This is a genomic window from Haloarcula sp. JP-Z28, assembly GCF_011440255.1.
Taxonomy (GTDB): Archaea; Halobacteriota; Halobacteria; order Halobacteriales; family Haloarculaceae; genus Haloarcula; species Haloarcula marismortui.
Window position 1 is genome coordinate 1 of sequence record NZ_JAAOHT010000031.1, and the last position, 42159, is coordinate 42159.

Sequence of the window (42159 nt, forward strand, 5' to 3'; positions counted from 1 at the left end):
AGTTCGACAAAGGCCTGTTCGTCCTGTCTGAACTGGCCCGACCGGGGGTCACGAGCAACGAAACAGACCGTCCCGAACAGTTCACCGTCAACTTCGATCTTCGCACCGAGGTAACAGCCGATACCGTACCGCTGGTATGCGGGGTCGTCATCCAGACCCTGCTGCTCGGCGCTGTAGATAGAGAGCAGACCGTCGGAGTCGACGGTTCGTCGGCAGTAGGTCTCGGAAAGCGACGTGATATCGCCGGGGGTAGTGAGAGACGGGTCGCCGCTAATGGCGATTATTTCATGCGTTCCCGCCTCAGGGTCGATTGCAACGAGATGGGCCTGGTCGACATCAAGATACTCGACACCGAGTTCCAGCACGTCCACTAACCGCTGTTCGAACCGGCGATCCGAATCGTTCGTGATCTCGTAGAGTTTCTCCCGGTAGCGTTCGGCCATTGCCTGCTGTCGCTCCCGTTCGATCTGCCCCGTGATGTCCTTGATCACTTTCGCAAAGCCGCGGGCGTCGCTGTTTTCTTGGAGCGCCGTGACGGTCACATCGGCCCAGAACGTGCTCCCGTCCTTCCGAACCCGGAGCCCGCGGTCGATGGCCTTACCGCACTCCTCGGCTTCTTGCAGCAGTTGCTCGGGGATGCCGTCGGCTACCTGTTTCTCGGTGTGGAACGTCGAGACATGCTCGCCGAGGATATCAGATTCCTCGTACTGGGTGAGCTGTTTTGCACCCACGTTCCACGACTGGATGAGACCGTCGGGGTCAAGCAGGAATATCGCGTAATTCTCGACCGCATCGACGAGCAGCCGGAACCGTTCGCGCTCGTGTCGCAGTTGTTTGTCAAGTTCTTCGCGGTCAGTCCGGTCACGGACCACGCAGACAGCACCGTCATCTTCGATGCTCGCGACGGTGTGTTCGCCGATGAACTGTGTCCCGTCGGCGCGTTCGAGCAGTGTCTCACCCGTCCACGTCCCGGTCTCGTCGACAGCCGGGAGGATTTCACCATTGACCGTTTCGAGGCCCTCTGCCGAGTGGATTTTCTGCCAGTGGTCGCCCAGAAGCTCCTCGCGCTCGTAGCCGAACGTGGCCGCGTAGGCGTCGTTCAGATACGTGAATCGGCCCTCGTGGTCCAGCGTGCTAATGCCATCCCAAGCCGCGTTCATTGCGCGGTGCCCACGCGTGACCTGCAGTTCGTCTCTGCGGGCTTCGACGGCGTTTTGGACCCGGTTCGCTAGCACCGTGTACTGAGACGTTCCCGGTTCTTTCTGAATATAGTCCGTAACACCTGCGGAGATTGCTTCGGCTGCGATCTCTTCACTGCCTTTCCCAGTATAGAGAATGAACGGAAGCTTCGGTGCGTCCTCGCGAATCCGTTCGAGGAACGCCAGCCCATTCATGCCAGGCATATCGTAGTCGCTGATAATACAGTCATACGTGTCCTGCGGACGGTCCGCGATAACCTCGTCGGCCCGCATCGCGGTGTCGACGGTGAATGAATCCATGGTCCGCTCGAGATATGCCGCAGTTAGATCGGCAAAGTCCGGTTCGTCATCGACATGTAAGACACGCACTGAACCAGCCATCTGTTTAAACATTGTGCGAAAACTGCAATAAGAGGGTTGTCATTTCAAAGTACTAGCATCAATGTATCGCCTGTCACTGAGTAAAAATCGGGTGATAGGTAGAATGCTAATCCTGTCTTAGAGGGTTTAAGAGTCCAAAAAACGGCTTTAACAAATACTTGTCGAACACGAATGTCACCTTCCCTTGCGTGTAAAGGTCAGGAAACTAATCACATGATTTACAAACGTCAGACAGCACGGCCCTGCTGTGACAGGGTCGGTCAGAACCCGCTGCTACTGAGGACGTTCGCGGCGGACGAGAGTTCACCACTGAACTTCACGGTGACATACAGACCAGTAAACAGCGTGGCGTTGTATGCACCGTGGATGAGTGACGGGACGACGATGTTGTCCGTGTACTCGTAGGTTGTGCCGAGGATGAGTGACGGAATGAGGAGGGCACTCACCGCGACCAGCTTCCCCGTGACCGACCCGCCGCTGAGGGCGGGGTAGTGAATGCCAGCGAAAATGACGCTTGCAATGGCGACGCCCGAAATCGGGCCGAAGTAGTCCCGGATGCGGCCCTGAACGACGCCGCGGAACAGCAGTTCCTCGCCCGGGCCGATGAGGAGGAAGGAGGCGGGAATCAACAGGAGGAGGACATCGGGGTTCTCCATCCCGGTCTCCGCTGCCTGATTGGTTGCCGGTTCTATCCCGAACATCGAGACGAGCGCCGTGATGACGACAGCCACCACTACGAGCCCGCCCATTGCGCTGGCGTAGCCCAGCACGACGATGCCGACCTCACGGAGGCTCGGCACAGAAATGCCGATACTGAATGCTCCGGTGTCTGGCGCATACGAGAATACCTCACGGAGCTTCGCTCTGATCACCGGCCTGAGTTTGATGTACGTGTATGCGATGACCGGGCAGCCGATTCCCTGGACCGTTATCAACCCAAGAACCAGTGTCTGTACTTCGGTTATCTGGACTCCTGCGCCGAGTGACAGGGAAAAAGCGATGGTAAGGAGCAGGACTGATCCGAACCCGAGTCCTATCACACCCAGCGAAAGCGCCGAGAAAAGCGTAAACCCGTACTGGAAGGCCTGCAGAATCGGACGGTCGCGGGTCGCCGTTGCCATACACTGTCTTGGTCGTGGCGATGTGTAAACAATTCGTTTGGTGTTGGTGTCGTGACTGCCGGCAAAGACGCCTCAGTCTATCCGCTCCCCGGCCGTCACCGCAGTTTCGAGCCAGTTTGACTCCGGCGGGAGCGGACAGGAGAAGGTGTCGCTGTAGGCACAGAATGGCGAGTACGCGAGATTGAAATCCAGCGTAATCTCGTCGCCGTCACTCAGGTCGCGGTCGGGTTCCAGTTCCATGTATCGGCCGCCGTCGTAGCTCTGTTGCCCGGTCGTCTTGTCCCGGAACGGAACAAAGAGCGTCCGTGACTCGTTGGCGGCCTGCCGGAACGCATGGAGGTCGCGGGACTCGCCGTCGAGGTCGAACGAGAGCGTTGCGACGTGGAGATAGCGCACTGTTCGGTCGTCACTCGTCTCCAGATCGACTGATTCTGGTGTCTCGTGGACGGTAACCGTTGCTTCGACCCGATAGTCGGGGTCCGGGTCGAAGTAGCTGAGTCCGTCGAAATCATCGCGTTCCTCCGGCGGAATCGGTGATTGGCGGTGTTCGGAAAAAAAGCGGTCTTTCTCGTCCCGGTTGGCTTGCAACTGTGTCTCCCAGTCCTCGGTGTCTTCGTCCATACAGAGACGGTGGTGGCCACGCAGTTTCAGTCCGGCGACTCGGCGACAGACGAGCGATATCGTAGCGTGAGGGAGTGAATACCTTATTATACGCCTAGTCCAACTGGATAAATACACAGGGGTGTGTATGGAAGCGACGTTCTACGGTATTCTGGGGGTGGACCCAGATGCCACCGAAGAGACGATAGTCCGCGCCTACCGGGAGCAGACAAAAGCGCATCACCCGGACGTGAGTGACGACCCTGCCGCCGGAGAACGGTTCAAGCGACTCACGCAGGCGAAGAACGTGCTCACTGATGAGGCCGAGCGAGCGCGATACGACCGACTCGGTCACGACGCATACGTCAACAGGCACGTCGACAGCGGCGCGGACGGAGGCACAGCTACGGGCGGTGTCAGTGACATCGCACAGCAGTACGTCGACCAGCGGGTCGACGCAGAAACGACGGACGAGGCAGCGGCGAAAGCGACACAGCGGCCCACCCAGACTCGGGGCGGGAGCACGGGCTACGGGACTGCCACGGAGTACTACCGGCCCGGTAAGCGAGTTCGGCCCACACAGCCGTCGGGAGTCGAGACGCTGCTCGATTCACTGCGACGTATCGGTCCGTGGCTATTCGTCCATCTGGCCCTGCTGGTCTGTACGATCATTGCCGCCGTGCTGCTCGCAGTCGGTGGCCTCACCGGGAACCTCTCACCGGTCGTCGCCGGTGTCATGGCTGTCTCGATGGTAACGATTTCGCTGGTCGTCTCCGCGACCCACGTCCTCACACACGTGTCGGGCTGACTGACGAGGGCGGTTTCGAGCGATAGCAGTTTCGAACAGCCAGCGAACACATGACTGCCAGAACGGCTACATCCTCACGCTAGCGGCCGGAACCAGACAGCGGTCACGAGGACGGCCAACAAGAGATACGACCCGCGAATCAGCAACATCGTCGCAGTTTTGGGGTCGCCTCGCTGAGCGATAGCCGCGACCGCCCCGAAGACGAGCGCGGCCGCCGCAGCACTCGGCGGGATACCGGGCAGTGCCACGGACAGCCCCACGATTCCAAGGAGGGCCACTCCGAACAGGCCGAGCGCGAGTTGTCGGGCACGCTGGTGACCCAGTACGACAGCGACGGTCCGTTTCTGTATCGACCGGTCGTAGTCGTAGTCTTGCTCATCGTCGATGATCTTGATGCCGGTCAGCAACAGGAGGAACACGGCCGCGAGACCGACGGCACGCGGCGTCAGCGTCGTCACCTGCGCGTAGTAGCCGCCCAGTAGCGCCAGCGCGATACCCGCCGGATAGCCCATCGTCGCGCCGACGGGGTTCATATCCAGTTGCGGCGCGTGGGTGTAGCCGATAATCCAGGTCGGAAGCGTCAGCAGTGCCGCGCCGGGACCGACCAGCAGCCAGATGGCCGCCGTACAGAGCGCGAAGCCGACACCAGCACCGACCAGCGCCATGCGACAGCCAGCACCAGTGAGGGGATGGTCGTCGTCCTCGCCACGGACGTGGAAATCGACGTAGCCGTCCTTGACGTGGGCCGTGTAGACGGCGAAGAACATCGCGCCCGCATGGAGCACAGCCACCGGTGGCCAGAACCCACCGGAGAGCAACCCACCGAACAGCGACGTCGCGAGTGGTGGCAACATGAACACCGGATGTACCTGCGAGGCCAGGGCACTCACGGTCGCAAACGGACCGGTCTCGTGTCGGGCGACTGCCATAGGGCAACAAGGCACGGCTGTGTAAAAAAGCCACAGCCGTGTTGGTTCGGCACTACCGCCAGTTCGACCGGTCCAGCACGAACCCAGAGATGTGCGAGGCTAATTCTCTGGCAGCCTGTTCGGTACCCGCGTGGAGTTCGCCGGACACCGGGCCGGCCTCGCCGCCGACGCCCTCCGTCTCCGAGATCGGGTCCGTCGTCGTCGGGTACGGTCGGCGGGACCGCACACGGTCCCGAAGCGCCTGAACGGTGGCGTCAGAGAGCTCATAGGACAGGTGCTGGAGGTCGTACCGGACGATGAATCCCCGCGTCGCCTCTCTGACGGCGAGGACCGGGTGTCCACGGTCCCGACAGCGCTCCCAGATCTCGCGCTGGTGTTCCCGCGTCGCGTACACCGGCACGTTCGACGGTGCGAGGTGTTCCATTGCCTCTTTGTACGGGCTGGAAGTGTATTATCCTTCGGCAGTGCCCCGCACAGAAATGCCATGCAGGAAACGTTTAGGGGGAGGGCCGTGTCCACAGGATTGCTATGGCAGATATCGAAGTCGAGAGCACCTGCGAGGAAGGATACACAGTAGAGAGTATTATCAACGGCGAGTGGGAGCTTATCGTCGATGCGCTGAGCGAGAACGGCCCGTCGCCGAACGAGATTCTGGCCGCCGACTACGCCTCCTGTTATATCCCGGCACTGCGCGTCGCCGCCGACAAGTACGGCCACGAGGACATCGGCAGCGTCGATGTCGAGGTCGCTGCGGGTCTCGATGAGGACGACGACCTGGAATACATTGACTTCCACGTCGAGGTCGAGGCGTCACTCGCCGACGAAGAGCAGGATATCGTGGAACTCGCCGAGGACATCTGTCACGTCCACTCGGCGCTGCAGGATGAGCTACACGCCGAAATCACCATCGAGTCCGGCGTCTGAGGGACAGGAACAAGAGTGGCGTTTATTCTTCGCTGGTCGCAGTCCCGTAGTCGTCACTCCGGGAACAGCAGGATGACTGAGGAAGTGTTGTGATAGCCAGTGTAATCCTCGTCGGCCGAGCAGACTTCACCGTAGGTTTCGAAGCCGGCGAAGGGCGCGTCGATAGCGCTGTGAATCGTGTCGACGGCGTCATCGAAATCCTCGCCGAGAATCATCGCACGGCAGGCACAGTCGTAGACGAACCCACCCGCGACGCTTCCGCCGCGGAGTTCATTGACAGCGTTGTTGGCGGCGTTCCGGACCGCATACACCTGGTCGGATTTATTGCTATGTGTCACCACCACTTCCGTTCCTTCGGAGACAGTGACAGCGAAGTCCAGCGGCCCCTCGGTGTCGGTTGTATGGCCCGGCCATCGGATGTTGTATCCCGTCGTCGAGATGAGTTTACTCTCGATGAAGGTCTTGATTCGGGAAGCGAGTCCGTCCGCGTCAGATTCTGGCTCCGACTCGATACCGAGCTCGTAGCGACCGAGCAACATGACAAGGTCTTCCGACCCCGCCTCCAGCTCGTCGACATCGATATCGTATGTCTCCATCGCGTCCTCCCGAATCGCGTCCCGCCAGGCTTCGAAGGCAGGTCTGCCGTCGAGTTCGTACACAGTGCTTCCCTCTGCACGGGTTACCGTCATCGCCTCGGAGATCGGTTCGTGGCCGTGATTGACGGTCACCGGGAGCGCGTCCTCTGCGGCGATGAGCGTGAGGACGACGGCGTCCGTCTCGACGCGGTCGTTCCGGAAGACGTGGGTCTGCTGTAACTGGAGGTCGTCACCCGCAGACCCGCCGACGACCGGCGTCTCCTCGTCGTCGAGGTACTGCTCGGTGAGTCGCGTGACCTTGTTTCCGATTCCGGCCATGCCGTCGTGGAGGTTGATGATCGTCCGATGCGGATACCCATCGACAGCAGGGTCGCCGCTCGCGGGGAGGTCATGAACGGCTTCGAACAGACAGCGTTCGGGATCAGCACTGAGTTCAGTCGAAATGCTGGAGAAGAACCGCATCGAGTCCGACGAAACGACGCCGACTGTAACAGTTCCGTTCCCCGAGCCGGTTTCAGTGAACTCCCCGGAAGACGAACAACCCACGATTTCGGTATCTGAACCGACAACACTTCGCGCACCCCACAGTACCGCATCGTAATCATATGCCGGGGAGGAGAAAATCTGACAGAAGTCCGGTTCGCTGGCCGAGATGTCGGCCATAGCTTCCCGTATGGCGTCCATCGCTGCTGCATCTCCCGAGTCCCCCGTCGCCTGCCCTGTCCCAAACTCAGTAGTCATTGAGATATAAGTATATCGTGAGCTAACTTAACATATTGGAACCGTTTTGGAGACAATAATACGTAGCGGTCGCGGCAGTCAGCGCCGTAACAGTCGGCCCGGATACGATACTTTTTACCGTAGAACACCGCACGGAGCGGGAAACGCTCATACCGCCGGCCCGCAAACACCAGTTTATGAGCGATTCAAACTGGACCGACCGCATCGCCGGCGAACGGATGGCGGTCGACCAGCGGTTCAACGAACAGGTCAAAGCGTCGTCGTTCTCAAGCCAGCAGTGGGGGCTGGTGATGACTGCCGTTGAGTTCGAGATCGAGAACCCGGGTGACCCAGACGCCGCTCGAATCGTCGCCGATACGTCGAAGCTCTCTAGCGTCATGCCCGAGATGGAACGGGTCGCCAATCAAGGGCCGATGGGCGGTCCCGGCGGTGACCAGTCCGGAGGCTCAGGCGGCGGTCTCCTCTCAGGTGTCAAGGACGCGCTTGGACTAGGTGGGTCCGGTGGCGGGAACAAACATCAGGAGGAAGAGGCGGCACGGCTCGCACAGGCGTACGCTGAGCAACTGCAGGAGAAACTGGAGTCGAACGGGCGCTGGAAGTCCGTCTGTGAGCAGGCCCAGGGTTAGTCGCCGCTGTGAAACAGTGTTAGCTCCTCGGCCTCGTAGATGTTGATGAGTTCCGTCACGATTTCGTCGTACGACTCGTCCTCGACACGGAGGTCGTCAAGGCGCGCCACTGTTTCGGCGTCCAGTTCCACTGATGGCATAACCGAACCTTTCACTGGAACACACTTAATTCCCGCCCTCGCTCAAAAACAAACGCGAACAGTAGTAACAAATCAGAACCGAAAACGGTTAATGGTCGTTCTGGGTAGAAACATGACACATGCGACCACTGGGTGACTCACCGCTCGTACGGAACGACAAGACGCTGGTGCTAGCACACGACCACGGGCTGGAACACGGTCCCAAGCAGTTCAGCGGCGTCGAGGAGCGCCTCGACCCGCGTGAGGTGTTCGAGATGGCGACCCACGACGCCGTGACGGCGCTAGCTGTCGGGAAGGGCCTCGCCGAAACGTACTACCCGAGCTACGAGGACGACGTGAACCTGCTGGCGAAGCTCAACGGCGGTTCGGACCTCTGGATGGGCGACCCGTACTCGCCCCAGAACTGGTCGGTCGACTACGCGGCTGAACTCGGTGCTGACGCCATCGGCTACACCGTCTACCCGGGTGTCAACCGCGAGACCGATATGTTCGAAGACTTCCGCCCGGTGCAGGAGAACGCCCGCGACCACGACCTGCCGATTGCGATGTGGTCGTACCCGCGCGGACAGGCCATCAAGGAGCACCGCAGTCCGTCGACCATCGCCTATGCGGCCCGAATCGGCCTCGAACTCGGGGCTGACTTCACGAAGGTCAAGTACCCGCGCGACAAGGAAGCGATGGCCCACGCTGTCCGCTCGGCCGCAGACAACCGCGTCCTGCTCTCCGGCGGGTCGAAGACCTCGGACCGCGACTTCCTCGAACTCGTCGAGGACTGCATGGACGTCGGCGTCGCCGGCCTCGCGGTCGGCCGCAACGTCTGGCAGCGCGACGACCCCTACGACATTCTGGACAAACTCGAAGGCGTCATCTTCGAGGACGCGACAGCCGACGACGTCCTGTAGGCCATGGACGAGGAGACGCGCCGAGCCGTCGCCACAGCGGATGAGGCGTTGCCCACCAGCGACGCGCTCCCCGACGCTATCGATACCGGGCGGGTCGTCTTCGGTTTCGACGGCTACCTCGACCGCGTCCGAGAGGTCGTCGCTGACCGCATCGACCCCGAGAGCCACGAGCGCCTCGCTACACTGGAGAGTTTTGGCGACCGTATCGACCGCTCCGTTGCCGCCGACAGTTCGCTCTCCTTCGAGTGGCTCCAGCAGGGCAGCCGAACCGGCGGCCACACCAGCCACCTCGCGCGGGCCTTCGGCGGCTGGTCGTTCGACCCCGTGATGGTCGGGATGTACGGCGACCCGGTCCACGACGCATTCGAGACGGAGTTCGGCGAGTACGAACTCCATTCGCTGGGTGAACCCGGCGTCACCGACGCTGTCGAGTTCGACGACGGGAAGCTCATGCTCACGGAAATCGGCGACACGATGTCGCTTGACTGGACCGAACTCGACGCGGCCTTCGGCCACGACCGATTGGCCGAGAAACTCGACGGCGCGAGCCTGTTAGGAACTGGCTACTGGTCAGAGACGCCAGACCTGCCGACGGTCTTCGACGGCCTCCGTACCCTGTGGGATGGTATTGACGACCCGCCCGAGACCGTGCTGGTCGACCCCGGTGACGTACGAAAACTCGACGCCGACCGGCTGCGCGCCGGTCGGGAGGCCATCGGCCGGCTGGACGAAGTGACCGACGTGGTGGTCACGTCGAACCGTGCCGAAACGGGTGTCCTCGCGGACGCCTACGCCGGCGACGCCGAGCGGTCGTTCGCCGACGACGCCGAGGCAGTGTTCGAGGCGCTGGAACCGACCTGGTTCGTCGGCCACGGTGTCGAGCAGTCGGTCGTCGTCACCGCCGCGGGCACCGACAGCGTGGCCGTGCCTTCGGTCTCGGACCCGGAGCTGACGACCAGCTCCGGCGACCACTTCAACGCCGGACTGGGGCTGGCCCGCATCGCCGACCTCTCGCCTGCGGCCGCCGTCGTCGTCGGCAACGCCGTCGCCGGCTACTTCGTCCGGACCGCGGACCAGCCGTCGCTGGCCGACGTACGCGCGTTCGTCGACGAGTATCTGGAGAAGTTCTGAGCGGTCCGCATCGTTTCTGATTTTTCGACTGCCGCCAAAACCAGTTTCCGCCTGCTACAGCCGTCGGACCGTCACGCCATCCCGGAGTGAGCCGATATCGCCCAGGTCCGGAACGGCCGTGCCGGCCCGCTGGACGACCTGCGATGAGACGGCCACGCCGGTCCGGAGCGCCGTCTCGTCGTCCGCGCCGGCTTCCCAGGCGCTCAGGACGCCAGAGAGGAGCGCGTCGCCGGCCCCGACGGTGTCGACAACATCGATGTCGAGCGCCTCCGCGTACAGTCGGCCTGTGTCGCCGACAAGGACCGCGCCATCCGCGCCGAGAGAGGCCAGCACGCGGTCGAAGCCCCGCTCCCGGAACTTCTCCGCCGCGTCCGCACACCCCTCGACCGTGGAGACATCGGCCCCGGTTGCATCGCCGAGCTCGTCGCGGTTCGGCTTACAGAGTCCGTACTGGGCGTCGAGTTCCCGGAGGACGTCGCCACCGGTGTCGACGATTGTCTCCCAGTCGCCACCGGCCGCAATGCGGTCGATAGCATCGGGGGACAGCCCCGGCGGCAGGCTCCCACCGATGAGTACGCGGTCGGGGGACTGCGCTCGCACCTGTTCGAGCAGCGCGTCGACAACCGACTCGCCGACAGTCGGGCCGGCCTGATTTAGCTTGTACTCCTCCGCGGCTGCGATAGCGGTGGTGTTGAGCCGCGTTGTCCCGTCCACGTCGATGAAGGCTGTCTCGACGCCGTCGTCTTGCAGCGTCTCTCTGATGAACGACCCCGTGAACCCACCTAGCAGTCCCGTCGCAACGCAGGGCCGGTCCATCGCGGTGAGGAACTGCGCGGCGTTGATGCCTTTCCCGCCGGCGTCGAACTGCGCTTTGTTGGCCCGCATGACACGCTCGGGAGCCATCTGCTCGTCGAACTGGATCGTCTGGTCGACCGCGGGATTGTAGGTGACGGTGACAATCATGTGCTGACCTCCTCGACAGCCACGTCGGCGTCCGCGAGTGCCGCAGCGAGCGCCCCGGGCGGGCTGGCATCGGTGACAAGCAGATCGACCTCATCCAGAGCGGCAAAGCTGACGAAACTCCGGTCGCCGAACTTCGACGCATCGGCGACCAGCACGACCCGGCGGGCACGCTCGACCATCAGTTCCTTGATCGCCGCCTCGTCCTCGTTCGGGGTCGACAGCCCGGCGGCGCTGTCGAGCGCGTTCGTCCCCAGAAACAGCAGGTCGAAGTTCATCCGTTCGACGGCGCGCTCGGCCGTCGGGCCGACGAGCGCGCGGGTTCGCGGTCGGAGGCTCCCACCGGTGAGTTTGGTGTCGACATCCCCCTCGGCCAGTTCAGTGGCGAGGTCCGGCATGTTCGTCGCCGCGACGTAGTCGGTGTCCGGGATCGCACGCGCAACCTCCATTGTGGTCGACCCGGCATCGAAACAAACCACCTGCCCTTCCCGGACTTCCTGAGCGGCCCGCTCCGCAATCGCCTGCTTCTCGGCGTAGTGGTCAACCTCACGCTGGCCGTAGGGGCGTTCGGTCCCGACGGAGGACGCCGGCACCGCGCCGCCGTGGGACCGCTCGATCCGGCCTTGTGATTCCAAGTCCCGGAGGTCACGGCGTATCGTCGCCTTCGAGAACTCCAGTTCCGCGGCCAGCTCCGACACTGAACAGCCGTCTCGCTCTGTCACCAACTGGACGATAGTGCGCTTTCGCTCGGCCGGGAGCATTCTTTCGGCTGTGATTGTTTCGCTTCGGTTTTACCTCTTTCTATTGGGCCGTGCTTGTTTCTGCCCAGATAGAACGCGAGAAAACTGCTTACAGTTCGTCGATAACCGCGGCGGTCACGTCCTCAGTGGATGCGTCGCCGCCCAGATCCGGCGTTCGAGGCCCCGAATCGAGCACGGACTCGACAGCCGTCCGAACTACATCGCCCTGCTCGTCGTAGCCGAGGTGGTCGAGCAACATCGCTGCGGAGAGAATCATCGCTGAAGGGTTGGCGATACCCTCGCCGGCGATGTCCGGCGCGGAGCCGTGGACCGGCTCGAACAGCGCGTTCTCCTCGCCGATGTTGGCCGACGGCAGCAGGCCGAGGCCGCCGACGAGGCCCGCGGCGAGGTCCGATAGCATATCGCCGGCGAGGTTCGGACAGATGACGACGCCGTAATCCTGTGGGTTCATGACCAGGTGCATCGCAAGCGCGTCCATGAGCGCCGTATCGTAGGACGCGTCCCGGTCCTCGCCGACTGCCGAGGCCGCATCGAGGAACAGCCCGTCTGTAGTGCGCATGACGTTGGCTTTGTGGGCAATCGTCACATCGTCGTAGCTGTTCTGCTTCGCGTAGCTGAACCCGTATTCGGCGATTTTCTCAGAGGCGTCTTCGGTGATGACCCGCGTACAGGTAGTGACGCCTTCCGAAATCTCGCTCTCGATGCCCTTGTAGACACCCTCGGTGTTCTCCCGAATAAATACGATATCGGTGTCGGGCTGGACGGCATCGAGTCCCGGATACGAGCGGGCCGGGCGGACGTTTGCGAAGGAACCGACGACCTGCCGGAGCGGCAAGATGACATCGGCCGCTGTCTCGCCAGCCGCGCCGAACAGCGTCGCGTCGGCGTCGGCCGCCAGTTCGCGCGTCTCCTCTGGGAGCGCGTCGCCGGTTTCTTCCTTCACTGCGTCGCCGGCTTCACCCTCGACGAAGTCGAAGTCGACGCCGTCGATGGCCTCCAGCACTTCGACCGCGGCGGGTGTGACCTCCTGTCCGATTCCATCGCCCGGAATAACGGCTATCTCGTGTGTCATAGCGGGAGGCACGTAGCCGGCTGGTGAAAGTCGTTCGGTTCCGGCGTATCGGTTCCGAACGTCTCCTGTGAACTGGCGGCGCTCCACACGCGAGTGAACGGGGTGCGATATCGGCTCGGCAACACAGAAAACGGACACGCTCAGGGGGATGGCACGGGTGACCAGCGGACGACATGAGCGTGTGGAGGGCCGAAGCAAATCGGGGGAGATCGCTGGCGACCCGTGCGCAACTATTCGTAGCGATGGCGACTATGTAGGTTCTATCTCAATACTACAGAAACAGTTGATACTATGTATACTATCAATACAATTGCTACTACTGGTGTAATCCACGGACTGAGACAGACAAACGGCGTCGTCCAACATTCTAAATGTGCAATCGTCCCCCGGCTATCGGTACACCATCGCCTGAGCGACCTGCTCGCCGCGGTAGTAGCCGGGTGCGGTGGCAATCGTCGCTGTCTTCACCTCGCCCTCGGCGGTCATCACGCGGTACTCTCGTTCCGGAACCGAGACGCCCTCGCGCATCAGCCGCTGGAACCGCTTTCTGGCCGCGTCCCGCTCGTCAGGATGGAGAAAGTCGCTCGCCTTCTTCCCGGCTATCTCTGTGAAGGAGTCCGCATCGAGAAACGCTATGGCCGCCTCGTTGGCGTACAGGGCCTTCCAGTCACGGTCGAAAAGGAGAATCGGGATCGGCGCAGTGTCGACGAGGTTGTGGTACCTGTCCTCCGTGCGCTGGACCGCGGTTTCGGCCCGTGCGCTCCGGACCGCGTTCCTGATTCGGTTTGCCAATACGGTGTACTGCTCCGTTCCGGCCTCCTTCTGGAGGTAGTCAGTGACGCCGGCCGAAATCGCCCGACTCGCAATTTCCTCTGATCCCTTGCCGGTGAACAGGAGGAACGGGAGATCGGGGTAGTCGTCCCTGACCAGTTCCAAGAAGTCCAGTCCGTCCTTTTGGGGCATATCGTAGTCGCTGACGACGCAATCGACCTGGGTGTCCTGAAGCATCACCAGTGCGTCGTCGACGCTTGTCGCGGTCTCCACGGAAAAGGCGTCATCTTCCCGTTCGAGGAATTCTGAGACGATTTCGGCGAAGCCGGGGTCGTCGTCAACGTGGAGTACCCTGATGTCATCTATCGAGAAGTGGTTCATGTGGGCGTCGCCCAACTGTGTTCAAATATAATGTGGAACTATGAAAGCATTAGGTTCTGTTTCTTGCGTGTTACAACCGTCTGTGTGACATATATTCAGAGTTTGTGTCGGAACGCTTGGAGAACGTTTTCACCGGTCTCTGTCAGTGCAACCTGTTTCGTCCGTCCGACATCGTTGACTTCGATATAGCCGTCCTCGACCAGCGGGTCCACGATGTTCGCGTTCAACAGCGCGAACTTCGCCTTCTCGTTTGCCGGGTCGGCGTCGTCGATGAACGAAAGACCGGCGTCCTCGGCGAACTCGATGAGGTCCGACTTTTTTGCGGTGTAGGTGTCCGTATTTGTCCGCTTGAGATAGTCCAGCACCGCGACCTGGTCACGAGAAATAGCTTCGATGGGATACGACGGGAGGACCTCCGCGCGCTCCATCCCGCGGGTGAGTGGCTCCACAGCGACCGATGGGACGTGTTCCTCGGGATGGACGTAGTATGCCGTCGCCGCCGTCGCCATACACGCGATGGCGCTTCCGATAGCCGCCACCTTCGGCCCGCTGGAGACATTGACACGCACGATGTCCTCGGGATGGTCCGCAGTTAGTGTCGTGACCTCGGCCAGCACGTCGTAGAGGTCGTGTAAATCCGCTCGGTGTAGTTCGACGCTAACGCCGTTGGCGTCCAGTTCCTCAACGAGTGCCTGCTGGTACGGCGTCAACCGTGACAGCTCTGTGGTCGCTGTGAGGAGGTACACGTCGTCGGCGTTGTGCTGGTGAATCGGCTCGGCGATCCGGTCACGCTCGTGCCCCAGCGGCGCGATGTGTATCTCCCGAATCTGGTCCATGCAGGAAGAACGCGCCCCGCACAGCTATTGGTCTTGCCATCTCCATGGGAGAAATCGACAGAGGCCGACGGTAGTAGCTGCCCTCCGCGATCTGGATATCGGCGCTTCAAAATGAGCGCACTGCGCGCACGGCTCTGCCGTTCGCACAAACCGAGGTCACAAAGTGACCTCGCGTCAATCGTCCGCTTCGAGATCTGACCGCGTCTGATCGAGGTACGGCAACTGCGAGGCCGTCGCCTCGATAGCGTTCTTGTTGGCCTTCATCAGCGCCGTCGTGTCCCAGTTGCCCTCGACGAGAGCCTCGCGCTGGGCGCGGTCAACGCTGACGTTGATCTCGTTGTCGCCGTAGGTGACAGTCTCCGCCCGCACGTCAACCTCAATCTCGCCGTCGGGGTTGTCATCAACCCACTGCTGGAGCGCGTTGATCGTCTCGTGGTCGGCGGTGACCGTCGGGATGCCGAGCGCCAGACAGTTTCCGGCGAAAATCTCGGCGAAGCCCTCGCCGATGATGGCGTCGATGCCCCAGCGCATCAGGGCTTGAGGCGCGTGTTCGCGGGAGGAGCCACAGCCGAAGTTGTTGTTGACCACCATCACGTTCGAGTCCTGGAACCGCTCCTCGTTGAACGGATGGTCCTTCTCGTTGTCCTCGTCGTCGAACCGCAGGTCGAAGAAGGCGAACTCGCCCAGCCCGTCGAAGGTGACGACCTTCATGAACCGCGCAGGGATTATCTGGTCCGTGTCGATGTCGTTCCCGTGGATCGGGATGCCAGACCCCTCAACGTAGTCGACTTCAGGGATGTCCTCAGTCGCGTCGCTCATGCCAGGGTCACCTCCTTCAGGTCGCGCACGTCAGACACTTCGCCGGTGATGGCCGCAGCAGCCACCATCCGCGGGTTCATCAGGACGGTCCGACCGTCCTTGCTGCCCTGCCGGCCGACGAAGTTCCGGTTCGAGGAGGAAGCACAGGCCTCGTCGCCTTCCAGCTGGTCCTCGTTCATGCCCAGACACATCGAACAGCCGGCGTTGCGCCACTCGAAGCCGGCTTCCTCGAAGATGTCTTTCAGGCCTTCTTCCTCGGCGGCGCGCTGGACGCGCTGGCTGCCGGGGACGACGAACGCTCGCACGTCGTCGGCGACCTCACGGCCCTTGACGATGCGGGCCGCGCGGCGGAGATCAGGCAGCCGAGCGTTGGTACAGGAGCCAAGGAAGGCAACGTCGATGTCGTACCCTTCCATCGTCTCGCCGGGCTCGACGCGCATGTGCTTCTGGGCGCGGCGGGCGGTGTCGACCTTGTCGTCGGCCAGATCCTCGGGCTCCGGAATCGGGTCGTCGATACCGATGCCCTGGCCGGGTGTGGTTCCCCACGTGACGACAGGGTCCAGTTCGCCCGCGTCGATTTCGACGACGTCGTCGTACTCGGCGTCCTCGTCGGAGCGGATGGACTCCCAGTAGGGCTTGAGTTCCTCGAATTTCTCGGGGTGTTCCTGGAAGTAGTCCGTCTCTTCGAGCCACTCGTAGGTGGTCTCGTCGGGGTTGACATAGCCCGCGCGAGCGCCGCCCTCGATGGACATATTACAGATGGACATCCGACCTTCCATGTCGAGGTTCTCGATTGTCTCGCCGGCGTACTCGTACACGTAGCCGACGCCGCCCTCGGTCCCGAGCCGGCGGATAATTTCGAGGATGATGTCCTTTGCCTCGACGCCCTCGTCGAGTTCGCCGGTGACCTCAATTTTGCGGACCTTCTGTTTCTCCATCGCGATGGTCTGGGTGGCCAGTACGTCGCGGATCTGGCTCGTCCCGATACCGAACGCGAGCGCGCCGAACGCGCCGTGGGTCGAGGTGTGGCTGTCACCACAGACGATGGTCTTGCCGGGCTGGGTGATGCCCTGCTCCGGGCCGATGACATGGACGATACCCTGGTCGCCCGTCGTTGGGTCAGAGAACTGGATACCGGCGTCGCGGACGTTCTCCTCAAGTTCGGCCATCATCGTCTCGGCCGCGTCGTCGCTGTAGGGCCGGTCCTGATTGGCGGTCGGGACGATGTGGTCGACCGTCGCGTGGGTCAGGTCCGGGCGTGCGACCTCAAGACCACGCTCTTTGAGCATGCCGAAAGCCTGCGGGCTGGTGACCTCGTGAATGAGGTGCAGCCCGACGAACAGCTGGTCTTGGCCGTTCGGCAGGGTCGTGACTTTGTGCTGGTCCCATACCTTGTCGTACAGCGTTCCCTGACTCATACTGTCTCGTCCCGTCCTTCAGTTCCGCGTTCGTACGCGCGGGTGACACCCTCGTCGGGTGCTTCGTGGTCGATGTCCTCCATCGTCTCGTCAGTCTCCTCCTCCTCCGCGTCGCGTTCGCCGCCGTCAGCGGCCACGACCGGGCCGCGGCGGAACACCGCGCCGAAGGTTCCGTTGGTTTCAGGGTGGGTGTGCTGGATGCTTCCCATCGTTGTGCGCGATTCGCTCTGTTCGCCGTCCGTTGGATCCGTGCGTTCGTTAGTCATCTGCTGGGGCTTCTGTCTTCTCTGCGTCGGCGTCCTCACCCCACGCGAACAGTTCGCGCAGGTTCTCGCCGACGGCTTCGATCTGGTGGTTCTGTTCGGCGTCGCGATACTGCTTGTAGGCGGGTCGGTTGGCCTGATTCTCGTTGATCCACTCGCGAGCGAACTCGCCGTTCTGGACCTCTTCGAGAATTTTCTCCATGCCCTCACGGTCGATGACCTCCTCACCGCGGGTCAGGCCGCCGTACTCGGCCGTGTCGGAGACGGAGTTCCACATGCCCATGTGGCCGCCCTCGTACATCAGATCGACAATGAGCTTGAGTTCGTTCAGGCACTCGAAGTAGGCCATCTCCGGCGCGTAGCCGGCGTCGACCAGCGTCTCGAAGCCGGCCTTGACCATCTCGGTGACGCCGCCACAGAGGACGGCCTGCTCGCCGAAGAGGTCCGTCTCGACCTCTTCCTGGAAGGAGGTCTCGATGACGCCAGCGCGGGTACAGCCGATGCCCTTCGCGTAGGCCAGCGACTCCTGCTTGGCGTTGCCGGTCGCGTCCTGATACACCGCGATGAGACCGGGCGTCCCCTCGCCGCGTTCGTAGGTCCGGCGGACGAGGTGGCCGGGCGATTTGGGCGCGACCATCGTCACGTCGACGTCTTCCGGCGGTTCAATCTGGCCGTAGTGGATATTGAAGCCGTGTGCGAACTGGAGCGTGTCGCCGGCGTCCAGTTCGTCCTCGATGGCCTCGTAGACGGCCGGCTGAATCGTGTCCGGGACGAGCATCACGACGCGGTCCGCCTCGCCGGCGGCCACGTCGGGCGTCTCGACACGGAGGCCCGCGTCCTCGGCGTCAGCCCACGACGAAGAGTCCTGTCGGAGGCCGACGATTACGTCGACGCCGGACTCGTGAAGGTTCAGCGCGTGGGCGTGGCCCTGCGACCCGTAACCCAGCACGGCTACGGTCTCATCGTTGATTGTCGATACGTCAGCGTCCTCGTCGTAATAGACTGTTGTGGTAAGTTCGTCAGACATCTTTCTCTAATGTTTTCGGGCCGCGTTCCAGTGCGGCGGCCCCGGTTCGCACAATTTCCTGCACATCGAACTGCTTGAACGCCTCGATGGCGGCGTCGATCTTCTGCTTGCTACCCGTAATCTCGACGGTGACCGAGTCGGTCGACGCGTCGACTGCCTGCCCGTTATACATATCGGCGACCGCATTGACATCGTCGGGCTTCTCGCCGCTGACTTTCACCAGCGCGAGCTCCCGGCGGACGGCCTCGCCTTCGAGTTCCCTGACCGAAATGACTGGCACGAGCTTCCGCAGTTGCTTTTTCGCCTGGTCGATCCCCGGTTCCGGCTCCTCGATGAGGATCGTCATCCGGGCTGTGTCGTCGTCGACTGTCGGCCCGACGGTCAGGCTTTCGATGTTGAACTGCCGTCGGCTGAACAGCGCTGACACTTCCGACAGCACGCCCGGCCGGTGTTTGACCAGCGCGGACAGCACCGCCTGTCGCGGTTCGTGTGTCACTTCGGCCTCGGGGTCGACGCGGATTCCCTGCGTGTTGCGTCGGCCCTTCGGGCGCATCCGTTCGTCCGGCGCGGGGCCTGGCATTCCTCCAGTCATTGTTAGATCATGTCCAGATGGTCTTCGTTGAGCGCGAACTGGCCGTTGTCACCGCCGCTTGGGACCATCGGGAAGACGTTCTCCCCGGGGTCGATGTGGGCGTCGATGACGCTCGGGCCGTCGTAGTCGCGTGCTTCCTGTATCGTCTCCTCGACATTGTCGTAGGATTCGAGCGTGAACCCGCGTGCGCCGAAGGCCTCGGCGAGCTTGTCGAACTGCGGGATCCACGGGTACTCGGAGGCCATCCGGCGGCCCTCGTAGAAGCCGTCCTGCCACTGGCGGACCATCCCGACCGCCTCGTTGTTCAGGACGACGTAGGTGATATCGAGTTGCTCACGCACCGCGACCGACAGGCCCTGCACGGTCATCAGGAACGAGCCGTCGCCGTCGAAGCAGACGACCTCCTGGTCCGGCGCGGCGAGTTTGGCACCGATGGCGGCTGGCACGCCGTACCCCATCGTCCCGAGACCGTGGGACGACACCCACGTCCGGGGCTCGGTGTACTCCCAGAACTGGGAGGCCCACATCTGGTGCTGGCCGACGCCGGTACAGACGATAGTGTCGTCCGGCGTCATCTCCGAGAACTGCTCGACGACGTACTGCGGCTTCAGCGGCTCGTCGTCGGGCGTGTCGTAGTCCATCGGGTACTCATCTTTCCAGGTCTGGCACTGGTCGCGCCACTCGTCGGCGTCCGGCGCACGCGGCATCGCGTCGAACAGCTGCCGGAGCACGTTCCGGGCGTCTCCGATGAGTGGGTAGTCAGCGTAGACGTTCTTGCTGATTTCGGCCGGGTCGATGTCGACGTGGATGACCTCCGCGTCGGGGGCAAAGGAGTCGACGCCGCCGGTCAGGCGGTCGTCGAAGCGCGTCCCGATGGCCAGCATGCAGTCGGTGTTGCTAATCGCCATGTTGGCGTAGCCGGTGCCGTGCATCCCGGCCCACTCAAGCGAGAGTTCGTGGTCCTCGGGGAAGGAGCCGATGCCGGGCATCGTCGTGATGACCGGAATCTCGTACTCCTTTGCGAACTCACGGAGCGCACTCGATGCGTCTGCCTTGATGACGCCGCCACCCGAGAGGATGACCGGGCGGTCGGCTTCGGCTAGAGCTTCTGCGGCCTCCTGGACGTTTTCGTCGTCGGCTTCCTCCGGCACCTCGTAAGTCTCCGGCGTCTCGGGGGAGCCGGGTTCAACCTCGGTTTCGCCCTGAGTCACGTCCTTCGGCAGGTCGACCAACGTCGGTCCCTGCCGGCCGGCGTCAGCGAGCGCGAACGCTTCGCTGACATCGTCGCCGACAGTGTCTGAGTCGGCAGCGAAGTAGCTCTCCTTCGTGATCGGCTGGGTGATGCCCACCGTGTCCGTCTCCTGGAACGCATCGTTGCCGACGAATTCCGTCGGGACCTGGCCGGTCAGCGCGATGACCGGGTCCGAGTCCATGTTGGCGTCGGCGATGCCGGTCACGAGGTTCGTCGCCCCGGGGCCGGACGTGGCGAAACAGACGCCGGGGTCGCCGGTGACGACGCCGTACGCGTCCGCCGCGTGTGAGGCCCCCTGTTCGTGGGCCATCGTGACGTGGTTGATATCGGAGTCGTACAGCGCGTCGTAGACGGGCATGATTGCACCGCCCTGAACGCCGAAGACGTAATCGGTCTCGGCGTTTTCGAGCGCGCGAATAACCGACTGCGCGCCCGTTGTGACCGGCTCCTGTTTGGTTTCTGGTTCTGTTTCTTCCTCTTCCTTGGGGACGGATGCGCGTTCGCTCATCGTGTCATCCCTCCGTCTGTTCGTGTTCGGGGTCGATACCGCGGTGATGTGTGTGCTGCGTGCATGACTGATGACTCTGTGGTGGTATGACGAATCGATTCGGCCGGGGGTGAAAAGGTAAAGAGAGGGGCTATAGTGCCCCTACAATACGCACGCCGAGAATAGCGGTCGCGGTGCTGGTGGGGGTTCGAACCTGACGCCCAGCAGCCGCGGTCATCACATCCGAATGCAGTTCGTCCCGAATAATAAACGTTCTGTGATAGCTGTTGGCGGGCAACCGCTCGAAACCGGGTACTCACCGGTGGCTGCTCACTCGTAGTGACAGCCGGAAGCGAGGTCATTGGCCTACGCCCGGACCTCCTCGCTCTCCTCGGTCACGCCGATCTCCTCGGCGAACCGTTCAAGCACCGACATGGTGACCTGCTCTTCCGCGCCGTACTCCTTGACGCGGCGAGTCACTTCGCGGACCTCCGCCTCGCTCGGGTCGTATCCGGCGTCGACGAGCCGTTCCCGAACCGAGTGGGCTCCGGTGTGCTTGCCGAGCACGAGCTCGCGTGTGGCCCCGACCATCTCGGGAGTCATGACACCCGGCTCGAACGTGTCGGAGTTCTCGATGACACCGGCAGCGTGGATACCGCTCTCGTGGGAGAAGGCGTTACGCCCGACGACAGGCTTGTTCGCCGGCACCCCGATGTCGGACTTCTCCTCGACGATCCGCGACAGCTCTGTGATGCGGGTGGTGTCGATTCCGGTGTCGACATCGTAGAGCGACTCCAGCGCCATCACGACCTCTTCGTAGGCCGCGTTGCCGGCGCGTTCGCCGATCCCGTTGACCGACACCTGCGCCTGGCTGGCTCCGGCCTCAAAGCCGGAGATGGCGTTGGCCGACGCCAGTCCGAAGTCGTCGTGCGTGTGCACGTCGATGTAGGCATCGGTGCAGTCGTCGACGATTTCGATGAGGTCGTAGAACCGCCGCGGCGTGGCGACCCCACACGTGTCCGGAATGTTGATCCAGTCCGCCCCCGCCGCGGACGTGGCCTCGATGACTTCGACGAGGAAGTCCTCGTCAGTCCGAGTCGCGTCCATCGGCGAGAACATGCATTCGACGCCCGCATCTTTGATCATCTCGACACAGTCGACGGCAGTGTCGAGTGCCTCCTGACGGGTCGCGTGCATGGAATCTTGCAACTGTACGTCCGACGTCGAGACGAAGGTGTGGACCATGTCCACACCGGAATCCAGAGCCGCCTCGATGTCTTTCTCGACCACACGCGCCAGTCCGCAGGTCGTCACTCGCGTGGACTCGGCGATGTCGCGCACTGCCTCGAACTCCGCGTCGGAGTTGACGGGGAACCCGGCCTCGATGACGTGGGTGCCCATCTCGTCGAGCAGCGCGGCTATCTCGCGTTTGTCCTCGTAGTTGAACGACGTGCGTGGTGACTGCTCACCATCGCGCAGCGTGGTGTCGAAAATCCGTGCGTCTGTTATCTCAGACGTGGAATCCAGTGTGCCCTGGAAGAACTCGATCCGCCGGAGATTCCGACGTGCCCTCGTTGTTGGACATAAGCACCCGTAACTGGATGCTTCCACTATTTATACCTGTCCATAAGGCGGTGATGCGTACACACGTCACACAGGTACGACCGCGGCCAGTGCGACTGCCGCGCGTCAGACAGGTGGGGAGGATTTTTGCTCTATCCGCCCATGTGTGTGGCTATGAGTGATTTCGAGGGGCTGGACCTACAGGCCGTGGAGGACCAGATGGATGAGGACCGTGATGGGGCTGGTAGCAATCGCGTCGTGCTCGGCGTCCTTGACGGATCGGAATCGCCCGACCAGTGGATCGACACCATCGAGAACGGGTCGGTACTGGTCCTCAACGTCGAGGGCGACCTGAACGAGCTTGCAGCCGGGTTCGCCCGACCGGTCCGCGAGGCCGGCGGCGAACTGATGCACTTCCGCGGGTTCCTGATTGTGACGCCGCCGGGGGTCAGCATCGACTCCGAGCGGCTGGATTGAGCGACACAACAGGCTGCATCCACCGAGCGGTGCTGTCGTGGGCGATACATTTCTCTGTGATGTCTATCGAAACCACGGGCGTAGCGATTTCGGCCGACGACAGAACAGCTAGCACGACCGCTCACGGCGAGAGCAGTCGCTGCAACAGGCCGTGCCACACGCGAATACCGTGGTTCCACGCTTGCCAGTAGGCGTCAAAGAAACGAGGGGAACCACTGTCAGTGTGGCGCGGTCGGGTCGTGATCTGGGTGTGACAATCCGGGCAGCGGTAGTGCGTACTACCACACCGTTCGACCACAGCCCAGTCACCGTCGTACCTGCTCTGGTGCCCACAGTCCGGACAGAACAGCGTCGCCTTCGCGGGGACATCGTGTTCAGTCCGGGAGTCAGTCAGGGACATCCTCGACTCGAACGTGGCTCTGGATACGAAAAGAACCTACCTATGAGGGGCCTATACGGCTACTAGTACAGGGGAGGTCATTATATTCGCATCCAGCGAGTGCATCCCCGAATATCACTGGGCGGCCACGCCGACACCAGCGGCCGCCTACGCTGATACCAGCGTCAGGTAGTGGCCGTCCCGGTCCCTGATTCGGACGCCCTCGTCGACCGATGTGACCGCAAGCGCGTCGTCAGCGACTTCCCTTGCCGTCGATTTCGGGTCTTCGGCAACGACGCCGAAGTCCACGTGGACGCCGCCGCGGGCGTCGGCGATGCCGAGCCGTGGTGACCACAACTCTAGGTCGAGGTCGCCGGTCGACAGCCTGACCCGGCCTTCGTCGCGGCCGTCGTCGACCAGTTCGAACCCTAGCGTGGTGTAGAACTCCACTGCCGAAGACAACTCCTCGACTTCGAGGACGAGTTCGAACAGGCCGGTGACGCCAGCGCCGTCGACCGCCCGCTCACCGAGTTCCACACAGTTACCCTGCGGGTCATAGAAGTACAGCGACCGCGCGTCCCCGAAGGTGTGTTCGACCAGGTCGAAACGCTCGTCCAGCCGGTCGTACCAGTCATCGTACTCCCGCTCGGGAATCGTGAGCGCGTAGTGGGTGTGGAGCCCGCCGCGCGGCACCGCTCCCGGAGCGCGGAGCCTGAGTTCGGTGTCGCCGGCTGCGAGTACGGCCTCGTCTGGGCTCTCTGAAACGACATCAAGTTCCAGAAAGGCCTCGTAGAACGCCGTCGCACGGTCTGGGTACTTCACCTCTAGCGTGATCCAGGCGGGCGATGAGAGCATATCGGCGCTTCGACCGCCACTGACAAAGCCGCTGTGGACGCCGTTTCACAGGCGAAACAACGACAGCACGCGTGTTTCCCGTTCGCGACCATTTATTCGCGTCAGGCTCGTACAGAGGCGTATGCCAATCAAAGGTCAGAGCGAGGCGACGGAGTGGCTGGAGACGAACCGCTGGGAACGCGGCGTGAGCTACATTCCGTACCCCGACGAGATGATGGTCCGGGCGAGTCACGTTCTCAAAACGGATGCCGGCGTGTTCGTCGCCGACCCGATAGACGTCGACGGTATCGACGACCTGTTCGCGGAGTTCGGCGAGGTGGCTGGCGTCGTCATTCTGTTAGACCGGCACAAACGCGACAGCGCCGCCGTTGCGAATCGACACGACGTGCCGGTGTATATCCCCGACTGGATGTCAGGTGTCGAAGAAGATATCGACGCACCGGTTGAACGCATGCACCAACAACTGCCGGGCACGGACTACGGCGTCCACAAGATCATCAAGAACTCGTTCTGGCAAGAGGCCGCGCTGTATGGCGACGAAGACGACACGCTCGTCGTCCCAGAAGCGGTCGGGGCGGCGGACTACTTCCTCGCCGGCGACGAACGACTCGGTGTCCACCCGATGTTGCGCCTGTTCCCGCCGAAGAAGCTCACGCGGCTTGACCCCGAACGAGTGCTGGTCGGGCACGGAGAAGGTGTGATGGAAGACGCCGCCGAGGCCATCGACTACGCGCTTCGCGGGTCCCGCGGCCGAACGCCGGGGCTGTACGCGAAGAACCTCAAGTCGCTCGTGCTCGGCTAAATCGGGTCAAACGACGCCGTTTTACCCGGGCCGTGCGAAAGTATGGCGTGGTCTACGTCACACGCGGACTCGTCGAGACGCTGTTACGGCTCGCCAGCGAGGCCGAACCTGACGACGTGACGATTTCGCTGGCCGTCACGCCTGCTGGAGAGCTTCCTGACACAGACTTGCCGGACGAGACGCCGGTGTTCACTGACTTTTATCTCCCCTCAGCCGGGGCCTCAGTGAAGGCAGTGTTCGGCGTCGACCTGGGGACGCCAGCCGGCCAGACGCAGGGCCGGTTCGTCTCCCATCCCGAGGGGTACATGGGTGTTAGCAAGACCGACGACCTGCATGAAGTGATTTTCGTCGGCATCCCGCCGTGGGATATCGACGCCTTCGGAGCCTTTGACAGAGCCGGGCAAGCGCAGGATGTCACGATTCTCGACATCGAGCCGCCCGAGAAGTATCCGCAGTAGCGACCTAGCTACTCCAAGTAGCCCAGGTCTCGCAGCTGGTCGGTGATATCCTGAAACTGCGCTTCGGTCAGTTCCCCTTCCCGCTGGTGTTCAACGACGATACTCCGGAGCAGGAACCGGACGAGGTCGGACGTACTGGAGAAACTCGTCCCTTCGATGGTCTCTTCGACGCGCTCCGCGAGGTCCTTCGGAATCGATACTGTGGTGTAATCAGCCATATCGACACGGATGTTTGCCTGCGGGATATGCGTTGTGTCCCAGTTTAGCGCGGGTCCGTGGCCTCAGTGTCGAACTGGCCCATCGTGGCGTGATTGGTCGGCGAGAACATCTTCGGCGCGCGGCGGGACCGAGACTGGTCGTCCGCGTTGTCAAAGGGCAGTGTGGTTGTCGGGTACGAGTCCTCGTTTCGGGGGGTCGTGATTCGTGTTGTCATCCTGGGGGTCGTGTCGGCCGGCGTCTGTGGTTTGTAGGCAGTGCAGTGTGGGTGTCGCGTGCAGGGCGTACATCTGATACAAGCATTGGGTACCACCACCTTTTGACCCATCCATAATAAATGTTCATGATGGTGGCGCAGAAATACTGTTGTGTGGTAACAAGCCGTTTGAAAAGGAATATCATAGATTAACGGCGGCCAGAATGAAACTGCAACTATAGCTTTCGGGCCGATTCAACTACCTCAGACTACAAACTGGATCTCGTACTCGGTCAAGTTTTCGTAGCCGTCGGCAGTGACGACGGCGATGTCCTCGATTCGGACCCCGCCGACAGCAGGGTCGTAGAGGCCGGGCTCGATAGTGACGATGTGCCCCGGTTCGAGTTCGCCGCCGTTCGGCGCCAGCCGTGGAAGCTCGTGGACGTCCAGCCCGACGCCGTGGCCTGTGCTGTGGATGAATCCCGTCTCCGTTCGGTCGTCGTCACGCAGCGTCGGTTCGCCGGCGTCCTCGTACACGTCACAGACCGCGTCGTGTACGTCCGCGCCGGTCGCACCGGGTTCCAACGCGTCGAACGCGGCCTCCATCGCGCGTTCGGTCAGGTCGTACCACTCGCGCACCGTCTCGCTGGGCTCGCCTTTCACGAACGTCCGCGTCATGTCGGCGTGGTACTTCGTCGCCTTGTCCTTCGGGAAGATGTCGATGATAACCGGCTCGTGGGCGACGAGCGGCCCGCTCCCAGAGTCGTGGGGGTCCGCAGCGTCCGCCCCGCAGGCGACGATAGTCTCGTCCAGCGAGCAGCCGTGCCGGAGCAGCGTCACCTCGATCTCCTCTTTCACCCGCTCGCTCGTCAGCGTCTCACCGTCAACTTCGAGCGTCTCGTCTTCGGCAATGTCCGACGCTTCGAGCAGCGATTCAGCAGCCTCCATTGCCGCCTCGTTGGCCCGCTGTGCCGTCCGGACGTAGTCGACTTCTGTCTCGGTCTTGGTTGCTCGGATCTCCGTGACGATGCCGTCGGTGTCTGCCGACACGTCGACACCACGTTCGCGCAGGCTGTCTGCGGTCCGGAGCGGGAACCGCGGTGGGACGGCCACGCTATCTACGTCATAGGCCGCGAGGAAATCTGCGAGAACGTGTGAAACGGCCTCGTCAGGGCCGTGCTCCTCGACTTTGCTCTGGTGGTCGAAATCGACGTAGCGTTCGACGGTCTCGGCCCGCGACTCGCGCTTGGCTCGGCCGAACTCCAGACTCCGCGGGAAGAGCAGATGTGTGTCACCGTCGTACAGCGTGATGAACGGGTCCGGCGCGTCGAAGCCGGAGAGATAATACTGGTCTGACACCTCAGAATCCGCATCGAGGAGGTAACCGTCAACGCCGGCGTCATCGAGATATGCGTCCAGTGCTGTGAGGTCAGGTTCCATACGTGTCAGTCTGTCCCCCATCCCCATATACGTCTCCCACTGAGTCGCTCGGTGGCCCGATATATGACCACGAATACCATACCGATGTAGTTTGGCCGCTCATTTATTGACGCTCCAGCCCCTCAATACTAGTAATGAGTGACTTGTCCGGTGAAGACGTGACTGTCGTCGGTGGCGGCATCGGTGGGCTCTCCGCTGCGTGCTATCTGGCGGACGCAGATGCGAACGTTTCGCTACTGGAGAAAAACGAGCAACTCGGGGGTCGCGCCTCCCGGCTGGAGGTGGATGGGTTCCGGTTCGATATGGGTCCGTCGTGGTATCTGATGCCCGACGTGTTCGAGCGCTTCTTTGCGTACTTCGGCAAGGAGCCACGCGATTACTACAACCTCCAGCGACTCGACCCGCACTACCGGGTCTTCTTCAAGGACGGCGACCAGATCGACGTGACCGGCGACAACGACCAGATGGCCCAGAAATTCGAGGAGTACGAACCCGGTGCGGGCGAGGCCTTCCGGGACTACCTCGCGACGAGCGAACGCCACTACGAGACGGCGATGAACAAGTTCGTCTATGAGGACCGCTCGGAGCTGCGCGACTGGGTCGACCTCGACGTGATGACTGCCGCGCCGGTCGGCCTCCAGCTCATCGGCACGATGCAGAGCCACGTCGAGGACTACTTCGAGCACCCGAAGCTCCAGCAGATCATGCAGTACACGCTGGTCTTCCTCGGTGGCTCTCCGCGGACGACGCCAGCGCTGTACAACATGATGAGCCACGTCGATTTCAACCTCGGCGTGTACTACCCCGACGGCGGCGTCGGCGCGGTCGTCGACGGCCTTGTCGAACTCGGCGAGGAACTCGGCGTCACCTACGAGACCGACGCCGAAGTCAACGAGATTTCCCGGCGGAAGGATGGATTCCTCGTGGAGACAGTCCACGGCAACACGACCCACCCCGACGAAGTGGTTGTCAACGCCGACTACGGCCACGCCGAACGGGAACTCCTGCCCGACCACGAGCGCCAGTACGACGACGACTACTGGGACGACAAGACGTACGCGCCGTCCGCCTTCCTCATGTACATGGGCGTCGAGGGCGACGTGGAGCCCCTGAAGCACCACACGCTCGTCCTGCCGACGGACTGGGACCCCCACTTCGACGACATCTTCGACGAGCCCGCGTGGCCCGATGACCCGGCGTACTACCTCTGTGTGCCCTCGAAAACCGACGACACCGTCGCCCCCGACGGCCACTCGAACCTGTTCGTCCTAGTCCCCATCGCGCCGGGGCTGCACGACGGCGACGAGATCCGCCAGGAGTACCGCGAGAAGATTCTGGCCGACATCGCCGACAACACCGGCGTCGACCTGCGCGACCGCATCGTCTACGAGAAGCAGTTCGCCGTCTCCGACTTCGGCGAGCGGTACAACGCCACGGAGGGCACAGCTCTCGGGCTGGCACACACACTCCGCCAGACCGCCCTGCTGCGACCCAACAACCGCTCGTCGGCCGTCGACGGCCTCTACTTCACGGGGTCGTTCACGACGCCCGGCATCGGCGTGCCGATGTGTCTCATCAGCGGCGAACACACCGCGGAGGCGCTCATCGAGGATATCGCCTGAGTAATGCCCGAACTCCCGACCGACCGCATTACCGCCGTCATTCCGCCGGAGGAGACGCTTGTGGGCTACCTGTTGCGGCTCTCCCGGCCGCGGTTCTGGCTGTACCTCGGCGGCCCGGTCATCGTCGGCGTCAGCTACGCGGCCGACGGCCCGGGAGAGTTGTTCTCGCCGCTGGCTATCGCGCTGTTTCTGTACTTCACCATCCCTGGGAACGTGTTCCTCTACGGCGTCAACGACATTTTCGACGCCGACATCGACGAGCACAATCCCAAGAAAGACGAGGGCCGGGAGGTCAGCTACCGGGGGGACAGCGCTATCACAGCCATCGTCGTCGCCAGCGGCGCGCTCGCGTTACTGTTCGTTCTCGGGCTGCCGACGCTCGGGGTCGTGGCCCTGCTCGCCTGGATTGGGCTGTCGATCGAGTACTCGGCCCCGCCGTTGCGGTTCAAGACGACGCCGTTCCTTGATTCCATCTCGAACGGCCTGTACATCCTGCCCGGTGTCATCGGCTACGCCGCTATCGAAGGGGTGGCCCCGCCAGCGACAGCGGTCGCCGGCGCGTGGCTCTGGGCGATGGGGATGCACACCTTCTCGGCGATTCCCGATATCGAACCCGACCGCGAAGCCGGCATCCAGACGACGGCGACGTTTCTGGGCGAGTCAAACACCTACTACTACTGCGTGATGTGCTGGCTCACGGCCGCGTTCGTGTTCACGTACACGCACTGGGTGTTCGGACTGATACTGCTCGTCTATCCCGGCCTCGTCTTCGGAATTCTCGGCATCGGCGTCGACATCGACGAGGCGTACTGGTGGTATCCTGCGATTAACACCGTCGTCGGCATGGTGTTCACGCTCATTGCGCTGTGGGTGATGCTGTATGGGTAGTGGCGAAGACCGAACGCTGGCGGGCTGGACGCTCCCGGAAACAAAGACCGACGCGACCGCGCAGTTCGACCAGTTCGTCACTGAGAACCGATTTACCATCGCCGTCGTCTTTCCGCTCGTCGGCGCGGTGACCTTACTCGCGAGTGCCGAGGGGCTTCTGCCGGACCCGCTCGCGTTCAATCCCTACTTCGTTCTGTTCGGGACGTTCGTGATGCGACTCCCGCTAGTCGCCGGCGTCTTTCCGCTCGTGGACCGCCGGGCCGGCCTTGCGCTGGTCGCGCTGACACTCTACTCGTACGGCATCGAACTCGTCGGCGTCCGGACCGGCTGGCCCTACGGCGATTTCATCTACGGCGTCGACCTCGGCCCAATGTTGCTCGGTGAGGTACCGTTCGGGCTCCCGGTCTTCTTCTTCCCGCTAGTCCTGAATGCCTACCTGCTCGTCCTGCTGTTGCTCGGCAACAGGGCAGCGTCAACCGCGGTCCGGCTGCTGGCGACGCTGGCGACGGTCATGCTCGTTGACCTCGTGCTTGATCCGGGTGCTGTGGCCATCGGCTTCTGGATCTACGAGATGCCGCAGTTCTACGGCGTCCCGTGGCAGAACTACGCCGGCTGGCTCCTGTCGGGATCAGTCGCCGTCCTCCTGTTCGACTTCGGGTTCGACCGCGCGGGGCTCCGCCGGCGACTCCGGGACTGCCCGTTCATGCTTGATGACCTGGTGAGCTTCGTCCTGCTGTGGGGCGGTATCAACCTGTTTTACGCGAACTGGGTACCGGTCGGTCTGGCCGCGCTGCTGGGGGCTGGCCTCCTCTGGACGGACCGCTTCGACTTCGACCTCTCAGAAACCCGGCTCGGCCGTGCCGTCTGGCGGTGACCTCGTGGCTTGCTGTTGCCCGCCTGTCACGACCGCCGAGACAGGCCAAGCGTTTAAGCAACCACGTAGGTAGGTGAACGTATGGATCGAATCCCGTTTGGAATCCGCCAGCTTGATTCCATCATCAACGGTGGAGCGCCCGCGGGGAGCGTCGTCCTGCTCTCCGGCGAGGCCGGCGCTGGCTCCCGGGAGTTCATGCATACGAGCGCACTCATCAACGGGCTCGAACAGGTAGACACGGAGCTGCACGACCTCTACTACGGCGACCGCTCGCCGGACGCTGTCGCCCCGGACGAGGTCCACTACATTTCGTTTACGACAAACGAATCGCAACTGGTCAGCGAGATGCGGCTGGCGATGGACGACGATGTGGTCGATAAGGGGAGCCGGGCGGTCGAGTTCCACGACCTCTCAGAGCGATATTTCCACATCAGTCCGGTGCCACGGGACTGGTACGCCAGCGAAACCGCATCGATCACCGACCTCCGGGCGCGGCACGAGCGGGAGGACCTGCTCGGGACGCTCGGCATGGTGCTGAACGAGGTGGCGGCGAACAACCTCGTCGTCATCGACTCACTATCGGATCTTGTCAGCGCCATGGGTGAGGAAATCGAGTGGTCGGACATCAGCTCACTCGTTCAGGGGCTTCAGAAGGCGGCCCATCAGTGGGGCTGTCTGCTCCTCTTGCACATCAATCCCGAGACGCTGTCGACGGTGCGACACGGGCAACTCGTCGACGCCTCCCACGGCACGATGGAGTTCGCGTGGGAATCCGGCGGCTCCACTCGCGCCCGAACCCTCGTCGTCCAGCAGTTCCGTGGCGTCCTCTCACAGATCGAGGACGAGGACATCGTGCAGTTCGAGACTGAACTGGGCGATGCCGGCTTCGACATCAGCGACGTGCGCAAGATTCGATAGCGATAGTCGGCGGGACAACTGGCTGTAGCTGTCGGCAGAGAACAACGAGAACGCTGCTGCGTGGTCGCTTCCACTCTCGGTATCTGAAATCGGCGGTAAACCCTTATCAGTGTTGTTCGTCAAGGGTGTCGTAATGTCCTCCGAGTCGACTGATGACGGGGGAGTGTACGTCGAGCTATCTGCAGATCTAGACGAGTGGCTGACCGAGCAAGCCGAGGCACTCGGCGTGCCTCGCGACGCCGTCATGGAGCAACTGCTGGCCGCATACATGACAACAGCCGATTCGGACGGCGAAATGGGGGACCACCTCCAGCCGTCGTCGGACGAACTGGATGCCGTCGTCGCCGCAACCGTAGACGAGAAGCTGAACGGCTCAGTCGAAGCGGCGACCGAGAGCGCTGTGAGTGCCCAGATCCCCGATATCGTCGATGCGGTGGAACGCCAGCTTGCCGATCGGTTCGACGCGCTCGAAGCGGACTTTCAGACGAAAATCGACGACGTTCGCGAGCGCGTCGTGCAGGTCAAACGGGAGGCTGACGCGAAAGCGCCGGCTGACCACAGCCACGAGGAGTTCGACCGCATCGAGGCACTCTCACAGGAGATTGACGCGATGGAGACAGAACTCACCGCGCTTCGAGGCGATCTGACCGATTCGGTCGAAACGCAGGACGAGCGAGTCGCCGACATCGACGCCCGTCTCGACGATGTCGAAGACAAACTCACTCGCGTCGCCTGGGTCGTCAGCGACCTCCGCGACGACCATGGCGGCCGGGACCAGAACCAGAAAGCGGTCGACCGGCTGAAACGCGCCGCGGCACAGGAGAACATCTCGACGGCACGGTGTTCGAACTGTGACGAGCAGGTCGATATCGGGCTCCTGACCGAACCCCAGTGTCCGCACTGTAACACGACAGTGTCGGACGTGCGACCCGAGGGCGGCATTATCCGCTCGAAGGCGCGGCTGGTGGCCGCAGCACAGCTTGAACCGGGCGAGACCAATGAGTGACGACGAACGAGACCCCTTCGAAGAACTCGATTCCGGCGACGAGCGCGAGGGCGACCCGTTCGAGCGCCTCGATGCGGGGCCTGACGGCGCGAACGACTCGACAGACGCACGCCAGCCACCCGACGATAGCTGGACCGACATCGAATCGAGCGACGAACCGACCGACGATATGTCCGAGACGGGTCCCAGTGCAACTGATGATGACGACCTGCTCTCAGCCGTCGACACGGAAGAGTTTCGTTCAGATTCGGCAACTGACTCTGACAGGCCACTTTCTGGATCGTCACCCGATTCAGATGACCCCTTCTCGGGAATGGACGAGCGCGGCGAAGACCCCTTCGGGAGCGGCGAAAGCGCGTTCGAGCGGGTCGATGTCGACCACATCGACGCGGATAAGGTGTGGGCAGAAATCGCCGCCGACGACGATAACGAAACCACACCAGAGAGCCGGTACGCGGAGGTGTCGAAACACCGCTACTGTGAGCAGTGTGAACACTTCTCCGCGCCGCCGAACGCACACTGCACGAACGACGGGACCGAAATCATGGAGTTCCTCGACATGGAGACGGTCCGACTGCTGGACTGTCCGGTGGTCGCAGAGCAACACGAGATCGAAGACGAGCAGTAACGGCTTTTTGCCTCGGTGTCGGACGGGCGTGTATGCAGTTCTGCGACGACTGTGGCTCGATGATGCACGCCGATGGTGACGAGATGGTCTGCCAGTCCTGTGGCGCGCGGGTCGCGAAAGACGAGGACCGCGCGGCGGCGTTCGTCAGCACGGACGAACAGAGCGACGACGAACTGATAGAGACCGAGGAGGGGTCGAACTTCGAGGGGAAGCCCACGGCCGACGACGTGACCTGTGAGGAATGCGGGCACGGCAAAGCGTGGTACACGATCAAACAGACCGGGTCAGCCGACGAACCGCCGACGCGATTCTTCAAGTGTCAAGAATGTGGCCACCGGTGGCGTGAGTACAACTAGAGCAGCGAATCTAGAATCCGGAGCTCTTCGTCCTCGGATATTTTCTCGGAGTCCATACACGCGTGGACAACCTTGTGGACGAGTTCGGGGTCCTGAAACGGGTCGGATTGCGGCGATCCGCCGCCATCCGCGATGGTTTCGACCTGCCCTTCGAGCTCGGCCAGTTGTTCGGAGAGGTCCTCAACAGTCGACTGGAACGTTGTCAGTGTGGTGTTCACCTCGCCGGCTGCTGTTTCGGCCGCCGCGATAGAGGACTCGGTGCTGTCGGACGCGGTATCTGGTTCTGACACCCGACTGTCGGCGTCATCTGGGGTGTCTGTTGACTCCGATGATTCGCTGTCGGATGCTGGGGTTTCGGTCTTACCGGAGGGGGTCGCCGACCCGGTCTCCTGCTCGCAGAACACAGCGTTTGCGAACGCCTCGCGGTTCGTCCAGTCGAACCCGTCGATGCCGTTGACGCGATTGCTCACGGTCGAAGCGGTGACGCCGAGCGTTTCTGCGAGATCTCGCTGGGACGCGGTGGGGTGTTGCTGAATTGCCCGGAGCGTCTCGCGCTCTGTCGACGAGAGGTCCTCGGGGGCCGGGTGCGACTGTGACCCCGCCGACGGTTCAGCCGGTGACTCGTCGGACGAGTCCGTCTCGTCGGTTTCAGCCGGGTCGCCGTGTTCTTCGAGGACCCGTTCGACCAGTTCCGTTGTCGCGCTCGGTACTTCGGCCGCAAGCTCTGCGATGGACGCCTCAGGGTTCTCGGCCGCTACGTCGAGTATTTGCTTGTGACGCATCGATTTGGGGGCCGTTTGGCCCTTCGTTGATTTGCTCATTGATATCACCTCGTAGGGAAGGTGCCGCCACCCAATTCCCCCAACCTGATATACATTTGACCGAAACCAACGGAATTGTCAAAAGCTTTTGGTTAGACACAAACATTAATTAACATGTTATTTAATCAGACCGTGCCTGAATTTCGGTAACACAGACTATGCAGAGCGAGGAGGCAGGTGGGTTCCGGTCGAACGGGGAACGGTCGGTCAAAACAGAATCTGAGCCTTCTGAAGGCATTTATTCAGGGCAGGGCAACCCAGAGTCATGTACCGCCGTCGTGTTCTGGCACTCTGTGGACTGGCTATCATCGGTGCTGGATGTCAGGGTGAGACTGCTGACACCGAAACAGTGACGCCGGTCCGGTCGCCGGTCGTCAGCGAAACTGACACCGGGCCGCCGCCCGCGGTGACGGTTACCGACGCCGCGGTGATGCCCGGCGTCGTGGTCCCGGGTACCGACTCTATCACTGTCCAGCCAGCCGACGGCCAGTTCCTCGTGTTGACAACAACTATCCGGGGCTCGGGAGTAGACCGCACCGCGTTTTCACTCAGGTTCGACGGGTCGACGTACAGCCCCGAGACGTTCAGGAACGGCCTGTATCGCGATGGCGAGTGGGGCCGACAGTTCACCGAGACCGGTGGGCCGCTGGTCTTCAACCTCCCCGAAACCGGCTCAGCCAGCGATACTCAATTGTCCTGGCCCGGCGGGAAGTGGACGCCACCGGAGGCAGTTCGAGACCGACTCCAAATCCCGCTCCCCTCGTTCGATATCACGCTTGGCGGGCCAGAGCAGGTCACCGAGCCCGCCAAGCCAACGCTTTCGATAACGGTCACAAACACGGGCGACACCGCTGGTCGGTACGTCATTGCACTCAACCGAACCGGTCCACGCGTCGCCTACGCGCCAGTCGGCCGGTTTGACGGAAAACTGAAGCCGGAAGAGACAGCGGTCATCACGCACGACGGTAAAACACCGTACGTCGACGATACGGAACCCCGCGAAGTCATCTACCGACTACGAGCCCCGAAAGACTACAACGACGCGACACACCGAATCAAGCCGGTCGACGAGGAAACCGAAACCGAATCGTAGTGCTCTATCGCGTTCGAAAACCGACTTTGCCTCGCAGAAAGTCACCAGACAGCCATGCGCTGGCGCAGAAGCGCCGCCTCAGACCCCTTCGAGGTCGGACCGGTACTCGTTGATCTTGTCGTCGGCGTCTTCGATGGCTTCGGTCACGTCGTCCGCGTCACCGCTACTGAGGTCGTTGAGCGCCGACTGGATGCGGGCGAGTCGACCGTGGTCCGGGCCGCGTTCGTCAGTCGCAAGACTGTCAAGCTGGTCGGCGAGTTCGGCGAGGCGTTCGCTCGCCTCATCGCTGCCAGTGTCTTCGGCCGCCGATTCGAGCAGTTCACTCGCGGACGCGAGTTCGTCGCGTGTCATACGTGGCAATTTACAGATGGGGACTAAAACGATTCGGCTTACGCGAGCGGGTTTATTTAAATAAGCAATGGGTGTCCAACGGGCCGGCATGACACTCCTGCGTGCAACAATCGCGATAAGGATGACCCGCGGTCGGCACGACGGACAACGTTTACCCCGCACCCGCTCGCAGACGTGCTATGGCAAATTTCCTCTTCTGTTCGCTGGACGCAGCGCTCATCGGCGACATTGCGTGGCAGGTCACCGAGGAGGGACACGACGTTCGCTATTACATCGAGGCCAACAGCGATCAGGAGATCGCCGACGGGTTCGTCCCGAAAACTGACGACTGGCGAGGGGACCTCGACTGGGCTGATGTCGTCATCTTCGACGACATCTGGGTGGGCAGCGATATCGGTACCGGCGAAATCGCACGGGAACTCCGAGCCGAAGGTCACGCCGTCGTCGGCGGGACGCCCAATACGGACGCGCTCGAAGAAGACCGCGGCTACGCGATGGAGATACTCGAAGACCACGGTGTCAACACTATCGAGCACCACGTCTTCGAGGACTTCGACGCCGGCATCCAACACGTACAGGAGAACCCCGCCCCGTACGTCATCAAACCGCTCGGGGAAGTCCAGAACGTCAAGCGACTCCTCTACGTCGGGAACGAGGACGACGGCAGTGATATCGTCGACGTGCTTCGTGCCTACAAGAAGGCGTGGGGCCACCGCATGAAGGGCTTCCAACTACAGCGGAAGGTCGAGGGCGTCGAAATCGCGGTCTGTGGCTTCTTCAACGGCGAGTCGTTCGTCGAACCGATCAACTTCAACTTCGAGCACAAGAAGCTGTTCCCGGGCAACATCGGTCCCTCGACCGGCGAGATGGGGACCTCGATGTTCTGGGCGGGCCGGAACGAACTGTTCGCGGAGACGCTCGGCAAGGTGGAAGGCTGGCTCGCCGACGAGGGGTACGTCGGCAGCATCGACATCAACTGTATCGTCAACGACAGCGGGATCTATCCGCTGGAGTTCACGCCGCGCTTTGGTTATCCGACCATAGCGCTCCAAGAAGAGTCGTTTGAATCAGAAACGGGCCAGTTCTTCCTCGATCTGGCACACGGGCGCGACCCGGACTTGGAGGTCCATCGTGGATATCAGGTCGCGGTTCGGGTCGTCCTCCCGCCGTTCCCGTTCGACGACGAGGAGACCTACGATGAGAACTCCCGCAACGCCGCGGTCGTCTTCGAATCCGACAGCCGTGAGGGTATCCACATCGAGGACGCAAAGCGGGTTGATGAGCAGTGGCGGGTCGCCGGCGAGAGCGGGATGCCGCTGGTCGTCACGGGCAAAGGCGAAACAATGCAGGCGGCCCGCGAGCAGGCCTACAAGCGCGTCGATGCTATCCGTATCCCGAACCGCTACTACCGCGACGACATCGGCGAGCGCTGGATCGACGGCGACGGGGATCGGTTGCAAGCCTGGGGCTATCTCGGCCCGGCCCTGTAAGGACAGAGTGCCTGCATTGTCTTGCACCGCGCCCTTTGGCACGCGCCGAACGGGGACCTTTATGTGTGTAACACATACTCATGGATGACGAATGGATGCACAAACTGAACGGTCGCCGCTACACGTCTCGCACACCGACCACGACGACGGCTGGACGGTCGCCGTCGACCTCGACTCACTTCAGGTTAGCGACGACCACGTGACAGTTGACATCATCGGAACGGAGGCTATCGTGGCCGTCGACGCCCCGCACCTCCAGACGGAGTTCGACATCGACCTGCCGGCCGCCGGCGCAGTCCAGACACTCAGGAACGGCGTGCTCACGCTATCGCAGCGGAGCTAGCGCTGTCGCGGACTACTTGTTCAGCCGCAGTTTCGTCGTTGTGATAGCTCCATAACACGATGGGACTCCACAAGGGATTTGAGCGTGATGCTGGAAGCGTTCAGTGATGACCACTCATCCTGACCGGGACCCAAGCGACCTGCCGACGATTCGGGGCTCGGTGCCGCCGCTCCGTGCGTGGCTTCGAACGTTTCTCATCGGCCTCTGTATGGGCAGTGCCGATGGCGTCCCCGGCGTCTCTGGCGGGACAATCGCGCTTATCGCCGGGGTCTATGAGCGACTCATTGCTGCGATTACCGCCGTCACCCCGGGCCGGATAGTGCAGTTCTTTCGCGCACTCGCTCCCGTTGACGGCGGTGTCGATGTCCGCGGCGCGTTCTCCGAACTCCTCGAAATAGATATCTGGTTCCTCCTCGCGCTGGTCGCCGGCGTCGCCACCGCTGTCGTCATCGTGACACGAATTGTCCACATCGCCAGTCAGGAGACGCCGGCACTCCTCTTCGGATTCTTTTTCGGGCTCATCGCCGCCTCAGCGATAGTGCTACTGCGAAGTCTCACAGTCGACTCCCCATTCCAGGCCGGGGCCGGCGTCGTCGGCTTTCTGGTCGCATTCTACGTGTCCGGCGTCTCGAACGCCGCCACAAATGGTGGCGGCCTCGCACTGGTCTTTTTCGCCGGCATGGTCGGCGTCAGCGCGATGATTCTGCCCGGTATTTCGGGGTCGCTGTTGCTCATTATCCTCGGCCAGTACACCCGCATGTCGACGGCCCTCAGTGAGTTTGTCGACGCGCTCATCGCGCTCGTTACTGGCGGCCCAACCGAAGACGTGACCACGACCGCCGTGCCGGTCGTGACGTTCATTCTCGGCGGACTCGTCGGCTTGTTCACCATCGCGCGCGTCGTCCGGCGGGCGCTTGATTACAACCGCCGGGCCACGCTGGCCTTCCTCGTCGCGCTCGTCGTCGGCGCGCTGCGCGCCCCCGTCGTGGAAGTGCAGGACAAAGTGGGTTTTTCGACGGACGTGCTCATCGCGTTCGTGGCCGCTGGTGCCGTCGGCGCGGCCTTCCTGCTCGTGCTCGACTGGTACGCCGTCGACCTCGACCTCGATAAGGTGTAGGGCAGTCAGAAGCCCCAGGCGCGACGGTACTGTGGCGGCCCCTCTATTTCGTCGGTCGCGTCGAGTTCCTTCGCAGCAGTCATCGTGAAGTACGGGTCCCGGAGGTGTTCGCGGCCGACGATAGCCATGTCGGCCCGGTCATTAGCGATGACGGCTTCGGCCTGTTCGGGCGTCGTGATGCCGCCGACAGCGCCGACAGCAATGTCCGACTCGGTTTCCGCTCGAATCTGCTCGGCGTACTGGAGTTGGTAGTTCGGACCGGCGTAATCGGGGCGGGATTCGGGGTGGATGCCGCCGCCGCTCACGTCGATGAAGTCCGCACCGATGTCGGCGAGTCGGTCCGACAGGCGCACGGAGTCCTCGACGGTCCATGCGTCGCGGTCGGGGAGCCAGTCAGTCGCCGAGATACGGACGAACACCGGCTTGTCGTCGGGCCAGACATCACGGACGGCAGCGGTAACCTCCCGTGTCAGTCGCGTACGCCCCTTGAAGTCGCCGCCGTAGTCGTCCTCGCGGTGGTTCGTCACTGGCGAGAGGAACTGATGCAGGAGGTAGCCGTGAGCGGCGTGGACCTCTGCAACCTCGAAGCCGGCATCGAGCGCGCGCTCGGCGGCGGTGCGGAACGAGTCGATGACAGCCTCGATACCGTCCTGGTCGAGCGCTGTCGTCGGCGGTGCCTCAGTGTCCTCGTACGGCCACGGGTCGTCACTCGGGCCGACGACTTCCCAGCCCCCGTCGTCGGGCTGGAGCGGGTCGTGCCCATCCCACGGTCGTTCGATGGATGCTTTCCGGCCAGCGTGGGCCAGCTGAATGCCCGGGACGCTGCCCTGTTCGCTGATGAACCCCGTAATCGGTTCCAGCGCCGCCGCGTGCTCGTCGCTCCAGATACCCAGGTCCTCCGGCGAGATGCGGCCGCGAGCTTCGACGGCGGTCGCTTCGGTCATGACCAGCCCCGCGCCGCCGACGGCACGGGAGCCGAGATGTGTCCGGTGCCAGTCGGTGGCGAGGCCGTCGCGGGCGTCACAGGAGTACTGGCACATCGGTGAAACCATGACGCGATTCGGGACTGTCGTCTCGCGGAGTTCCAGCGGTGAGAACAATGCAGTCATCGCCGAGGATTCGCTGGCGAGACGGATAACCGCACTGGCGGCTGCAAGCATCGTCGTTAGTTCCGGCGACTGGTACTGAACGGCCCGCCGCTTGGCCCCTATTCAGTCAGCGACGCACCGGTGTTCCGGGGCGCGACAACGCGAACCGTTCCGTCGACATCGGCCGCATCGAGTGCCAGCACACCCGCGTCACGGGCCTCCGATTCGTAGTCCGTTGTCGTCAGTCCCCAGACGGTTGGCCCCCAAGAGCTCTGGCCGGCCCCGGAGATGACCGGGGCGCTCGCCAGTGAATCGACGAGTGCGCCGGCTGGCGGGCGGTAGACGCCGCCCTGTTCGTCAGCGTACCACGCGCCGTTGAGTCGGCCCAGCCGCGCCGCGGCCTGCCCGAAGTCGTCGTGGTCTCTGGTAGCAATCGCAGGAAGAACCCGGCGAGTCAGTAACGTCGAAATCTCGTCGGCGATGCCGGGGTCGGCGCGCTCAACGGCCTGCCGCATACTCTGGTCTTCCGCACTCCCGCTCTGGCCGGGGTCGGTATCCGGGATGACGATGACAAAGCGCCAGTGTGCGGGCACGTCGTGATGCGCCAGCACTGGCGGCACATCCCAGTCGCCTTCCGCTGGGGGTTCGGCCGTGAACCGCTCCGTTGGGTGACCGCCGTCAACGATGAATCCGCCCGACTCGAACGCGGCTACGCCGACGCCGCTTCGGCCGCCCCGTCCCAGTTGCGGCGCGTAGGTCCGTGCGTCAGCGGTCCGGTCGTAGGCCCGAACGACGGCAATGAGCGTCGCCAGCGAGAGCTGTGTGCCGCTTCCGAGGCCGACGTGTCGCGGGAACCGCTCCTCGACGGAGACAGCAGCGCCGGGAACGTCAAGCACGTCGACGACGCGCTGAACATACGGCTCGGTCGCCGGGTCGTCACACTGGACTGTGTCGGCTCGTGTCGCCTCGACGGTCAGCCGCGGCTCGTCGAGGGCAAGCCCGACACCGCCATAGAGGCGCTCGTGGGCGAGCGAGAGGTTCTGAAACCCGAAATGAAGTCGCGCAGCGGTCGTGACCGTCGGCATACCGCGGCGGAAGTTCCCGACGGAAAAGAACCTGCTGTCACCGGTGGGTTTCGCCGTGCTCTCATGAGGGACGTTAGCGTGAGTACAAGTTATTTAAGGTTGCCCATGGCCTCGGTGAAATATGAGCAATCAGGAGCGGCAAGAACGTCCGGAAAAAGACCCGGACCTGCGGAGTACCGAGGTGACGGAGGGATACGAGAAAGCCCCCCACCGCGCGATGTTCCGCGCGATGGGCTACGACGACGAGGACCTCTCCTCGCCGATGATCGGCGTTGCGAACCCCGCTGCCGACATCACGCCGTGTAACGTCCATCTCGACGACGTGGCCGACGCCGCCTACGATGGTATCGACGACACCGAAGGGATGCCAATCGAGTTCGGGACCATCACCATCTCCGACGCCATCTCGATGGGGACCGAGGGGATGAAGGCGTCGCTCATCTCGCGTGAGATAATCGCCGACTCAGTCGAACTCGTCACCTTCGGCGAGCGCATGGACGGCATCGTCACCATCGGCGGCTGTGACAAGAACATGCCCGGGATGATGATGGCCGCCATCCGGACGGACCTGCCCAGCGTCTTCCTCTATGGCGGCTCCATCATGCCCGGCGAGCACGACGGGCGTGAGGTCACCATCCAGAACGTCTTCGAGGGCGTCGGCGCGGTCGCCGACGGGGAGATGACTGAAGGCGAACTCGACGAGATGGAACGCCATGCCTGCCCCGGTGCGGGCTCCTGTGGCGGGATGTTCACCGCCAACACGATGGCATCTATCTCCGAAGCGCTCGGTTTCGCGCCGCTCGGGTCGGCCTCGCCGCCGGCCGAGCACGAGTCCCGCTACGAGGAAGCCCGCCGAGCCGGGGAACTAGCCGTCGAAGTAGTGCAGGAACGCCGTAGCCCCTCAGACTTCCTCACCCGCGAGTCCTTCGAGAACGCCATCGCCCTGCAGGTCGCGGTCGGCGGTTCGACCAACGCCGTTCTCCACCTGCTCGCGCTCGCGGCGGAGGCCGGCATCGACCTCGATATCGAGACGTTCAACGAAATCAGCGCCCGGACGCCCAAGATCGCCGACCTTCAGCCCGGCGGCGAGCGGGTCATGAACGACCTCCACGAGGTCGGCGGTGTCCCGGTCGTGTTGCGGGCCCTGAACGACGCCGGCCTGCTCCACGGTGACGCGCTCACGGTCACGGGCAACACAATCGCAGAGGAACTCGAACAGATCGACCCGCCAACGGTCGAGGACCTCGATGTGGACTATCTCAACACTGTCGAGGACCCCATCCACGAGCGCGGTGCAATCCGCATCCTCTCCGGCAACCTCGCGCCCGACGGTGCGGTCATCAAAATCACCGGCGA

At 62.7% G+C, this 42159-nt stretch carries 48 protein-coding genes; 20 read left to right on the forward strand and 28 right to left on the reverse strand.

The window, feature by feature from the left end; genetic code table 11:
* From G9463_RS12490 to G9463_RS12500, 3 genes are all read right to left on the reverse strand, one after another.
* On the reverse strand, positions 1 to 1580 hold a 1580-nt coding region (locus G9463_RS12490), incomplete at its 3' end, for a PAS domain S-box protein (protein ID WP_165896873.1).
* A 260-nt stretch (positions 1581 to 1840) separates the two neighbouring features.
* Positions 1841 to 2701 (reverse strand): CPBP family intramembrane glutamic endopeptidase, encoded by an 861-nt coding sequence (locus G9463_RS12495; RefSeq protein WP_004962566.1) that lies wholly within the window; start codon positions 2699 to 2701, stop codon positions 1841 to 1843.
* Between the two features lie 72 nt (positions 2702 to 2773).
* Positions 2774 to 3322, reverse strand: a complete 549-nt coding sequence (locus G9463_RS12500; RefSeq protein ID WP_165896874.1) for a DUF1684 domain-containing protein — start codon at positions 3320 to 3322, stop codon at positions 2774 to 2776.
* Positions 3323 to 3449: 127 nt separating this feature from the next.
* On the opposite strand from G9463_RS12500, the gene G9463_RS12505 reads away from it, so the two are divergent.
* Positions 3450 to 4109, forward strand: coding sequence for a DnaJ domain-containing protein (locus tag G9463_RS12505; RefSeq protein ID WP_007188423.1), 660 nt, complete (start codon positions 3450 to 3452; stop codon positions 4107 to 4109).
* A gap of 74 nt (positions 4110 to 4183) precedes the next feature.
* Here the strand turns inward: G9463_RS12505 and G9463_RS12510 are convergent, their stop codons facing one another.
* Together G9463_RS12510 and G9463_RS12515 are read right to left on the reverse strand one after the other, a co-directional pair.
* Positions 4184 to 5038, reverse strand: coding sequence for a UbiA family prenyltransferase (locus tag G9463_RS12510; protein WP_165896875.1), 855 nt, complete (start codon positions 5036 to 5038; stop codon positions 4184 to 4186).
* A 52-nt stretch (positions 5039 to 5090) separates the two neighbouring features.
* Positions 5091 to 5462, reverse strand: a complete 372-nt coding sequence (locus tag G9463_RS12515; RefSeq protein ID WP_004962582.1) for a hypothetical protein — start codon at positions 5460 to 5462, stop codon at positions 5091 to 5093.
* A 104-nt stretch (positions 5463 to 5566) separates the two neighbouring features.
* Here G9463_RS12515 and G9463_RS12520 point away from each other — a divergent pair, with 104 nt between their 5' ends.
* Complete coding sequence (locus G9463_RS12520; protein ID WP_004962584.1) at positions 5567 to 5962, forward strand: OsmC family protein; 396 nt, start codon at positions 5567 to 5569, stop codon at positions 5960 to 5962.
* A gap of 53 nt (positions 5963 to 6015) precedes the next feature.
* Here the strand turns inward: G9463_RS12520 and G9463_RS12525 are convergent, their stop codons facing one another.
* Positions 6016 to 7299 carry an FIST signal transduction protein gene (locus G9463_RS12525; protein WP_165896876.1) on the reverse strand — a complete coding sequence of 428 codons (1284 nt, stop codon included), beginning with the start codon at positions 7297 to 7299 and terminating at the stop codon, positions 6016 to 6018.
* Between the two features lie 176 nt (positions 7300 to 7475).
* On the opposite strand from G9463_RS12525, the gene G9463_RS12530 reads away from it, so the two are divergent.
* Positions 7476 to 7925 carry a DUF5799 family protein gene (locus tag G9463_RS12530; protein WP_165896877.1) on the forward strand — a complete coding sequence of 150 codons (450 nt, stop codon included), beginning with the start codon at positions 7476 to 7478 and terminating at the stop codon, positions 7923 to 7925.
* On the opposite strand, the gene G9463_RS12535 is transcribed toward G9463_RS12530, so the two are convergent.
* Positions 7922 to 8065 (reverse strand): hypothetical protein, encoded by a 144-nt coding sequence (locus G9463_RS12535; RefSeq protein WP_004962590.1) that lies wholly within the window; start codon positions 8063 to 8065, stop codon positions 7922 to 7924. The genes G9463_RS12530 and G9463_RS12535 overlap by 4 nt on opposite strands.
* Before the next feature lie 119 nt (positions 8066 to 8184).
* Here G9463_RS12535 and G9463_RS12540 point away from each other — a divergent pair, with 119 nt between their 5' ends.
* Together G9463_RS12540 and G9463_RS12545 are read left to right on the forward strand one after the other, a co-directional pair.
* Positions 8185 to 8967: a class I fructose-bisphosphate aldolase gene (locus tag G9463_RS12540; protein ID WP_004962592.1), complete on the forward strand. Its 783-nt coding sequence runs from the start codon at positions 8185 to 8187 to the stop codon at positions 8965 to 8967.
* 3 nt (positions 8968 to 8970) lie between these two features.
* Positions 8971 to 10098 carry a hypothetical protein gene (locus tag G9463_RS12545; RefSeq protein WP_165896878.1) on the forward strand — a complete coding sequence of 376 codons (1128 nt, stop codon included), beginning with the start codon at positions 8971 to 8973 and terminating at the stop codon, positions 10096 to 10098.
* Between the two features lie 54 nt (positions 10099 to 10152).
* On the opposite strand, the gene pfkB is transcribed toward G9463_RS12545, so the two are convergent.
* From pfkB to G9463_RS12605, 12 genes are all read right to left on the reverse strand, one after another.
* Positions 10153 to 11061 carry a 1-phosphofructokinase gene (pfkB, locus tag G9463_RS12550; RefSeq protein WP_165896879.1) on the reverse strand — a complete coding sequence of 303 codons (909 nt, stop codon included), beginning with the start codon at positions 11059 to 11061 and terminating at the stop codon, positions 10153 to 10155.
* Positions 11058 to 11819 (reverse strand): HTH-type transcriptional regulator GlpR, encoded by a 762-nt coding sequence (glpR, locus tag G9463_RS12555; RefSeq protein ID WP_004962600.1) that lies wholly within the window; start codon positions 11817 to 11819, stop codon positions 11058 to 11060. Before glpR ends, pfkB begins: the two co-directional genes overlap by 4 nt.
* Before the next feature lie 88 nt (positions 11820 to 11907).
* Positions 11908 to 12891 (reverse strand): isocitrate/isopropylmalate dehydrogenase family protein, encoded by a 984-nt coding sequence (locus G9463_RS12560; protein ID WP_004962602.1) that lies wholly within the window; start codon positions 12889 to 12891, stop codon positions 11908 to 11910.
* A gap of 390 nt (positions 12892 to 13281) precedes the next feature.
* Positions 13282 to 14043 carry a response regulator gene (locus G9463_RS12565; protein ID WP_121302790.1) on the reverse strand — a complete coding sequence of 254 codons (762 nt, stop codon included), beginning with the start codon at positions 14041 to 14043 and terminating at the stop codon, positions 13282 to 13284.
* 95 nt (positions 14044 to 14138) lie between these two features.
* Positions 14139 to 14879 (reverse strand): DUF6293 family protein, encoded by a 741-nt coding sequence (locus G9463_RS12570; protein WP_165896880.1) that lies wholly within the window; start codon positions 14877 to 14879, stop codon positions 14139 to 14141.
* Between the two features lie 174 nt (positions 14880 to 15053).
* Positions 15054 to 15698, reverse strand: a complete 645-nt coding sequence (gene leuD / locus G9463_RS12575; RefSeq protein WP_165896881.1) for a 3-isopropylmalate dehydratase small subunit — start codon at positions 15696 to 15698, stop codon at positions 15054 to 15056.
* Positions 15695 to 17116: a 3-isopropylmalate dehydratase large subunit gene (gene leuC / locus G9463_RS12580; RefSeq protein WP_127013414.1), complete on the reverse strand. Its 1422-nt coding sequence runs from the start codon at positions 17114 to 17116 to the stop codon at positions 15695 to 15697. The genes leuD and leuC overlap by 4 nt, the downstream gene beginning before the upstream one ends.
* Positions 17113 to 17382, reverse strand: coding sequence for a hypothetical protein (locus tag G9463_RS12585; RefSeq protein WP_004962621.1), 270 nt, complete (start codon positions 17380 to 17382; stop codon positions 17113 to 17115). Before G9463_RS12585 ends, leuC begins: the two co-directional genes overlap by 4 nt.
* On the reverse strand, positions 17375 to 18406 hold the full coding sequence (ilvC, locus tag G9463_RS12590; protein WP_121302785.1) for a ketol-acid reductoisomerase: 1032 nt from the start codon (positions 18404 to 18406) through the stop codon (positions 17375 to 17377). The genes G9463_RS12585 and ilvC overlap by 8 nt, the downstream gene beginning before the upstream one ends.
* On the reverse strand, positions 18399 to 18986 hold the full coding sequence (gene ilvN / locus G9463_RS12595; RefSeq protein WP_004515606.1) for an acetolactate synthase small subunit: 588 nt from the start codon (positions 18984 to 18986) through the stop codon (positions 18399 to 18401). The genes ilvC and ilvN overlap by 8 nt, the downstream gene beginning before the upstream one ends.
* A 14-nt stretch (positions 18987 to 19000) precedes the next feature.
* Complete coding sequence (gene ilvB, locus G9463_RS12600; RefSeq protein WP_007188411.1) at positions 19001 to 20758, reverse strand: biosynthetic-type acetolactate synthase large subunit; 1758 nt, start codon at positions 20756 to 20758, stop codon at positions 19001 to 19003.
* 345 nt (positions 20759 to 21103) lie between these two features.
* Complete coding sequence (locus tag G9463_RS12605) at positions 21104 to 22348, reverse strand: LeuA family protein (RefSeq protein WP_004593274.1); 1245 nt, start codon at positions 22346 to 22348, stop codon at positions 21104 to 21106.
* A 126-nt stretch (positions 22349 to 22474) separates the two neighbouring features.
* On the opposite strand from G9463_RS12605, the gene G9463_RS12610 reads away from it, so the two are divergent.
* Entirely contained in the window at positions 22475 to 22777 is a 303-nt protein-coding gene (locus G9463_RS12610; RefSeq protein ID WP_005535188.1) for a DUF5779 family protein, read from the forward strand.
* 121 nt (positions 22778 to 22898) lie between these two features.
* Here the strand turns inward: G9463_RS12610 and G9463_RS12615 are convergent, their stop codons facing one another.
* A complete protein-coding gene (locus tag G9463_RS12615) occupies positions 22899 to 23177 on the reverse strand; it encodes a hypothetical protein (protein WP_127013418.1) in 279 nt (92 codons plus the stop codon).
* 147 nt (positions 23178 to 23324) lie between these two features.
* Positions 23325 to 24011 (reverse strand): VOC family protein, encoded by a 687-nt coding sequence (locus tag G9463_RS12620; RefSeq protein ID WP_165896882.1) that lies wholly within the window; start codon positions 24009 to 24011, stop codon positions 23325 to 23327.
* 121 nt (positions 24012 to 24132) lie between these two features.
* Here G9463_RS12620 and G9463_RS12625 point away from each other — a divergent pair, with 121 nt between their 5' ends.
* Both G9463_RS12625 and G9463_RS12630 read left to right on the forward strand, forming a co-directional pair.
* A complete protein-coding gene (locus G9463_RS12625) occupies positions 24133 to 24813 on the forward strand; it encodes a hypothetical protein (protein ID WP_165896883.1) in 681 nt (226 codons plus the stop codon).
* Between the two features lie 47 nt (positions 24814 to 24860).
* Complete coding sequence (locus G9463_RS12630) at positions 24861 to 25271, forward strand: hypothetical protein (RefSeq protein ID WP_049944582.1); 411 nt, start codon at positions 24861 to 24863, stop codon at positions 25269 to 25271.
* Positions 25272 to 25279: 8 nt separating this feature from the next.
* Here G9463_RS12630 and G9463_RS12635 read toward each other — a convergent pair whose 3' ends face one another.
* The 3 genes from G9463_RS12635 to G9463_RS12645 all read right to left on the reverse strand — a co-directional run bounded on the left by G9463_RS12635 (position 25280) and on the right by G9463_RS12645 (position 27123).
* Positions 25280 to 25489 (reverse strand): ribbon-helix-helix domain-containing protein, encoded by a 210-nt coding sequence (locus G9463_RS12635; RefSeq protein ID WP_004593281.1) that lies wholly within the window; start codon positions 25487 to 25489, stop codon positions 25280 to 25282.
* Between the two features lie 44 nt (positions 25490 to 25533).
* Positions 25534 to 25704, reverse strand: a complete 171-nt coding sequence (locus G9463_RS12640) for a hypothetical protein (RefSeq protein ID WP_007188407.1) — start codon at positions 25702 to 25704, stop codon at positions 25534 to 25536.
* A gap of 243 nt (positions 25705 to 25947) precedes the next feature.
* The gene (locus tag G9463_RS12645; protein ID WP_165896884.1) at positions 25948 to 27123 is read right to left on the reverse strand and encodes a Xaa-Pro peptidase family protein; all 1176 of its coding nucleotides are present in this window, start codon (positions 27121 to 27123) and stop codon (positions 25948 to 25950) included.
* 134 nt (positions 27124 to 27257) lie between these two features.
* Between G9463_RS12645 and crtD the strand changes: the two genes are divergently transcribed.
* From crtD to G9463_RS12680, 7 genes are all read left to right on the forward strand, one after another.
* Entirely contained in the window at positions 27258 to 28745 is a 1488-nt protein-coding gene (crtD, locus tag G9463_RS12650) for a carotenoid 3,4-desaturase (RefSeq protein WP_165896885.1), read from the forward strand.
* Positions 28746 to 28748: 3 nt separating this feature from the next.
* The gene (locus G9463_RS12655; protein WP_004962656.1) at positions 28749 to 29633 is read left to right on the forward strand and encodes a prenyltransferase; all 885 of its coding nucleotides are present in this window, start codon (positions 28749 to 28751) and stop codon (positions 29631 to 29633) included.
* Positions 29626 to 30507, forward strand: coding sequence for a bisanhydrobacterioruberin hydratase (cruF, locus tag G9463_RS12660; protein WP_165896886.1), 882 nt, complete (start codon positions 29626 to 29628; stop codon positions 30505 to 30507). The genes G9463_RS12655 and cruF overlap by 8 nt, the downstream gene beginning before the upstream one ends.
* Before the next feature lie 81 nt (positions 30508 to 30588).
* Positions 30589 to 31425: an HTR-like protein gene (locus G9463_RS12665; protein ID WP_004962661.1), complete on the forward strand. Its 837-nt coding sequence runs from the start codon at positions 30589 to 30591 to the stop codon at positions 31423 to 31425.
* A 133-nt stretch (positions 31426 to 31558) separates the two neighbouring features.
* Positions 31559 to 32431 carry a hypothetical protein gene (locus G9463_RS12670; RefSeq protein ID WP_165896887.1) on the forward strand — a complete coding sequence of 291 codons (873 nt, stop codon included), beginning with the start codon at positions 31559 to 31561 and terminating at the stop codon, positions 32429 to 32431.
* On the forward strand, positions 32424 to 33059 hold the full coding sequence (locus tag G9463_RS12675; protein ID WP_121302769.1) for a hypothetical protein: 636 nt from the start codon (positions 32424 to 32426) through the stop codon (positions 33057 to 33059). The genes G9463_RS12670 and G9463_RS12675 overlap by 8 nt, the downstream gene beginning before the upstream one ends.
* A gap of 32 nt (positions 33060 to 33091) precedes the next feature.
* Positions 33092 to 33415 (forward strand): transcription factor S, encoded by a 324-nt coding sequence (locus G9463_RS12680; protein WP_004593290.1) that lies wholly within the window; start codon positions 33092 to 33094, stop codon positions 33413 to 33415.
* Here the strand turns inward: G9463_RS12680 and G9463_RS12685 are convergent.
* On the reverse strand, positions 33412 to 34197 hold the full coding sequence (locus G9463_RS12685; protein WP_165896892.1) for a winged helix-turn-helix domain-containing protein: 786 nt from the start codon (positions 34195 to 34197) through the stop codon (positions 33412 to 33414). The two genes, G9463_RS12680 and G9463_RS12685, sit on opposite strands and share 4 nt — an antisense overlap.
* 304 nt (positions 34198 to 34501) lie before the next feature.
* On the opposite strand from G9463_RS12685, the gene G9463_RS12690 reads away from it, so the two are divergent.
* Positions 34502 to 35329 (forward strand): hypothetical protein, encoded by an 828-nt coding sequence (locus tag G9463_RS12690; protein WP_165896888.1) that lies wholly within the window; start codon positions 34502 to 34504, stop codon positions 35327 to 35329.
* A 78-nt stretch (positions 35330 to 35407) separates the two neighbouring features.
* On the opposite strand, the gene G9463_RS12695 is transcribed toward G9463_RS12690, so the two are convergent.
* Complete coding sequence (locus G9463_RS12695; RefSeq protein WP_004962674.1) at positions 35408 to 35680, reverse strand: hypothetical protein; 273 nt, start codon at positions 35678 to 35680, stop codon at positions 35408 to 35410.
* A gap of 179 nt (positions 35681 to 35859) precedes the next feature.
* Here G9463_RS12695 and G9463_RS12700 point away from each other — a divergent pair, with 179 nt between their 5' ends.
* From G9463_RS12700 to G9463_RS12710, 3 genes are all read left to right on the forward strand, one after another.
* Positions 35860 to 37170 (forward strand): phosphoribosylglycinamide synthetase C domain-containing protein, encoded by a 1311-nt coding sequence (locus G9463_RS12700; RefSeq protein ID WP_165896889.1) that lies wholly within the window; start codon positions 35860 to 35862, stop codon positions 37168 to 37170.
* A gap of 91 nt (positions 37171 to 37261) precedes the next feature.
* Positions 37262 to 37513 (forward strand): hypothetical protein, encoded by a 252-nt coding sequence (locus tag G9463_RS12705; protein WP_004962681.1) that lies wholly within the window; start codon positions 37262 to 37264, stop codon positions 37511 to 37513.
* Between the two features lie 106 nt (positions 37514 to 37619).
* Positions 37620 to 38630 carry a DUF368 domain-containing protein gene (locus G9463_RS12710; protein ID WP_011222953.1) on the forward strand — a complete coding sequence of 337 codons (1011 nt, stop codon included), beginning with the start codon at positions 37620 to 37622 and terminating at the stop codon, positions 38628 to 38630.
* A 5-nt stretch (positions 38631 to 38635) separates the two neighbouring features.
* On the opposite strand, the gene G9463_RS12715 is transcribed toward G9463_RS12710, so the two are convergent.
* Together G9463_RS12715 and G9463_RS12720 are read right to left on the reverse strand one after the other, a co-directional pair.
* Positions 38636 to 39739: an NADH:flavin oxidoreductase/NADH oxidase gene (locus tag G9463_RS12715; protein ID WP_049938739.1), complete on the reverse strand. Its 1104-nt coding sequence runs from the start codon at positions 39737 to 39739 to the stop codon at positions 38636 to 38638.
* A 98-nt stretch (positions 39740 to 39837) separates the two neighbouring features.
* A complete protein-coding gene (locus tag G9463_RS12720; protein ID WP_165896890.1) occupies positions 39838 to 40803 on the reverse strand; it encodes a beta-ribofuranosylaminobenzene 5'-phosphate synthase family protein in 966 nt (321 codons plus the stop codon).
* Positions 40804 to 40924: 121 nt separating this feature from the next.
* On the opposite strand from G9463_RS12720, the gene G9463_RS12725 reads away from it, so the two are divergent.
* The coding region (locus tag G9463_RS12725; protein WP_165896891.1) for a dihydroxy-acid dehydratase at positions 40925 to 42159 on the forward strand (1235 nt) is incomplete at its 3' end.

Excerpts from the sequence above, each read along its gene's own strand:
- G9463_RS12495 (WP_004962566.1), bottom strand. The coding sequence starts at position 2,701 with ATGGCAACGGCGACCCGCGACCGTCCGATTCTGCAGGCCTTCCAGTAC.
- G9463_RS12500 (WP_165896874.1), bottom strand. The coding sequence starts at position 3,322 with ATGGACGAAGACACCGAGGACTGGGAGACACAGTTGCAAGCCAACCGG.
- G9463_RS12505 (WP_007188423.1), top strand. The coding sequence starts at position 3,450 with ATGGAAGCGACGTTCTACGGTATTCTGGGGGTGGACCCAGATGCCACC.
- G9463_RS12510 (WP_165896875.1), bottom strand. The coding sequence starts at position 5,038 with ATGGCAGTCGCCCGACACGAGACCGGTCCGTTTGCGACCGTGAGTGCC.
- G9463_RS12515 (WP_004962582.1), bottom strand. The coding sequence starts at position 5,462 with ATGGAACACCTCGCACCGTCGAACGTGCCGGTGTACGCGACGCGGGAA.
- G9463_RS12520 (WP_004962584.1), top strand. The coding sequence starts at position 5,567 with ATGGCAGATATCGAAGTCGAGAGCACCTGCGAGGAAGGATACACAGTA.
- G9463_RS12525 (WP_165896876.1), bottom strand. The coding sequence starts at position 7,299 with ATGACTACTGAGTTTGGGACAGGGCAGGCGACGGGGGACTCGGGAGAT.
- G9463_RS12530 (WP_165896877.1), top strand. The coding sequence starts at position 7,476 with ATGAGCGATTCAAACTGGACCGACCGCATCGCCGGCGAACGGATGGCG.
- G9463_RS12535 (WP_004962590.1), bottom strand. The coding sequence starts at position 8,065 with ATGCCATCAGTGGAACTGGACGCCGAAACAGTGGCGCGCCTTGACGAC.
- G9463_RS12540 (WP_004962592.1), top strand. The coding sequence starts at position 8,185 with ATGCGACCACTGGGTGACTCACCGCTCGTACGGAACGACAAGACGCTG.
- G9463_RS12545 (WP_165896878.1), top strand. The coding sequence starts at position 8,971 with ATGGACGAGGAGACGCGCCGAGCCGTCGCCACAGCGGATGAGGCGTTG.
- pfkB (WP_165896879.1), bottom strand. The coding sequence starts at position 11,061 with ATGATTGTCACCGTCACCTACAATCCCGCGGTCGACCAGACGATCCAG.
- glpR (WP_004962600.1), bottom strand. The coding sequence starts at position 11,819 with ATGCTCCCGGCCGAGCGAAAGCGCACTATCGTCCAGTTGGTGACAGAG.
- G9463_RS12560 (WP_004962602.1), bottom strand. The coding sequence starts at position 12,891 with ATGACACACGAGATAGCCGTTATTCCGGGCGATGGAATCGGACAGGAG.
- G9463_RS12565 (WP_121302790.1), bottom strand. The coding sequence starts at position 14,043 with ATGAACCACTTCTCGATAGATGACATCAGGGTACTCCACGTTGACGAC.
- G9463_RS12570 (WP_165896880.1), bottom strand. The coding sequence starts at position 14,879 with ATGGACCAGATTCGGGAGATACACATCGCGCCGCTGGGGCACGAGCGT.
- leuD (WP_165896881.1), bottom strand. The coding sequence starts at position 15,698 with ATGAGCGACGCGACTGAGGACATCCCTGAAGTCGACTACGTTGAGGGG.
- leuC (WP_127013414.1), bottom strand. The coding sequence starts at position 17,116 with ATGAGTCAGGGAACGCTGTACGACAAGGTATGGGACCAGCACAAAGTC.
- G9463_RS12585 (WP_004962621.1), bottom strand. The coding sequence starts at position 17,382 with ATGACTAACGAACGCACGGATCCAACGGACGGCGAACAGAGCGAATCG.
- ilvC (WP_121302785.1), bottom strand. The coding sequence starts at position 18,406 with ATGTCTGACGAACTTACCACAACAGTCTATTACGACGAGGACGCTGAC.
- ilvN (WP_004515606.1), bottom strand. The coding sequence starts at position 18,986 with ATGCCAGGCCCCGCGCCGGACGAACGGATGCGCCCGAAGGGCCGACGC.
- ilvB (WP_007188411.1), bottom strand. The coding sequence starts at position 20,758 with ATGAGCGAACGCGCATCCGTCCCCAAGGAAGAGGAAGAAACAGAACCA.
- G9463_RS12610 (WP_005535188.1), top strand. The coding sequence starts at position 22,475 with ATGAGTGATTTCGAGGGGCTGGACCTACAGGCCGTGGAGGACCAGATG.
- G9463_RS12615 (WP_127013418.1), bottom strand. The coding sequence starts at position 23,177 with ATGTCCCTGACTGACTCCCGGACTGAACACGATGTCCCCGCGAAGGCG.
- G9463_RS12620 (WP_165896882.1), bottom strand. The coding sequence starts at position 24,011 with ATGCTCTCATCGCCCGCCTGGATCACGCTAGAGGTGAAGTACCCAGAC.
- G9463_RS12625 (WP_165896883.1), top strand. The coding sequence starts at position 24,133 with ATGCCAATCAAAGGTCAGAGCGAGGCGACGGAGTGGCTGGAGACGAAC.
- G9463_RS12635 (WP_004593281.1), bottom strand. The coding sequence starts at position 25,489 with ATGGCTGATTACACCACAGTATCGATTCCGAAGGACCTCGCGGAGCGC.
- G9463_RS12640 (WP_007188407.1), bottom strand. The coding sequence starts at position 25,704 with ATGACAACACGAATCACGACCCCCCGAAACGAGGACTCGTACCCGACA.
- G9463_RS12645 (WP_165896884.1), bottom strand. The coding sequence starts at position 27,123 with ATGGAACCTGACCTCACAGCACTGGACGCATATCTCGATGACGCCGGC.
- crtD (WP_165896885.1), top strand. The coding sequence starts at position 27,258 with ATGAGTGACTTGTCCGGTGAAGACGTGACTGTCGTCGGTGGCGGCATC.
- G9463_RS12655 (WP_004962656.1), top strand. The coding sequence starts at position 28,749 with ATGCCCGAACTCCCGACCGACCGCATTACCGCCGTCATTCCGCCGGAG.
- cruF (WP_165896886.1), top strand. The coding sequence starts at position 29,626 with ATGGGTAGTGGCGAAGACCGAACGCTGGCGGGCTGGACGCTCCCGGAA.
- G9463_RS12665 (WP_004962661.1), top strand. The coding sequence starts at position 30,589 with ATGGATCGAATCCCGTTTGGAATCCGCCAGCTTGATTCCATCATCAAC.
- G9463_RS12670 (WP_165896887.1), top strand. The coding sequence starts at position 31,559 with ATGTCCTCCGAGTCGACTGATGACGGGGGAGTGTACGTCGAGCTATCT.
- G9463_RS12675 (WP_121302769.1), top strand. The coding sequence starts at position 32,424 with ATGAGTGACGACGAACGAGACCCCTTCGAAGAACTCGATTCCGGCGAC.
- G9463_RS12680 (WP_004593290.1), top strand. The coding sequence starts at position 33,092 with ATGCAGTTCTGCGACGACTGTGGCTCGATGATGCACGCCGATGGTGAC.
- G9463_RS12685 (WP_165896892.1), bottom strand. The coding sequence starts at position 34,197 with ATGCGTCACAAGCAAATACTCGACGTAGCGGCCGAGAACCCTGAGGCG.
- G9463_RS12690 (WP_165896888.1), top strand. The coding sequence starts at position 34,502 with ATGTACCGCCGTCGTGTTCTGGCACTCTGTGGACTGGCTATCATCGGT.
- G9463_RS12695 (WP_004962674.1), bottom strand. The coding sequence starts at position 35,680 with ATGACACGCGACGAACTCGCGTCCGCGAGTGAACTGCTCGAATCGGCG.
- G9463_RS12700 (WP_165896889.1), top strand. The coding sequence starts at position 35,860 with ATGGCAAATTTCCTCTTCTGTTCGCTGGACGCAGCGCTCATCGGCGAC.
- G9463_RS12705 (WP_004962681.1), top strand. The coding sequence starts at position 37,262 with ATGGATGCACAAACTGAACGGTCGCCGCTACACGTCTCGCACACCGAC.
- G9463_RS12710 (WP_011222953.1), top strand. The coding sequence starts at position 37,620 with ATGACCACTCATCCTGACCGGGACCCAAGCGACCTGCCGACGATTCGG.
- G9463_RS12715 (WP_049938739.1), bottom strand. The coding sequence starts at position 39,739 with ATGACTGCATTGTTCTCACCGCTGGAACTCCGCGAGACGACAGTCCCG.
- G9463_RS12720 (WP_165896890.1), bottom strand. The coding sequence starts at position 40,803 with ATGCCGACGGTCACGACCGCTGCGCGACTTCATTTCGGGTTTCAGAAC.